This window comes from Flavobacterium sp. 1 (genome assembly GCF_002797935.1).
In the GTDB taxonomy this organism is placed as follows: Bacteria; Bacteroidota; Bacteroidia; order Flavobacteriales; family Flavobacteriaceae; genus Flavobacterium.
Map to the genome: position 1 here is coordinate 3,056,581 of NZ_PGER01000001.1, position 57,671 is coordinate 3,114,251.

The 57,671-nt window shown below is 34.5% G+C and carries 44 protein-coding genes, 2 tRNA genes and 1 pseudogene (1 of these 47 running past the window's edge); 31 read left to right on the forward strand and 16 right to left on the reverse strand.

Features of this window, described 5'->3' with window-relative positions; all coding sequences use genetic code 11:
- Nucleotides 1–3: 3 nt before the first annotated feature.
- From CLU83_RS12245 to alaS, 7 genes are all read right to left on the reverse strand, one after another.
- Complete coding sequence (locus tag CLU83_RS12245; protein WP_100433719.1) at nucleotides 4–624, reverse strand: DUF4230 domain-containing protein; 621 nt, start codon at nucleotides 622–624, stop codon at nucleotides 4–6.
- Between the two features lie 225 nt (nucleotides 625–849).
- Nucleotides 850–3,168 carry a BamA/TamA family outer membrane protein gene (locus CLU83_RS12250; protein ID WP_100431873.1) on the reverse strand — a complete coding sequence of 773 codons (2,319 nt, stop codon included), beginning with the start codon at nucleotides 3,166–3,168 and terminating at the stop codon, nucleotides 850–852.
- Nucleotides 3,152–7,975: a translocation/assembly module TamB gene (locus tag CLU83_RS12255; protein ID WP_232727083.1), complete on the reverse strand. Its 4,824-nt coding sequence runs from the start codon at nucleotides 7,973–7,975 to the stop codon at nucleotides 3,152–3,154. Before CLU83_RS12255 ends, CLU83_RS12250 begins: the two co-directional genes overlap by 17 nt.
- Complete coding sequence (locus CLU83_RS22495) at nucleotides 7,957–8,235, reverse strand: hypothetical protein (protein WP_232727084.1); 279 nt, start codon at nucleotides 8,233–8,235, stop codon at nucleotides 7,957–7,959. Before CLU83_RS22495 ends, CLU83_RS12255 begins: the two co-directional genes overlap by 19 nt.
- 178 nt (nucleotides 8,236–8,413) lie before the next feature.
- Complete coding sequence (locus CLU83_RS12260) at nucleotides 8,414–9,367, reverse strand: GSCFA domain-containing protein (protein ID WP_100431874.1); 954 nt, start codon at nucleotides 9,365–9,367, stop codon at nucleotides 8,414–8,416.
- Nucleotides 9,368–9,457: 90 nt separating this feature from the next.
- The gene (locus tag CLU83_RS12265; protein WP_100431875.1) at nucleotides 9,458–10,216 is read right to left on the reverse strand and encodes a hypothetical protein; all 759 of its coding nucleotides are present in this window, start codon (nucleotides 10,214–10,216) and stop codon (nucleotides 9,458–9,460) included.
- A gap of 179 nt (nucleotides 10,217–10,395) precedes the next feature.
- Nucleotides 10,396–13,026, reverse strand: coding sequence for an alanine--tRNA ligase (alaS, locus tag CLU83_RS12270; RefSeq protein WP_100431876.1), 2,631 nt, complete (start codon nucleotides 13,024–13,026; stop codon nucleotides 10,396–10,398).
- Nucleotides 13,027–13,370: 344 nt separating this feature from the next.
- On the opposite strand from alaS, the gene CLU83_RS12275 reads away from it, so the two are divergent.
- The 15 genes and pseudogenes from CLU83_RS12275 to CLU83_RS12340 all read left to right on the forward strand — a co-directional run bounded on the left by CLU83_RS12275 (nucleotide 13,371) and on the right by CLU83_RS12340 (nucleotide 27,118).
- A complete protein-coding gene (locus tag CLU83_RS12275; RefSeq protein ID WP_100431877.1) occupies nucleotides 13,371–14,348 on the forward strand; it encodes a M23 family metallopeptidase in 978 nt (325 codons plus the stop codon).
- A 77-nt stretch (nucleotides 14,349–14,425) separates the two neighbouring features.
- A complete protein-coding gene (locus CLU83_RS12280; protein WP_100431878.1) occupies nucleotides 14,426–14,761 on the forward strand; it encodes a MerR family transcriptional regulator in 336 nt (111 codons plus the stop codon).
- Nucleotides 14,762–14,843: 82 nt separating this feature from the next.
- Nucleotides 14,844–15,425 (forward strand): LemA family protein, encoded by a 582-nt coding sequence (locus CLU83_RS12285; protein WP_100431879.1) that lies wholly within the window; start codon nucleotides 14,844–14,846, stop codon nucleotides 15,423–15,425.
- A gap of 98 nt (nucleotides 15,426–15,523) precedes the next feature.
- The gene (locus CLU83_RS12290; protein WP_100431880.1) at nucleotides 15,524–15,961 is read left to right on the forward strand and encodes a TPM domain-containing protein; all 438 of its coding nucleotides are present in this window, start codon (nucleotides 15,524–15,526) and stop codon (nucleotides 15,959–15,961) included.
- A gap of 3 nt (nucleotides 15,962–15,964) precedes the next feature.
- Nucleotides 15,965–16,794, forward strand: a pseudogene (locus CLU83_RS22730) (YgcG family protein).
- A gap of 291 nt (nucleotides 16,795–17,085) precedes the next feature.
- The gene (locus CLU83_RS12300) at nucleotides 17,086–17,862 is read left to right on the forward strand and encodes a tetratricopeptide repeat protein (protein ID WP_100431881.1); all 777 of its coding nucleotides are present in this window, start codon (nucleotides 17,086–17,088) and stop codon (nucleotides 17,860–17,862) included.
- Between the two features lie 47 nt (nucleotides 17,863–17,909).
- Nucleotides 17,910–18,044 carry a hypothetical protein gene (locus CLU83_RS22680; protein ID WP_255410969.1) on the forward strand — a complete coding sequence of 45 codons (135 nt, stop codon included), beginning with the start codon at nucleotides 17,910–17,912 and terminating at the stop codon, nucleotides 18,042–18,044.
- Between the two features lie 148 nt (nucleotides 18,045–18,192).
- The gene (locus CLU83_RS12305; protein ID WP_100431882.1) at nucleotides 18,193–18,606 is read left to right on the forward strand and encodes an Rrf2 family transcriptional regulator; all 414 of its coding nucleotides are present in this window, start codon (nucleotides 18,193–18,195) and stop codon (nucleotides 18,604–18,606) included.
- 253 nt (nucleotides 18,607–18,859) lie between these two features.
- Nucleotides 18,860–21,430: a TonB-dependent receptor gene (locus tag CLU83_RS12310; protein WP_100431883.1), complete on the forward strand. Its 2,571-nt coding sequence runs from the start codon at nucleotides 18,860–18,862 to the stop codon at nucleotides 21,428–21,430.
- 86 nt (nucleotides 21,431–21,516) lie between these two features.
- The gene (locus CLU83_RS12315) at nucleotides 21,517–22,464 is read left to right on the forward strand and encodes a PstS family phosphate ABC transporter substrate-binding protein (RefSeq protein WP_100431884.1); all 948 of its coding nucleotides are present in this window, start codon (nucleotides 21,517–21,519) and stop codon (nucleotides 22,462–22,464) included.
- An 84-nt stretch (nucleotides 22,465–22,548) separates the two neighbouring features.
- Nucleotides 22,549–23,442, forward strand: coding sequence for a phosphate ABC transporter permease subunit PstC (pstC, locus tag CLU83_RS12320; RefSeq protein ID WP_100431885.1), 894 nt, complete (start codon nucleotides 22,549–22,551; stop codon nucleotides 23,440–23,442).
- Between the two features lie 11 nt (nucleotides 23,443–23,453).
- The gene (gene pstA, locus CLU83_RS12325; protein ID WP_100431886.1) at nucleotides 23,454–24,293 is read left to right on the forward strand and encodes a phosphate ABC transporter permease PstA; all 840 of its coding nucleotides are present in this window, start codon (nucleotides 23,454–23,456) and stop codon (nucleotides 24,291–24,293) included.
- Entirely contained in the window at nucleotides 24,290–25,051 is a 762-nt protein-coding gene (gene pstB / locus CLU83_RS12330) for a phosphate ABC transporter ATP-binding protein PstB (protein ID WP_100431887.1), read from the forward strand. Before pstA ends, pstB begins: the two co-directional genes overlap by 4 nt.
- Nucleotides 25,052–25,118: 67 nt before the next feature.
- A complete protein-coding gene (locus tag CLU83_RS12335) occupies nucleotides 25,119–25,874 on the forward strand; it encodes a DUF2490 domain-containing protein (protein WP_100431888.1) in 756 nt (251 codons plus the stop codon).
- A 68-nt stretch (nucleotides 25,875–25,942) separates the two neighbouring features.
- The gene (locus CLU83_RS12340; protein WP_100431889.1) at nucleotides 25,943–27,118 is read left to right on the forward strand and encodes a chromate transporter; all 1,176 of its coding nucleotides are present in this window, start codon (nucleotides 25,943–25,945) and stop codon (nucleotides 27,116–27,118) included.
- A gap of 687 nt (nucleotides 27,119–27,805) precedes the next feature.
- Here the strand turns inward: CLU83_RS12340 and CLU83_RS12350 are convergent.
- From CLU83_RS12350 to der, 3 genes are all read right to left on the reverse strand, one after another.
- Nucleotides 27,806–28,336 carry a Spy/CpxP family protein refolding chaperone gene (locus CLU83_RS12350; RefSeq protein ID WP_100431891.1) on the reverse strand — a complete coding sequence of 177 codons (531 nt, stop codon included), beginning with the start codon at nucleotides 28,334–28,336 and terminating at the stop codon, nucleotides 27,806–27,808.
- 118 nt (nucleotides 28,337–28,454) lie between these two features.
- Nucleotides 28,455–31,244 (reverse strand): outer membrane beta-barrel protein, encoded by a 2,790-nt coding sequence (locus CLU83_RS12355; protein WP_100431892.1) that lies wholly within the window; start codon nucleotides 31,242–31,244, stop codon nucleotides 28,455–28,457.
- Between the two features lie 170 nt (nucleotides 31,245–31,414).
- Nucleotides 31,415–32,725, reverse strand: a complete 1,311-nt coding sequence (gene der, locus CLU83_RS12360; RefSeq protein ID WP_100431893.1) for a ribosome biogenesis GTPase Der — start codon at nucleotides 32,723–32,725, stop codon at nucleotides 31,415–31,417.
- A 74-nt stretch (nucleotides 32,726–32,799) separates the two neighbouring features.
- Between der and CLU83_RS12365 the strand changes: the two genes are divergently transcribed.
- On the forward strand, nucleotides 32,800–33,363 hold the full coding sequence (locus CLU83_RS12365) for a hypothetical protein (RefSeq protein ID WP_100431894.1): 564 nt from the start codon (nucleotides 32,800–32,802) through the stop codon (nucleotides 33,361–33,363).
- 341 nt (nucleotides 33,364–33,704) lie between these two features.
- Here the strand turns inward: CLU83_RS12365 and era are convergent, their stop codons facing one another.
- Nucleotides 33,705–34,586 (reverse strand): GTPase Era, encoded by an 882-nt coding sequence (gene era, locus CLU83_RS12370; RefSeq protein WP_100431895.1) that lies wholly within the window; start codon nucleotides 34,584–34,586, stop codon nucleotides 33,705–33,707.
- Between the two features lie 117 nt (nucleotides 34,587–34,703).
- Between era and CLU83_RS12375 the strand changes: the two genes are divergently transcribed.
- The 15 genes from CLU83_RS12375 to CLU83_RS12440 all read left to right on the forward strand — a co-directional run bounded on the left by CLU83_RS12375 (nucleotide 34,704) and on the right by CLU83_RS12440 (nucleotide 48,707).
- Nucleotides 34,704–34,776 (forward strand) — tRNA-Met (locus CLU83_RS12375).
- Between the two features lie 35 nt (nucleotides 34,777–34,811).
- Nucleotides 34,812–34,884: transfer RNA gene (locus CLU83_RS12380), tRNA-Met, on the forward strand.
- Between the two features lie 307 nt (nucleotides 34,885–35,191).
- Entirely contained in the window at nucleotides 35,192–38,854 is a 3,663-nt protein-coding gene (locus CLU83_RS12385; protein ID WP_100431896.1) for a DEAD/DEAH box helicase, read from the forward strand.
- A 745-nt stretch (nucleotides 38,855–39,599) separates the two neighbouring features.
- Nucleotides 39,600–40,055, forward strand: a complete 456-nt coding sequence (locus CLU83_RS12390; protein ID WP_157802089.1) for a hypothetical protein — start codon at nucleotides 39,600–39,602, stop codon at nucleotides 40,053–40,055.
- 341 nt (nucleotides 40,056–40,396) lie between these two features.
- A complete protein-coding gene (locus CLU83_RS12395) occupies nucleotides 40,397–41,437 on the forward strand; it encodes a pesticidal protein Cry7Aa (protein WP_100431898.1) in 1,041 nt (346 codons plus the stop codon).
- Nucleotides 41,438–41,472: 35 nt separating this feature from the next.
- On the forward strand, nucleotides 41,473–43,863 hold the full coding sequence (locus CLU83_RS12400) for a glycosyltransferase family 4 protein (protein WP_232727089.1): 2,391 nt from the start codon (nucleotides 41,473–41,475) through the stop codon (nucleotides 43,861–43,863).
- 222 nt (nucleotides 43,864–44,085) lie between these two features.
- Nucleotides 44,086–44,559, forward strand: coding sequence for a Dps family protein (locus CLU83_RS12405; RefSeq protein ID WP_100431900.1), 474 nt, complete (start codon nucleotides 44,086–44,088; stop codon nucleotides 44,557–44,559).
- A 250-nt stretch (nucleotides 44,560–44,809) separates the two neighbouring features.
- Entirely contained in the window at nucleotides 44,810–45,568 is a 759-nt protein-coding gene (locus tag CLU83_RS12410; protein WP_100431901.1) for an ABC transporter permease, read from the forward strand.
- 4 nt (nucleotides 45,569–45,572) lie between these two features.
- Complete coding sequence (locus tag CLU83_RS12415; RefSeq protein WP_100431902.1) at nucleotides 45,573–46,307, forward strand: ABC transporter ATP-binding protein; 735 nt, start codon at nucleotides 45,573–45,575, stop codon at nucleotides 46,305–46,307.
- 17 nt (nucleotides 46,308–46,324) lie between these two features.
- Nucleotides 46,325–47,071, forward strand: coding sequence for an MlaD family protein (locus tag CLU83_RS12420; protein ID WP_100431903.1), 747 nt, complete (start codon nucleotides 46,325–46,327; stop codon nucleotides 47,069–47,071).
- Nucleotides 47,072–47,194: 123 nt separating this feature from the next.
- Nucleotides 47,195–47,380 (forward strand): hypothetical protein, encoded by a 186-nt coding sequence (locus CLU83_RS12425; protein WP_157802090.1) that lies wholly within the window; start codon nucleotides 47,195–47,197, stop codon nucleotides 47,378–47,380.
- A gap of 43 nt (nucleotides 47,381–47,423) precedes the next feature.
- Nucleotides 47,424–47,867: a hypothetical protein gene (locus tag CLU83_RS12430; RefSeq protein ID WP_100431905.1), complete on the forward strand. Its 444-nt coding sequence runs from the start codon at nucleotides 47,424–47,426 to the stop codon at nucleotides 47,865–47,867.
- Nucleotides 47,868–47,884: 17 nt separating this feature from the next.
- Nucleotides 47,885–48,037, forward strand: a complete 153-nt coding sequence (locus CLU83_RS22125; RefSeq protein ID WP_157802091.1) for a lmo0937 family membrane protein — start codon at nucleotides 47,885–47,887, stop codon at nucleotides 48,035–48,037.
- A gap of 18 nt (nucleotides 48,038–48,055) precedes the next feature.
- Nucleotides 48,056–48,283 (forward strand): YtxH domain-containing protein, encoded by a 228-nt coding sequence (locus tag CLU83_RS12435; protein WP_100431906.1) that lies wholly within the window; start codon nucleotides 48,056–48,058, stop codon nucleotides 48,281–48,283.
- A 109-nt stretch (nucleotides 48,284–48,392) separates the two neighbouring features.
- The gene (locus tag CLU83_RS12440; protein WP_100431907.1) at nucleotides 48,393–48,707 is read left to right on the forward strand and encodes a hypothetical protein; all 315 of its coding nucleotides are present in this window, start codon (nucleotides 48,393–48,395) and stop codon (nucleotides 48,705–48,707) included.
- A gap of 328 nt (nucleotides 48,708–49,035) precedes the next feature.
- On the opposite strand, the gene CLU83_RS12445 is transcribed toward CLU83_RS12440, so the two are convergent.
- From CLU83_RS12445 to CLU83_RS12465, 5 genes are all read right to left on the reverse strand, one after another.
- Nucleotides 49,036–51,021 (reverse strand): alpha-L-arabinofuranosidase C-terminal domain-containing protein, encoded by a 1,986-nt coding sequence (locus tag CLU83_RS12445; RefSeq protein WP_100431908.1) that lies wholly within the window; start codon nucleotides 51,019–51,021, stop codon nucleotides 49,036–49,038.
- A gap of 195 nt (nucleotides 51,022–51,216) precedes the next feature.
- Nucleotides 51,217–52,656, reverse strand: coding sequence for a glycoside hydrolase family 28 protein (locus CLU83_RS12450; RefSeq protein ID WP_100431909.1), 1,440 nt, complete (start codon nucleotides 52,654–52,656; stop codon nucleotides 51,217–51,219).
- 89 nt (nucleotides 52,657–52,745) lie between these two features.
- Nucleotides 52,746–54,383: a sodium/solute symporter gene (locus CLU83_RS12455; protein ID WP_100431910.1), complete on the reverse strand. Its 1,638-nt coding sequence runs from the start codon at nucleotides 54,381–54,383 to the stop codon at nucleotides 52,746–52,748.
- Between the two features lie 299 nt (nucleotides 54,384–54,682).
- Nucleotides 54,683–55,843 carry an acyltransferase family protein gene (locus CLU83_RS12460; RefSeq protein WP_100431911.1) on the reverse strand — a complete coding sequence of 387 codons (1,161 nt, stop codon included), beginning with the start codon at nucleotides 55,841–55,843 and terminating at the stop codon, nucleotides 54,683–54,685.
- 188 nt (nucleotides 55,844–56,031) lie between these two features.
- A protein-coding gene (locus CLU83_RS12465) for a glycoside hydrolase family 2 TIM barrel-domain containing protein (protein ID WP_100431912.1) crosses the window boundary here: on the reverse strand, nucleotides 56,032–57,671 show its 3' portion. Its footprint extends 1,501 nt past the window's final position; only the last 1,640 of its 3,141 coding nucleotides appear in the window; the start codon falls outside the window, past its right edge; it ends in the stop codon at nucleotides 56,032–56,034.

Here is a 57,671-nt window from a genome sequence, read left to right on the forward strand (position 1 = left end):
CTTTTACAGCTTCAAATCCTGTTGCAGTTCTTTTTCGTTTGAGATTTCTTTACCGTTATATTGCAGTTTCCAGCCCATTGTATTTGTCAGAATTAAAATCTTAGAGAGTTCGCTTATCAATCGGTTTTGGGCATTGGATTTCAAGGATGATTTTTCGATTTTCTTGGCTAAATTGGCTTTTACCGATTTGTTGATTTTATTGTAATCATCGCCAGTAAACGGATTCATCTGGCTTTGTTCTACGTCATAAAACTTGATGTCCGGGCTTATTTTAATTTCCTCTTTCGGGATGCTTACTATTGTGATGGTTTTATTGGCTTCGTCAATATCGTATTTCATTTGATGCAGATCATAGGATACGGTAACATCGGCGTTGACAATTATCAATGCTTTTTTCTCGAATGAAAGCATGTCCATCATGTATTTCTGCTGGTTTTTATAAGTAACGACTTCGGAAAAATGCCCTTCGGTAACTACCAATTTGCCAACATTCACAATTTGCTGCTGTATTAAATTAGTATTGTAGTCTAATGATGAATCATCCCCTTTCTTGAATTCGCAGAATTTGAAAGCCAAAATTATTATGACTACGATTACAGCTGCGACTATTATTCTTTTGAACATATTTTGCATTTCATTCTATTATTTTAGCCAAATTAATTCTTTTTTTTAAAATGAAAGCAAAAAAGCTAAATATTGCCTCTTAGCCCCGATTGAAATGGAAATCCTTATAAGCCGGGGTTCGGCTTATAAGATTGTAACGGAAAGCGGGACGATATTCACAAAAAAGCCAAATGTTTCTGCTCCAAAAAATTAATAATCGGACTCATGTTAAGGTAAATTATTATTTTAAAAAGGATATCCAATAGCAATATTAAGAATCAGATTTTCTTTTCTCCAAGCGCTGTTTCCAAAATCAATATCATCGATTACCCATCGGTCATTCTCAGACAACCAAGGTTTCCTTAACGGAAATGCCAAATCTGTCCTTAAGATAAGGAAAGACAAATCAAAACGCAGACCAGCTCCAGCACCCACTGCGATTTCTTTCATAAAATCTTTAGAAATTTTGGCTCCCTGCTTATTAGGATCAGCATTCAAAAGCCAAATATTTCCAGCATCTACAAACAAAGCTCCTTTGACAATACTAAACAGTTTTGCCCTATACTCTGTACTAAACTCTAATTTTAAATCACCAGATTGGTCTGGCAAATAAGAAGAATTAGCAGTTTCTGTATTCAAATAACTTCCTGGGCCGAGTGTTCTTGCTCTAAAGGCACGAATACTATTAGTCCCTCCCGATACAAATTGTTTTGATGTTGGCATAACATTTGAATTTCCATATGGCAATCCAATACCAACAATAATCCGGCTCGCTAATTCAGTTTCTTTTCCAAGTTTTAAATAATGGCGAAAATCAGTCTTTACTTTTGCATATTGACTAAGCGGCACATTAAATATTTTTATAGTATCCTTTTTCTTGATATTGGCTCCTGTTATTAAACCTGTTATGTTTCCTGCCAAATCTAATTCTCCATTAAAATAGAATGTATTTTTTTTCCGCTTTTGCATTGTATTCGTATAAGTGTACGAATAGGTTGATCCAAAAATCAATTGCTTTTCGATAACTTTTCCTAAAGCAGAATCTTCATCAATGTCTTCCTGATACTCCGCTGTTACATTGTTCGGGCTTACATAAGTAATATCCATAACGTTTAACTGATGTTCTTTTCTGATACTTTCTTTCCATAAATAGCCAAAAGAAGCATTAAATGAGTTCAAAGAATACAATTGTGTCCTGTTTTGAAATTCATATCGAAGTGTCGCTTTGGTTCTGGGAACAAATTCACTATTTTCATGAATGTGAAATGGCGTAATAAATCTAGGCCATGTCAAACTGGTTTCAGCTCCTAGCTTATAGATATTTTTACCATTATTTTCCCCTGAAAGCTGAAAATCGGCACCGCCAAATACAGAAACAGTAAGCAATTCAGCTCCTTTGAATACATTTCTGTTATTCCAGTTTACATTGATTTCTGAACCAGTATAGCTCGCCGAATTTGTTTTTCCCACAACCTCAACACGAATAAATTTTTTAGGTAAAAGCGTCAGATAATAATAGGAATCCAAAGTGTTTTTTAAACTATCCGAAGTCTTGAATTCATTCTTCACAAAACTAAATGTCCCCAAATTCACAAAACGGTTCAGAGTAAGATTATGATCTTTTCGATTATAAAAATCTCCTTTTTTAAAAAGTATTGCCCTGTCAAAAACCCTTGGATTAAAAGTGTCAGCAGTGTCAATAATGGTAAAATCATTGTACTGAACAATATCCTCTTTTTTATATTTGACAGTGTCTTTTGAAACTGCAAAATTAGGATACACCATAATTTTATCAATTTTATAGGCAGTTTTGGCTTTTTCGGGTGTATCGTCTTTTATTTTTAAATTAATACGAACCTCATAATCCCCCTTTGTGCTGTCTACCTGCGCCAAAATGTAATCTGGGTTAAAATAATAAAATCCTTTTTCTTTTAATCTGGCATCAATGCGTGCCCGTTCGGCTTTTATAATATCCAGATCGTATGGATTTCCTTCTTTTAATAATGATCTTCGGATCGTTCTGGCAATTGCTTTTCCTAAAGCGGAAGAATCTTCAGGGAATTTCACCTCTTTTATTTTGTATTGCTTTCTCAACTGAACAATATATTCTGCAGTTGCTCTTTTATTATTGACAGTAGAATCAGCACTGACTCTGTTTTTAAAATAACCGCGATTTTCTGCAAAATTTCTTAAAACCGCTGCGTTATAATCCAAATCGACTTTACTGAAAAGCACTGGTTCCTCACCCACTTTATTTCGTAGCCAATACCTAATTCCTTTATCTTTTGTTGGTTTTCCTGCTAAATTGTAAAACCACAATTTGGGACGCAAACCTAGTATTGCTTTATTCGGTTTAGGACGCAACAGGCCTTCCATCTCATTTTCCAGTGCTTTTCTTTCTTTCTTTTTCATAGTAGAATCCTTCACCGTTACAGAACTTCCCGTGTACAGCAAATCGCCTTCCGGCAGATATTTAGTATTACTGCATCCATAAACAAAAAATAAAGACAGCACTACAAAATATCTTATATATCTGATTTCCATATCGCTATGTTTTTTGCTCATTTCCTTCTATTTGATCTTTTTCTTTCTTTTCCTTTTCTTCTTTTTCTTTCTGTTTTCTCTTCTCTTTACGAATCTTTTCTTCTTTAATTATTTGTTTTTCGGCTTCGCTTCGATGAAAAAGCTCCTTGAATTTATTATAGCTCATGGTGATAACAAAAGCCACTCCAGTCTCTATAACCTGACCTTCAACTGCAACCTGATATTCATTTTTACGATAGGCACGAACCATATATCTTCCGCCTTTTGTAAGCTGATAATCTAATGAGACGTCGCCGGCAATATTTGTAGTTTCTTCATTGGCACGCTCTTTGCCTTCAACGCCAAAACTGCTTCCTACCGTAACTTTTAATCGGTCATCAAGCAGTTTTTTGGAAACAGCAACATTCAGATCGGTTCTATTTTCCATTGTTCCCCTAGTGTAGTCTTTTGTTGACTCTAAATCAAAATCAACTTGAAATCCTGTAATTAATTCTCCAGCAAGATCATTCAATTGTTGAGAAAGTATTTTACTCACACTTTGTCTGGCTAATGATTCAGCACTTGTACCGCCGCTTTCACTTGCAAATGGATTTTCGCCAACAAAACGATTTAAAAGCAAAAGAGCAAAAACCTGTTTGTTTAATTCTGCTGGCTCTTGTCGAAGCTGTTCCAGTTTTGCCTGAGAAGCGGATACAATATCTGATGAAACGCCATAATTTCCATCAGGAAGTTTAATATCAAATGTGATTTCAGGTTTTAGCAATTCACCATTCATTTTCAATAAAGTCTGAAACGGAATTTTTTGTTTGTAGGTGTTTTTGACCGTAGGACTTACTGCACCCAATTGATTTCCAAGCAAATCGATCGGAGCCGCATTCACTTTATAAATTGCCGTAATATTCAAAGTTGCCATTGTTGGCTCTCCGTTCCATACAATATAGCTCCCTTTCTGAATATTAAATTTTCTTCGGATTGCATTAAAATTCATCTCGTAGGCTCCGTCTGAAACTTCATATTTACCCGTAAGAGTTGTTTTTCCCGAAGGATCGATTCCTCCTGTGAGTTCGGCTTCGCCTTTCAGGTTAAGATAATCTCCGTTTCCTTTATCGATAATCAATGTAAGTTCTGCTTCTTTAACCAAAGAAATATCAACGCTGACATTCATGCCGATTAAGTTAGACTGGTTGAGTTTTTTCTCCATTTGAACCGTTTGTTTCAGATACAGATTATCTTCATTTACAAACTCTACAATTCCTTCTCTGTCGGCAATCGAAGGATCAGACTGTGGTAAAACCACCGTGAATTTAGTTTCCTTATTTATTTTAACATCACCGCCGACAATAGGATTTTCGAGTGTTCCTTTTATTTTTAGTTTTGTGTCTAAAAATAAATCGCCATAAAACAAATCATTATCAGAAGCTTTAGAATGTATTGCTCTGAAATCATCTGCAATTACTGTCAAATCAAAATTATAATTTCTAAAATCCGAAGACTGCATTGTGCCGTTCAAAGCCAATTCATTATCGTTTTCATCATAAAGCGTAAACTTGTCAAACGTAATTATATCGTTGCTAAAAGTGATTTTTTCATTATCTGTCTTAAAATAAGAATTGAGTTTTGTGATCCTAAAACCACTGTCATTAAAGTTTAATTCACCTGCAACTTTCGGTGTTGCCACATTTCCTGCAACTTTGAAATTACCTGATAAAAACCCTGTTCCGTCCGTAACATTCCCCATTGAGAATCCTTGAATACTTTTAATATCCAACCTATTGACAGCTACATTAAAATCTAAATTGCCATCACTAATTTTGTAATTGCCATTGATATTTACATCGTTCCCTTCGCCGCTCAAAACCACATTTGCTACAAGCATATCAGCGGTTTTGTTATCGACTTCTATGGCAATATCTCCAACAGGTTCTCCCCTAAAAGCAAAGTCATCTATTTTTATATCCGAAGTAAAAACAGGCGATGTCATTACGTTTTCAACAACCGCATTTCCGTTGATTAAACCCTGCATCAGCAGTTTGTCTTTCTTGACAATATTCAGAATGGTTTCTATTTTGAAATTCAAAAAATCCACTTGAATCGGTGCATTATCCTGAATTCCTTGAGATTGTATTTTAAGTTCGTTACCTGAATTATCTAAGAAAAACTTATTAATATAAAGCCTTTTATCACCAAACTCAATTGCATTTTCAGGATTAATATTCCATTTATCATAATTAAGCACAAAATTTTCAGAATTAATTTTCAGAATATTTTTAGCATCCTGACGAAGAAACTCTCCAGCAATAGCATATTGCTCTTTATCCTTAGTATCTCTTACCTGCAATGCATATGAAAGAATATTATTTTCGACTTTGCCTGACAAACTGGTAAACGGAATTTTTAATTCTCCGCTTTCAATTGTTGCTACCGAAATTTGGTATTCCAAAGCATTTTCTTTCGCTTCGATATTAATTTTTCCGTCAGCGATTGTATTATTGGCATAAACAATTCTCGGAATCGTTCCTTTTATTTCTAAAGAATCAGTTGCATTATTGTATTTTCCAGTAATATTAATTGGTTCTAGTCCAGTTAATTTAGGCAGTATCTTAAAAAGTATCGGATCATTATCCACCGCAATTGTAAAAGCCAATCGCTGTTCATCGGATTCTCTATTTACTTTTGGGGTTTTTAAATCAATATATTTCGATAATGATTTTTTTACTGCATCTGTTAATGTGCTTAGTTTATATTTCCCATCAACTTCCGCTTTCAAAAACTGAAATGATATTTTGATGTTGTTTCTGGTATTATCCGAAAAAGCAATTACACGAACAGAATCCAAAACAATTAATTCTTCCTGCAAAACCTGAATGTTCGAAAGAAACACTTTTCCATTCAAAAAATCGGGATTACTGTTCGCAATATCCGCATCTACATTTCCCCGCAGTTTCATTGGACCAGCGTGAAGATTCAACTTTTCCAAATCCGCAATATCAAGATTTAATTTTAATTGTATTGATGGGTATTTGTCTTTTGTATTTCCATTTGCTGTTAAATCAAAGTTTAGATTTGGGTCTTTCATTCCAGATTTTACTGCAAAAGATCCGTTTTCAATATTTCCTTTTACAGTCAAATCTCGGTATGCATATCTATTAAATACCGCTTTTTGAACAATTCCGTCCAATTCTGCCTGAGCAGTTTTTGGATCTAAACCTTTACCTTTTACTTTCGCTTTAAGCGTAATTTTTCCGATGGAATCGTTTTTGATTAATCGCCCTAAATCAAAATCCTGCAAATAAACCATTGCATCATATTTCTCATTTTCCTTAATTCGCTGATCGAATAAAGCATCGACTTTGGCTTTTCCGAAACTGCTGTTTAAGGCCAGATTCGTTTTAAAATTTTGAACGGATCCTATAAATTTTCCCTGCAGATTAAACTGAGAAGGCAATTGAATGTTCATCGGAATTGTTCCTGTTGGCACAAAAGAATACACATCTTTGGAAGTGCTCGACAATTTTTTGATATTCAAATCATAATACGCCTTTTGAGCATTTGGGAGCCCAGTGATTTTTCCTGACATTGAAACTTTTGTGTTTCCAATTCCGCTCATTTCGAACAGCGGAATATTCAAATCTTTTATTTTTCCGCTCAAACGGGTATTCAAATACACAGCTGCGTTTGGGTTGCTTTTAAAAGGATTTATCTTTTGTAAATCAGGTACAAAAAGAAGAATGTCTTTAAATCCAATTTTAGACTGATTTAAATTGGCATCAATCGTAAGGTTTTCGGTGTTCTTTTTCAAAGCTGCTAACGAAGGATAGCCAACTTTAATTTTATTCTGAAGAAGCGTTTGCGGTGTTCTCAAATACAAATTATTTAAATATGCATTTTTAGGTCCATAAAAGAAATCTGTTTTTAAGGACTGAATCTGCAAACCGCTTTTTTCGATTACGGCAAGTGCTTTTATATTTCCTGAAATAGTGTCATTTCCGTAATATAATTTTTCTGCTTTAAAATCGAATTTATCCAAATCGAGATGACTGTAATCAATACCTTTTGGATTTAGTTTGGATTGCATATCATCAAATTGGAAAGCTATATTTTGCAGATTGACATCGTTCAGTTTTACTTTCCATCCCGTTTGCTTGATTGCAGTTGAATCTAAATCGGGAGTTTTAATTTGTTTGTCTTTGGAACCTAATCTCAGATTTCCTTTTAAATTTTTTAATTCGAAAGAATCAAAATCCAAAAGCTGTTTATTCAAATCAATCTCGTTAACGGCTAATTCCAGATTACCCAAACGTATCCCCGAATCCAGTTTTGAATCTTTATTGTCATAAGAAACATTAATATTTGATAAACTGATTTTTTTCAATTTTAATTTGAAATCTTTTCGTTTCGAAATGGTATCAGTGGTTTTCACAGAAACTTCGGCAATTTTCTCTGCGACATCCTGATTCAAAACCAATTTCAACCCGTTTAAGTTAATGTTTGGAATGTTGAAATCCATTTTATCTAAATCAAATTTCTTGAATTTAGTGTCAAAATGTGTGAGTTTTACCCGAATATCATTTCCAGAAAAATCATCTTTAAAATTAAATTTTACATTATCAAGACTTACTTTTACTACTGATATTTTGAAAGGTTCACTATCCGGATCTTTTGGTTCTTTAGATTCGAAGGCTTTGATAATATAATCGAAATTGAAAACTCCCTCTTTATTCCTTGAAATATTGGCGCTTACATTTTCTAGAGAAACAGAATTGATTTCAAATTCGCTAAACATTAAGCTGAATAAATCTACATCAGCTTTTAAACGTTTTCCAGCCAATAAAGTATTTTTTTTTGATCTTCAAAATAAAAACCTTCCAAGACTACATCTTTAGGAAATTCAATCGAAATTCGGTTCAGAGAAACTTTAGTTTTAAGCTTTCCATGCAGAAAATCAACTGCTTCATCTTTAGCAAAATTTTGAATGAATGGAATCCGAATTAAAATTATAAGGAGAAGCAAAAGAGCTACTGTTGAAGCGACACACCAAAGCAATACACGTAGTGTTTTCTTTAGAAAATGAATTTGTTTCGCATTCATAGGCCGATAAAAACACGTTAAGATTAAACTGCACTGTAACAATTAATTGCCTTAGCAATACAATTTACAAAATTGTAAAAAATACACCCCAACAATTTACATAATTATGCATATTTGTTCTAAAATCTTACTGAACCGTAATTTTTTTCTTTCTTTTATATTTGAAAAAAAATAGGTTTTAAAACTGTATATGAGGGAATTTTTTTTTTATAAAATTAATCTTCTGATTCAGGTTTGATACGAATTTAAGATGCTGTTCAGAATCAGGATTAAAACTTCGATGGTTTAGCCCTTTTTGAATTTCTAAAACCTCTTTCATTGTCTGAAAACTATTTTCATCAATACAGCTTTCGCTGAAACGTTCCCAGATATAATCAATAGCTGTTTGATTTGGATGTAACATGTCTTCGGCATAAAAACGATAATCACGAAGTTCATCCATCATGATTTCGTAGGAAGGAAAGTATTCAGACTGCAGATTGCAGTTTTCAGATAGCAGATTATGGATTGCCGTAATTAAATGAGATTTACTCCTTTGATTTTCGACAAAACCATCCTTGAGATGGCGTACCGGCGAAACGGTAAAAATGAATTTACAATTTGGATTTATCGATTGAATCAAATTAATGGTGTTTTCAATATTTTCTTGGATAATTGAAACAGATAGTAATTCTTTATCAAACTGCTTTTGGGGTACTTTGTGACAATTAGCTACAATAGAATCTTTTTTGATATTACGATACACCCAAGATGTTCCGTAAGTAATAATGACGTGAGTTGCTTTCTGTAATTGTTTTTTGGTTTCCACCAAAATTTTATTCAGATTTACCAATAATTCCTCTGAACTTGAATGACTTAAATCCGAATGTACCTCAAAACAATGCCAGCGCTCATTATGAAAAAAAACATCTTGTTCAGTGAATAAAGCATCATTAACCACTCGATCAATAATTCTTTCGATTGAAACCGGATTGAAGATAATTCCGAATGGATTTGTTTCATTTTGAAATTTAAAATACTGGAATTTGTCTCCCATGTTTTCAACAAAGCAGGAACCCAAAGAGACTATTTTAGAATTGTAGTCTATTGGGTATGAGTTTTTAGGAATGGGTATTGGAGTAGTGAATTGCATCTTTACTATTTCGTGTAAATTTCGACATTTTTTAGCAATAAAAAAACCAGATGCTTGAACATCCGGCTCATACTAAAATGAAACTAACAATTAATAAGTGTATTCAGTTATATATTCTATTGTTTTTCCATCACTTCTATAGGATGTCATTTTTGTAGGATACCCATTATCACCATAAATGTAATTACGGATATAACCAAATGGATTTAATGAACTGCTAGCACTAGTTATATTATTATTTCCAATACCAACCTCATATAACAATAAGTTATAACCTAAAATATTTTTGAATGGAGCATTTTTATCATCATACTCATAAACGGACTCGTCTTCTTTAACGAGATTTCCATCTTTGTAATTTAAAATCCCTTGATGCTCTTTTACTTCTATATTTGTTTTAGCATCTACCGAATAAAAAACATAAGTAACCTCATTATCTGAAACATGCGTATAAACTGTTTTATAAATAAACTGCCCGTTTGGATATTCAGTGGAAAACCCCTTTTTTAATATTCTTGTTTTTAGTTTTCCATTCTCATAAGTATAAGAGATCTCAGCATATTTAACCTCATTTCCTTTATAATCTATATCAAATTCCACTTGCTTAATTATAAGACTTCCATCATAAGTAAAAACAGTTTTTGAATATTCATCTACTGACGTTAAAATTTTATTTCCATCATAAGTTATTACCTCTCTCCTATTATATGATGGAAAATCAGGATAAGTCATAGTTATTGTTTTAGGTAACACAAAATTATTGTCTGAATCCGAAGATGAATCATCACTTGAACAAGATGAAATTAGCACTAAAATCAAAGCACTAAAAAGACATGAAATTTTTTTCATTTTTTAATAAATTACGTATTAATATATCCGCAAATATATAAGAAATCATGACTATCAAGCCAAAATATTTTGAATTTATTTTAACAAAAAAAATCCCAAGCGAGTTAATGACCAACTCACTTGGGATATAATTAACAACCTATTTACTAAAAACAAATAGATTACTTATAATGACTAAACTATTTCACAAACTCAACCGCCTTAGCCAAAGCCTCAGCAATCCCATCTGCATTTTTTCCTCCTGCGGTAGCGAAAAAAGGCTGTCCTCCTCCTCCACCTTGGATGTATTTCCCTAATTCGCGAACCACTTGTCCTGCGTTTAGTTTTCTGTCGGCAACCAATTCTTTGGAGATGTAACAAGACAACATTGGTTTTCCTGCATCGGCAGTTGCCAAAACCAAGAATATATTTGTTCCTAATGTTCCTAATTCATAAGCCAAATCTTTGGCTCCTTCCGGACTCAAATCAACCTGCTTGGCAAGAAACTGAATTTTGTTTATCTCTTGTAATTCTTGAGCCAATTCGCCTTTCATATTTTTGGCTTTATCTTTCAATAAAACTTCCAATTGTTTTTTCAAAGAAGTATTTTCATCTTGAAGCGTTTGAATCGCTTTTACAGGATCAACAGCGTTTTTCAATACTTCTCTAATCTCATAAAAAGAGAGCAATTGTGATTCAAAAAAGTCTTTAGCCGCATCACTTGTAATCGCTTCGATACGTCTAATTCCTGCAGCAACAGCTCCTTCAGACGTAATTTTGAAATGCCAAATATCACTCGTATTTGGAACGTGTGTACCACCGCATAACTCTACCGAGTCACCAAATTTAATCATACGAACCAAATCACCATATTTCTCTCCAAACAAAGCCATTGCACCTTCTTCAACAGCCTGGTTTTTTGGAATCGCTCTTTTTTCTATCAAAGGCAAGCTCTCACGAATTCTAGCATTCACAAAATCTTCCACTTCTTTAATTTCATCATCTGTTACTTTAGAAAAATGAGAAAAGTCAAAACGCAAAGAAGCAGAACGCACCATCGAACCTTTTTGTTCGATATGAGTTCCCAATATTTTACGCAACCCTTGGTGGAGCAAGTGCGTTGCCGTATGGTTTGAAGATGTTTTTGCTCTTTGGACTCCATCCACAACAGCCGTAAAACTATCCGTTAAATTATCTGGCAATGATTTAGCAAGATGTATCGTTTGGTTGTTTTCTTTTTTGGTGTCAATAATATAAATAATATCTCCGTTTTGAGCTTCCAAATATCCCTTATCTCCCGTTTGTCCACCACTTTCACCGTAAAAAGGCGTCGAATTGAAAACCAACTGATAAATTTCACCATCCTTTACACTGTCCACTCTACGGTATTTCGTGATTCTAACGTTGTGTTTCAATCGGTCATAACCCACAAATTCCTGAACATCATCTTCAACCAAAACATTCCAGTCTCCAGCCGTAACTTTAGAAGCCGCACGGGAACGTTCTTTCTGTAATTGCAATTGTTCCTGAAACCCTTTTTCGTCCAATTCCAATCCTTTTTCAGACAATATCAAAGCCGTTAAATCGATTGGAAAACCATAAGTATCATACAATTCAAATGCTTTTTTACCATCGATTACAGTACCTGAATTTGTATTAATCACAGCATCCAACAACACTAATCCCTGATCCAAAGTTCTCAAGAAAGAACTTTCCTCTTCCCGAATCACATTCGAGCACAACGCTTTTTGCGAACGAATTTCCGGGAAAGAACCGCTCATTTGCGTACTCAAGACTTCTACCAATTTATAGATAAAAGGCTCTTTGGTATCTAGGAAAGTAAAACCGTAACGTATCGCACGACGCAAAATCCTGCGGATTACATAACCAGCTCCCGTGTTTGATGGCAACTGACCGTCGGCAATAGCAAAAGCTACCGCACGCACGTGATCTGCAATTACACGAATTGCAATATTTATTTTTTCCTCAGCTTCGTCTTTTGCTTTGATTGTATATTTAGTTCCCGTAATCGTTTCGATTTCTCTGATCAGCGGCGTAAAAACATCGGTGTCATAATTTGACTGAACTCCTTGCAAAACCATGCAAAGACGCTCAAATCCCATTCCTGTATCCACGTGCTGAGCTGGCAATTTCTCTAAAGAACCATCGGCTTTACGATTGAATTCCATAAATACATTGTTCCAAATCTCCACAACATGCGGGTGATCGTTATTCACTAAAGATTTACCTGAAACCAAAGCTTTCTCTTCAGCAGGACGAATATCAACGTGAATTTCAGAACAAGGGCCACAAGGTCCTTGGTCGCCCATTTCCCAGAAATTATCTTTTTTGTTCCCAAGAATAATTCGGTCCTCATCGATTAATGTTTTCCAAATATCCCAAGCCTCTTGGTCAAAAGGCACATTCTCCTCTGGGTTTCCCTCAAAAACGGAAACATACAGAATGTCTTTTGGAATTTTATACACTTCCGTCAACAGTTCCCAAGCCCAGTGAATCGCCTCTTTCTTAAAATAATCGCCAAATGACCAGTTTCCCAGCATCTCAAACATCGTGTGATGGTAGGTGTCAATTCCTACTTCTTCTAAGTCATTATGTTTTCCTGAAACACGAAGACATTTTTGTGTGTCGGCAATTCTGTTGCTTTTTGGAGTTCCCAGGCCTAAAAAATATTCTTTAAACTGCGCCATTCCCGAGTTGTTAAACATCAAGGTTGGATCATCTTTAAGAACTATTGGAGCCGAAGGAACAATTAAATGTCCTTTGCTCTCGAAAAAATCTAGGAATTGCTTGCGTACGTCTTGTGATTTCATTGTAAAATTTAAAGATTTAAAAATTTAAAGATGAAAAGATTAATCTGCAGAAATAAAATTTTTAAATTTTTAAATCTTATAATCCTTCAATCTGTTCTGCCCCAGATAGCAGTGGAAAGCTTCGAGATTTAGAAACTTATTTTTTCTTGAGAAGGCAGAGCGACCAGAGGAAGCTCCTGCCAGCTCATTAGAAAAAAAAGTTTTCTAAACGAGAACTTGCAACGGATAGCTGGAATAGGCACATTATATTTATTATTTAAAAAAAGAGCCGAACATCTGAAACATTTATTAAATTTGTTCGACTAACCCTATAACTAATTTGCAAAAATAGGGTATTTTAAAATATGGCGAAAGTAAAATATTATTACGATTCCGTAAATCTGGCATATAGGAAAATAAAAATCAGAAAGCGGCGAAAACTTGGCTACGCAATGCTGTTTTTATTATCCTCGGCACTGTTTGGATTTTTGACCTTTATAATATTATTGAATACTCCCTATTTTGATACGCCAAAAGACCGTTTGCAGGCAAGAGAAATTGAAAATTTAAAATTAAATTACGCCATTTTAAACAAAAAAATGGATCAGGTAGATGATGTAATTGAAGATCTTGAAGATAGAGACAATAATTTATACCGCGTTTATTTCAACACGGCTGCCATTCCGGAAGAAGAACGAAAAGCCGGCTATTCCAAAATAAATCGTTATGCCGCCATGCAGGGCTATGACAATTCAAAATTGGTAACCAGCACCACCGAAAGAGTGGACGCATTGAGCAAAGAACTCGCAATTCAATCCAAATCATTGGATGAGATTGTAAAATTGGCCAAAGCAAAGGGCAAACTGCTTTCGGCAATTCCGGCGATACAGCCTGTAAAAAATGAGAATTTAAAACGAATGGCTTCCGGTTTCGGCTATCGAACAGACCCATTTACCAAAGCTAGAAAAATGCACGAAGGAATGGATTTTACGGCAAAATCGGGAACACCAATCTACGCCACAGGTGATGGAATCGTGGCAAGAGCTGACAATACTGCTTCAGGCTTTGGCAATCACATTGTAATAAGACACGGTTACGGTTACGAAACGCTTTATGGTCATTTAAGCAAATACAACTGCCGTCCCGGGAAATCAGTAAAACGAGGAGATGTAATAGGATATGTGGGCAGTACAGGACGTTCCGAAGCGCCACACTTGCATTACGAAGTACATAAAAACGGAAGAGTAGTCAATCCTCTTAATTTTTATTACGGCAATATTTCTTCGGTAGAATACGTAGCTATTTCGAAAATAGCTAACCAAGAGAATCAGTCTTTGGATTAGATTGGCAGTTTTCAGTCACAATCTGAAAGAAATCTAGAAGTAGAAGACATTTTAAAAAAATTATTCAAAATAAAAAAATGCACATAGAATTATCACCAGATAAAAGATACTACAGCATAGGCGAAGTTGCCAAAGCATTTGACGTAAACGCTTCCCTGATCCGTTTTTGGGACAGTGAATTTGACATTCTGAAACCAAAGAAAAATGCAAAAGGAAACCGAATGTTCACTCCTGAAGACATTAAAAATCTACAGCTTATTTATCATTTAGTCAAAGAAAGAGGATTCACTTTAGAAGGCGCCAAAATCCATTTAAAGGAAGGCCAAAAGAAAACCATGGACAAATTTGAAATTATCAGTAAATTAGAATCTATAAAAATGCAGCTGATTAGCATTAAAAATGAATTGCAATGACAATTTAAAATGTCAATAATCAATTAAAATAAAAAAAGAAACAATTAAACTTTTAAACATTAAACACTTAAATTAAACAGACATGAGAAGATTTTTGCCATGGATTATCGGAATCGGAGTAATAGTAATAATAGCTTTTTGGGTAATGGGATTAAAAAACACTGCATTACGCCACAGTCAAGCGGTTGGTAAGGAATGGGGTAATGTTGATGCTGCCTACCAAAGAAGAAATGACCTTATCGGGAACTTAGTAAATACTGTAAAAGGAGCTGCTGATTTTGAAAAAAGCACTTTGACAGCTGTTATTGAAGCCAGAGCTAAAGCTACTTCTGTTACCGTTGACCCAACAAACATATCAGCTGAGCAATTAACTCAGTTTCAACAGGCACAATCTGGAGTATCGTCTTCTTTATCAAGATTATTAGTTAGCGTAGAAAGATACCCAGAACTAAAAGCTAATTCTAATTTCTTGAAATTACAAGACGAATTGGCCAGTACAGAAAACCAAATCTTGACTGCCAGAACCCGTTTTAATGAATCTGTTGAAATTTACAATGGTTACATTCTGGCAATGCCACAAAGCTTTTTCTTAGGAAATTACAAAGAAAAGCCTTTTTTCAAATCTGTTGAAGGTGCAGATAAGCCTGTCGAAGTAAAATTCTAATAAAAGATTTAAAATATTTGATTAACGATTTCTGATTTTAGAATGTTTTATTCTGCAATCAAAAATCGTTAATCTTCATTCAAAAATCATCAATCCAAATGTCAAAAGTAGAAGATTTTTTAAGCAAAGAAGATGAACAGGAAATTGTTGAAGCTATTCGCATAGCCGAAAAAAACACTTCGGGCGAAATTAGAGTTCATATAGAAAAAACAGCTTCGCTGGATGCCTATGATCGCGCCATGGAAGTTTTTCACGAGTTAAGAATGGATGAAACTCAATTACAAAATGGAGTTTTAATTTATTTGGCTGTCGAGGACAAAACCTTTGTGATTTGCGGAGACAAAGGCATCAATGATATTGTCACCAATACTTTTTGGGACAGTACCCGTGATGTCATGATTGCTCAATTCAAACAAGGGAATTTTAAACAAGGATTAATAGATGGTATTTTGAAAGCCGGAGAAAAACTCAAAGAACATTTCCCATGGCAGGAAGGCGACACCAACGAATTATCAAACGAAATATCAAAAGGATAACCAATGAAAATTCCAACAAAGAAAAACTCAAATTCCAAAGGAATTTTACAATCTATCTTCTTGCTAATTGTGCTTTTTTCAAGCAATTGTATCTTTTCACAATTCACTATTCCAGAAAAACCCAGTTTTCAAACTTCGGTTTATGATTATGCAAATGTTTTAAGCGCGCAGGAAAAAACACAGCTCGAGGAAAAACTCATCAAATACTCCGATTCTACTACGACTCAAATTGTCGTAATCACTATCGAAAGTCTCAAAAATGAAGATGTTAGCCTATTAGCAACTAATTGGGGGCAAAAATGGGGAATTGGCGGCACTGAAAAAAATGATAATGGTGTCATTATCCTTTTAGCTAAAAATGAAAGAAAAATTGCCATCAATCCTGGTTACGGTCTTGAAGACCGGTTAACAGCCGGAATTGGCGGAGAAATTATCAGAAATATTATTATCCCAGAGTTTAAAGGGGCAGTTATTACCAAGGTTTAGACAAAGGAACAGATGCTCTTTTTGATGTTTTTAAGGGTAAATACAAAGGAGAACGCAAACACACCAAAAGTGGAGGAAGTTTCCCTATTTTTCCAATCATTGTTATTGTTATCATCGTTTTGATATTACTGTCCAAAAACAAAGGAGGCGGTAATTCAGGAAACCGTGGCGGTGGCGGTCCCAGCCTAATGGATGTTATCCTTCTAAGCAGTCTTGGAAGAGGCATCGGAGGTGGCGGCGGTTTCGGTGGCTCATCTGGAGGAGGCTTTGGAGGCGGTGGCGGAGGCTTCGGCGGTGGTTTTGGCGGAGGCGGATTCTCTGGCGGTGGCTCGAGCGGAAGTTGGTAAAATACACAAAACACAAAGAGAGTTCGGCAAGGACTCTCTTTTTTTACCCCTCAAAATTGGTAACACTGATAACAAGAATTAAACAGATTAGCCGCAGATTTTTATTCATTTATGTAACAAATACTCAAATTTAACACACGAAAAATAGCGAACTGGCAAGTAAATTAGCCTGATTAATTTATGAGAATTTACAAAATATTCCATCTTTTTTAGAACACAAAAGAAAAACACACCAAAAAACATAATTTTGAATTAAATTTGAAACCAATAAATTAACAAAAATTATCACACATGAAAGCCTGCCTTTTTTTATTTCTCTTTTGTTCTTACTTTTCGGTTTATTCGCAAGACCTATCCAATATTGACGAAAAAGAAATCCCCAAAGAAATCGAAGATATAGATTCTCTAATCCTTAAAGAGCCAAGTGCTGATAACTACTATCTTAGAGGCTATTATTATTATCAAATTAAAAATTATTCAAAGGCTATATCTGATTATGACAAGGCAATAGCATTAAACCCGAATAATTATAAATTTTATTACAGCAAAGGCAACACAAGCATTAAATTAAAAGATTACAAACAAGCGATAGATAACTATACAAAATGTATCGCTCTAAATAATAATTTACAAAAAGCCTACTTTAACAGAGCCTATTCAAAGTCAATGATTAATGATTCTAAAGGGGCAATTGACGACTATTCCAAAAGCATTTCTCTTAATGTCAAATATCTGCAAGCCTATGAAAACAGAGGAATTCTAAAAAGGAAATTAAACTTACACAAAGAAGCCATTCAAGATTTCGACAAAGTAATCGAAATTAACCCCAAATTCGTTGAAGCCTATCAAAATAGAGCAATTTCAAAAGCTATACTTAATATGAATGCTACGAGCGATTTTGACCAAGTAGTAAATTTGACCCCAGAAGATCCAGAAGGATATTACAATAGAGCAATCTACTTTATTAATTTTAAAATCAAAAGAGATTATTGCTCTGACTTAAAAAAAGCAGTTAGCCTTCACTATGAACCTTCAATAGAATTATCAGTCAAATATTGTAAAAAATAACACAGCACAATAAAGGATAGAGTATTCTAATAGTCCTAAAAGCAAAAATGCTACAATCGAACTTAGAAAAAACCAATCTTTCTTATGAAAGACAATCCCCTAGCCCAGATGGAAACGGCATCCTTTTTCTTTTTCCTTTAAAAAGAAAAAGATATAGTGGACAGCTGGATAAAGCTCCTTAAAAACTATTGAGCATTACTATTCAGTACTGTGTTAGCTTCTTTGAAAAAATTATATCAAAAAAATTAAAAAAAAGTCTATATTTGACTTTTAAATTTCTTTCCAAAAAGAATTTATCGAATTTTATATCCATTCTAAAAATTATCCAGAATGCTTTCACATAAAACCAAATATGCTCTTAAAGCACTTCTTTATTTAGCACAACAGGATGAAAACCATATTTCAAGAACTATTGAAATTGCAGAAGGAGCCAATATTCCAAAAAAGTTTTTGGAGCAGATTCTTTTGGATTTAAAAAGAGGTCATTTTGTAGGGAGCAAACAAGGAAAATATGGCGGTTATTACCTTTTAAAAGACAAAGAAACGATCACTTTGGCCGATATTCACCGTCTTTTTGATGGTGCAATTGCATTATTACCTTGTGCATCATTAAATTTTTATGAGCGCTGTTCAGATTGTGCAGATGAAGCTGAATGCCACCTGCGACACGGATTAATGACGATTCGGGACGAAACTTTGAAAGCCATGCAAGGCATCACAATAGCCTCATTAGTAAAAAAATAAAAAAATATTTTTAAAATTACACTAAATTGATAGAATTTATATATTTTTGCGTCAAGTTTAACATGTGACTAAATCAAAATTTAATAAAATGCGAACGAATCAATCCAAAAACAAAGCTGTCAGGAAAAGCGGCAAAACACTAAATTTTCAAACTTTAGAAAATAACAGTATCAAAATGTGTTGTATGTGCATGTGCTAGATTATAAAAAAAATTTAATTTAAATTCTACCAATTACATATAACATACATAATAATGAGAACTATATTCATAAAATCAATTTCAAGTTTACTGTTATTTTTCGTTTTTTCAGCTTCATGGGCTCAAAGCCAAATAACAGGAATCGTTACTGACAATCAAAAAAATCCATTGCCAGGTACTAATATCATCATAAAAGGCACTAAGCACAACGCTATTTCAGATGCTAATGGAAAATTTAGCATTGACACTCACGAGAAACTTCCTTTTACCCTATTAATACAATACGTAGGCTATACTACAACAGAAATAAAAATCAACCAGCCAACGGATGCACCCTTAGAAATAAGTTTAATTCCTGAGAATGAAAATGTTTTAATTGAAGTAGTTGTTTCTTCCAGACGCCGTATAGAAAAAGCACAAGATATTCCTATCGCAGTATCTGTAGTTACTGGTAAACAAGCTGAACAAACAGGAGCTTTCAATGTGAACCGCATAAAAGAATTGGTACCATCTGTACAGCTTTATTCTTCAAACCCAAGAAATACAGGGATTAACATTCGAGGTCTTGGATCACCATTCGGTCTAACCAATGACGGTATCGATCCAGGTGTTGGTTTTTATGTTGACGGTGTATATTATGCCCGTCCTGCAGCAACCACTCTAGATTTTATCGATGTAGAAAGAATTGAAGTATTACGCGGACCTCAAGGAACTTTGTTTGGTAAAAACACAACTTCAGGTGCTTTTAACATAACTTCCCGCAAACCAAGCTTCACCTCTGGTGCAGACTTCGAAGTGAGTTACGGTAACTATGCATATCTTCAGGCTAAGGCTTCTGTTACTGGAGCTTTAAGTAAAAAAGTTGCTGGTAGATTGTCATTATCGGGTACTCAACGTGATGGTATTATCGATAATACTAGAACAGGAAAGCCAACAAACACTCTAAACAATCAAGGTATTAGAGGTCAATTGCTTTTTACTCCAACAGAAAACACAAACATTACGCTAGCAGGAGATATCACAACACAGCATAATGATGGATATGCACAAGTAGTTGCTGGTGTTGCTCCAACAAATAGAGTTCCACAACGTCAATTTAACGCAATTATTGCTGATTTAAACTACCAACTTCCAAGCTTAAATGCTTTCGATCGTAAAATTGACCATGACACCCCATGGCGTTCGGGACAGGATTTGGGCGGAGGATCACTTAATGTGGACACGAAAATTGGAAAAGGAACATTAACCTCAACAACTGCATGGAGATTCTGGACTTGGGATCCGTCAAATGACAGAGATTTTACAGGATTGCAGGTACTTGCTAAATCGCAAAATCCTTCCAGACAAACTCAATTTACCCAAGAGGTACGTTACGCAGGTCAGATTACATCTAAAATAAGCGGTGTTGCTGGAGTGTTTTATATTGATCAGACATCAAAAACAAAAGGCACAGAGGAATCCGGTAACGCACAATGGAGATTTTCCCAAGACTCATTTACTCCAGCAAATACTGCATTATGGAAAACCCCAGGTCTTTTTGAAGGATATGGAATAAAAACCAATGCTCAAATACATTCAACTAGTGCGGCGGTATTCGGTCAATTAGACTGGGCTGTAACAGATAAACTGCATGTATTACCAGGTTTAAGATACAACTACGACAAGAAAGATGCAGATTATGACCGTAAAACATACGGAGGTCTTCAAACTACTGATCCTGCATTAATAGCGTTGAAAAAGAAAGTTTATACAGATCAAAACTTCTCATCAAATAATGATGATACTGACTTCTCTGGAAATATAACTGTATCATACAAAGCATCAGATAAAATCAATGCTTATGGAACTTTTGCAAAAAGCTACAAACCTATTGGAGTGAATGTTGCAGGACTTCCTACTCCGCCTGCGGGACAAACTTTAGGTGATCTTGCAACAGTTAAGCCAGAAGATGTTACTCATTATGAATTTGGGGTAAAAACTTCTCCAATTGCAAATTCTATTTTGAACTTAACATACTTTAATACAGATATTAAAGATTTCCAAACCAATGTTCAGGCTGCTGAATTGGGCGTTAACCGAGGTTATCTTGCTAATGCTGATGAAGTGCGTGTACAAGGTGTGGAACTAGATGCCAGTTTTATTCTTAACAAACATTTCAACTTCTACGGAGCCGCAACTTATAGCGACGGTAAGCATGTTAAATTTACAAATGCTCCTCTTCCTCTTGAAGAAACTGGATCTGCAGTATCATTTAAAGATGTATCAGGTTCTGATTTACCCGGAGTTTCAAAATGGGCCGGAAGTTTAGGCGGTGAATATACAAAAGACGCAAAATTCTTTGCTAATATAGGTAAATTCTTTATAGCTCTAGATGGTTATGCTCGCTCAGAATTCTCATCAAGCCCATCAGCTTCTACTTATTTAGTAGTTCCTGGCTATGCAATTTTTAATGGCCGTTTAGGATTCCGCGCTTCCGAAGGATTATCTGTTCATTTTTGGGGACGTAACCTTTTAGACAAAGATTATTATGAGCAATTATTGCCTGCTGGTGGAAATGCCGGACAATATGCTGGTGTAATAGGAGACCAAAGAACATACGGAATTACACTTCGTTACGCTCTTTAAATTTAAAAAAAAGAAAAAAATTAGCGCATCTTATTATATGCTAACTTTTTACTGTAAGAATAAATTCATCCCATAAAAAAGACAAAATGAAAGCATACAGAAAGACATTCGCACTCATAATTGCTTTATTAATAGCAAACATAGTTCCCAATAAAATTTCGGCTCAAGATTTATCAGGAAATATAAGCATCTCAGGAGCATTTGCCTTATACCCTATTACAGTAAAATGGGCAGAAGAATTCAAAAAAGCACATCCAAATGTAAAAATAGACATTCAAGCTGGAGGTGCCGGAAAAGGAATTACAGATGTTTTGTCCAAAGTAACCGATATTGGACTGGTATCCAGAGAGCTTAATGCTGCTGAGAACAAAAAAGGTGCTTATGCAATTGCCGTTACCAAAGATGCTGTAATTCCAACCATAAGCGCAACGAGTCCTTATAAAGCCGTTTTATATAAAAAGGGTGTAAAAAAAGAAGCGTTCAATAACATTTTCATTACTGGGAAATACAAAACATGGAATACCCTTGGTTTCAAAAGTGTGGCACCAATACATGTTTATACAAGATCCGATGCCGCTGGAGCTGCCGAAACTTGGGCCAGCTATTTTGGTAAAAAACAGGAAGATTTACAAGGAGTTGCTGTGTTTGGCGACCCAGGACTGGCTCAAGCCGTACAAAGAGATCCTTCAGGATTAGGTTTTAATAATATCGTTTACATATATGATACCAAAACCAACAAACCTACCAATGGGATAGTTCCTGTTCCAATTGATTTAAACAATAACGGAAAATTAGATGCCGATGAAAACTTTTACAATGACATTGACCAGTTGATTGCTGCTATTGTTTCTGGTAAATATCCATCGCCTCCAGCTCGAGATCTGTATTTTGTAACTTCTGGAAAACCAAAGAATGCTGCTGTAAAAGCTTTCATAAAATACATTCTTACAGATGGTCAAAAATTTGTTACGGAAGCTGGATATATTAAACTTTCGAAAGAAAAACTGACGAAAGAAATAGGGAAAGTAAAATAACATTCTTCCAAATAAAACATCCACCCTATGCAGAAACTGAGACTATGAGGAGTTACAGTTCTGCTGGGGTGGTTTATTACAATTATGAAAAACATAAGATTACTCAAAGACCGCCTGATCAGTAAAACATTCCTCGCGTTGACTATCCTGTCGATTTCGACAGTGATATTGATTGGTTTTGGATTGTTCTACAAATCATTACCCATTTTAAACAGTACTTCACTTTATAATTTATTATTTTCCTCAGAATGGAAACCTTTCAAAAAAGCCTTCGGGTTTTATCCTTTTATTGTCGGTACGCTTTGGGTAACTGCAATTGCCATTATAATTGCATTACCATTATCAATGTTAACCGCTATATATCTTTCGGAATATGCCCACATACGAGTACGAAAACTGGTTTTGCCTTTAATTGAATTATTATCCGGAATTCCGCCTGTGCTTTATGGAGTTTGGGGAGTATTGGTAATTATTCCTTTAATACAAGACCGAATAGCACCGCATTTTATTGAATTCACAACAGGTTATTCTGTACTGGCTGGAGGAATCGTTTTGGCAATCATGATTTTTCCTCTTATCATAAGCATTGTGATTGAAGTTTTTGACAATGTTCCGCAGGATTTACGGAATGCCTCTTTATCACTGGGAGCTACACAATGGCAAACAACTAAAAAGGTTGTTCTTAGAAAGTCATTTGACGGAATTGTAGCCGCTGTTGTGCTTGCCATTTCCAGAGCGTTTGGAGAAACCATTGCTGTATTGATGGTTTGCGGTAACTTGGCACAAGTACCTCATAGTTTATTCGATTCAGCTTATCCGTTACCGGCACTTATTGCTAATAATTATGGAGAGATGATGTCTATTCCTATGTATGATTCAGCATTGATGTTTGCCGCTCTGCTCCTATTCGTCATCATCTTTTTGTTCAATGCGCTGTCGAGAATTATTTTGTATCGAATCGAAAAAAGAAACACATAAACACAATCAAAATGAGAAAAACAGAAGAAAATATATTCAAAGTTTTGATGATACTGAGCACTGTTATCATCAGCAGTACACTGTTTATGATAGTGTACACCATTTTTTCAAAAGGAATTGGATCTTTGAGCTGGGATATGGTTTCCAAAATTCCCGAAGGCGGTTTCTACATTGGAAAAGGCGGCGGGATTTTGAACGCAATAGTGGGTTCAATTTACATCACTATAGGCTCTACATTATTGGGATTGCTAATCAGTCTTCCAATTGTGATTTACATAAACGTTTATGCCAAAAGAAATGCCACATTGGCTACCGTTACGAGATTAAGTTATGACATTCTGTTTGGAATTCCATCGATTGTGTATGGCGCATTTGGATTTGCCATTATGGTTTATATGGGACTAAAAACTTCGTTACTGGCAGGAATCATTACAGTAACCTTAATGATAATCCCAATACTGGTTAGAGCCATTGACGAAGTGGTTCGTGTAGTTCCCGAAGATATGTCTAATGCTGTTTTTGCGTTGGGAGGCACCCGATATGAATCTGCAAAAATCATATTGAGGCAATCCATTCCGGGAATTGTGACTGCCATACTGCTGTCTTTTGGAAGAGCTATTGGCGATGCTGCATGCGTGCTGTTTACAGCAGGCTTTACCGACAGCATCCCGACTTCATTCGACCAGCCTGCAGCTACTTTGCCTCTGTCCATATTTTTTCAATTGAGCAGTCCAATTAAAGAAGTTCAAAATAGAGCTTACGCCGCTGCAGTTATCCTTACTATTATCGTTTTAGTCATCAACATTGTGGCAAAAATAGCCAGCAAAAATCTTTCAAAAAACAAAATATGATCATTCAGCCACACATAAGTATCCAAAATTTAAATGTTCACATTGGTGAAAACCATATTCTAAAGAACATCAATCTTGACATTCCCGACAAGAAAGTGACCTCATTAATTGGTCCGTCGGGCTGCGGAAAAACAACCCTGCTTAAAACTATGAACCGATTACTAGACCGTCAAAACGATGTTCGCGTGGACGGTAAAGTTTTGGTAGATGGCGAAAACATTTACGATCCAAAAGTTGAAGTCACACATATCCGAAAAAAAATGGGTCTGCTTTCGCAAAGACCTTTCCCTTTACCAATGAATATTTATGACAATATTGCTTACGGACAACGCATTCACGGAAATAACCGCAAAAAAGAGTTGGACGAAATAGTCGAAAAATACCTTCGCGGCGTGAACCTTTGGGACGAAGTAAAAGACCGATTGAAATCGCCTGCTACCCGACTATCGATTGGGCAGCAACAACGATTGTGCTTAGCGAGAGGGCTGGCAATTGAACCGGAAATCATCTTGGGAGACGAACCTACATCGGCACTGGATCCTATTTCGACTCAAGCCATTGAGGAATTATTTATGGAATTAAAAGATAAATACACGATTGTTTTGGTTACACACATTTTGCGTCAAGCTCGAAGAGTCTCCGATTATATTGGTTTTGTTTACATGGGAGAAATCATAGAATTTGGTCCTACCGAAGAAGTGCTTTTGAACCCAAAAGAAAAACTGACGCAAGATTATGTAAAAGGCTTTTTGGTTTAGCGATAAAAAATAAATTCTATATAAGTTATAGAGTTTATGTACATTTGCCGAAAATTTAAACTGCCTTATGAAAACCATCAGAATCTTATGTCTTTTGCTAGTGTGCTTTGTTTCCAAAGCTCAAACAGAAAAAAATATAGATCATCAAAGTTTACTTTGGACACGCTATTACAACCAATTGACCTTAAACAGCAAATGGTCTATACATACTGAATTTGACAATCGGGTTTTTATAAGTCCTTCTGAGGAAAATTTATTTCTGATACGAATGCACGGACGATATAAAATCAATGAAAAAATTGACTTGGGTGCCGGAGTTTCATATTTTTCTGTAGCCACCCAAGTTCCTGAAAATACTAATGATTTTAGGACGCCGGAATACAGGATACAACAGGATATCTCTTGTAAACAGGAATTTGGAAGTTTCACCTTAAATCATCGGTTTCAGGCAGAGGAACGATTTATACACAACGCTAATAAAGAGGAGTTACTTTCGGGAACAACTTTCTATTGGAGATTCAGATACCGCCTTCAAGGGGAATATTCCTGTTGGAAAAAGGAAAAACAATACCTGAAAGCTATCGTTTATGATGAATTGATGATTAACGCAGGTGAAAAAATTGTTTATAACACTTTTGACCAAAACAGAATTTACGCCGCTTTACAATACGGTATCAATAAAAATATTGCATTAGAATTGGGCTACTTAAACAGTTTCCAGCAACGTGCGAACGGTATTGATTATTTTGACAGAGATATTATCAGGTTTACCTTTTTTCATAAAATAAAACTAAAAGAAAAACACAAAGAGCTGTCTAATTAAGCTGACCTGTTCCGTTTTTTATTAGTTTCTTTTATGAAAAAAAGCATCATTTTTTAACTAGAAACAAAATGAATATAAATACAGAAAAGGAAAATTATACATTACTTGATTTAGTAAAATATTTTCTCAAACTTGGCACAATAGGCTTTGGCGGTCCTGTAGCATTAGTTGGTTATATGCACCGCGATTTAGTTGAGAACAAAAAATGGATTAACGATTCCGATTTTAAAGAAGGATTGGCGTTGTCTCAATTAGCACCTGGTCCTTTAGCCGCACAGTTAGGAATTTATATTGGATTTGTACACTTTGGTATTTTAGGAGCCACATTATCAGGTTTAGCATTTGTACTTCCTTCCTTTTTAATGGTCATTTCGTTAGGTATTGCCTATCAGGCTTATGGTGGCCTGCCATGGATGCAAGCTATTTTTTATGGAATAAGTGCCGCCGTTATTGGCATAATTGCTTTGAGTTCCTATAAACTTACTGCCAAATCGATCAGTAAATTTGAAATTCCAGCCATAAAAAGCAATTGGTTACTTTGGATATTTTACATCTCAGCGACCATTCTTACTGCTGTAACACAACAAGAAGAATTGTTACTGTTTGTTGCTTTAGGTTTCATTTATATGATTGTAAAAGCACCGCCAGAATGGATCAAACGCCCTAAAACAGCTTCCTTCTTTTTACTTACTACGGCTAGTTTCACAACTATTGACCTTGGAAAATTAGGAGATCTTGCTTGGTTTTTTATCAAAGCCGGGGCTTTTGTTTTTGGAAGCGGTCTAGCCATTGTACCCTTTTTACATACAGGAGTTGTCAATGAACACCATTGGCTAACCGAAAATCAATTTGTAGATGCTGTAGCTGTAGCCATGATTACTCCTGGTCCTGTAGTAATTACTGTAGGTTTCATTGGTTATTTAGTAGCTGGATTTACTGGAGCAACTGTGGCTGCGCTAGGAGTTTTTCTTCCCTGCTATTTATTTACTGTTATTCCTGCTCCTTATTTCAAAAAGATTTCCCAGAACAAAAGTATCAAAGCGTTTGTGGATGGAATAACTGCAGGTGTAATTGGAGCTTTGGTCGGTGCTGTAATCGTAATTGCCTTGCGGACTATTATTGATATTCCCACAGCAATGATTGCTATAGGTACTGCTTTAGTATTAATTTATTCGAAAAAACTACAGGAACCTCATATTATTGTTATTGCAGCGGTTTTAGGAGTTTTACTCAAACTGTTATAATTCACATAAAAGCAAAACTCAAAATGTCAGAGAGTTTTAGAATATTGGATAAACGAAGGATATGCGGTGCAATCTTGAGTTACGCCACTTTTCAAAATTTAAATCCATTAAAAAACTAATACTTTTTGCATTATGCATCATACAAAAAAAACACTTTTCATGATGCCAATTTTAATTACTGTTTTTCCTATTATAACTTCACGATATACACTTCAAAGTTTACAAAACATACCATTTTTATAAAAAAAGTAATCTTAAATTAGTTTTGTCAAATTATTTAAATTTTAAGAATTCATTAATTATGAATTAACTAAATTTTGCACAAACAATATGTAACTTTATAGTAAATAGAAAGTTATGAAAAATTTCCCCGTCAAATTGGTGTGGTTTTCCACAATCTATGTCATGGTTTTTACAGCGATATATCAAGCAAATCTATTTCTGTTTCTTCCAGTCATAATGTCAATGTATCTTTTAGGTTTGGGTGCGGCTCTCTTTATGGTTTTCACCGCTTTTTATGAAGAGGAACACAAAACCCCAAAAAAAAATTAAGCGTTAAGATGAAAATCATTCTAAAAAATGTTTTTCGGAGCAATCAAACACATTTCAAAGCACATTAGACAAAGAAAAGTCCCAAACATAAGATTATGCTTGGGACTTTTTTTGCCTAAACTAGTATGATTAGAATTAGTTTTCCTCTCTATTTCCTCCATTATCTCCAGTGCCACCATTATCTCTGTTCCCCCAATTTCCTCTAGACTCTCTCATTTTTTCCATATTGGCTTTTTCGAGGTCTTTCATTTTTTTAAACTGCTCCGGAGTTAAAATTGCTTTTAATTTATCATTTGTTGCTTTTCTATCTTCTTGTCTTTTCGCTCTAAAAGCGTCTCTTTCTTCGGCAGACATCTCTCTCGGATTATTTCCCATTCGTTCTGCTCTTAAGGCTTCCTGTTTAGCATTTTGCTCTGCGAGAATCGGTTTTATTTGCTCCTGCTGTTGAGGATTTAGGGTTAATTCAGTCGTAAGTTTATCTAACTGAGCTTGGCTTCTTTGTTCTGGAGTTTGCTTTTCTCTTTTTGGCTTACCAGATTTTTCCTCTGGCTTAGTTTGCTCTTGGGCAAAAGAAGAAGCATTAATAACTAACAATACCGCTAAGATTAATTTTTTACTCACAATTTTAAAATTGCTTTTTGAGCATTCGTGAATCGGTGATTTCATATTTATTTGTTTTTAAGATTAAAACTATAGGACTATTTTGTTTTTAAAAGGTTTAATCAATAATTCCTTAAGTTTTTGCCAAAAAACTGATTTAGATACAATAAGCGATATCATAAAATTAATCCATATTATCTCTATCTCTTCTGAAACCACCGCTATTACCACCTGGAGAACGTCTTTCTCTTGGTCCGCCGAAACTTCCAATTTTATACGTTAAGGAAAACATTGCATATCTTTTTAAAACCGTATTTTCTTCATCACGAATTGTTGTTGCAGATATTGTTCTGGCTGCACTTTGGTTTTGATTTAAAACATCATAGACTTTTACTTTTAAAGTCATTTTCTTTTGAAAAAATCCATAAGACAAACTGGTATTCCATAAATAAAAATCTTTTTTGAAATCACCTGAAATATTCGAATTGTAATTATATCCAAAATCATTTCCGAAAATCCAGTTTTTAGGCCAATAATTAGTAGTTTGTATGTTTATTCTATGCACCACATTTGAGCTGGCTTTTATTGACGAATTACTGTATGTTGATTCGCTATAAGACAGACCATAAGAAGGCGTCACAGTAAGCAGCTCACCATAATCATAGGAAAGATAAACACCAGGTGAAATCCCTAATGATTTTGCACTGTATAAAACACTATTGGTGTATTTTTTATCCAAAGAATAGCTGCCATTCAGACGCAAACCATATCGTATAACATGAGCATCTCTTTTTATACTTTGTCCCCAGTTTCCTCCAACACTAGTACTATAGGTTCCAGTAACGTTTTGATAGGTAGTTGTTCTCTTTCCAGAGATCACATCATAAATAGAAGAAGCAACCACTGCACTATCAAAAAAATTCCCAGTTGCAAACAAGTTATACCCAGAACGAGTACGCACATCAAAATTTCTATAATTAATATTTACACTATTAACTTTGTTTAAATTCAATTCTGGATTTCCTACTACTGTATTCAAAGGATTTGCCAAATTCGCTACAGGCATTAATTGAGTTGCAGAAGGAAGGCTGCTTGAATAATTATATCTAAAAGTAATGAATTTTGATTTTTCAAACTTGTACCTAATTTGTGCATTGCCATAAGGCAGTACATATTGTTGATTCAAATCGGTGCCTTTATTCAGATATAATGAATGATTATCATAGTCAACAATAGAAGTTTTGGAACTCAAAGTAAAAGTAAAATTGTTTTTTTCGAAAGTAAGTCCCGCTTTTGGCGTAATCGAATTTTGTCTTGAGGTGATGTAATTCGTTTGCTGATTATTTAAGATAGAATAGGATTGAGTAGCATTATCATAATCATAGGTTTTAGCATCATTTACCTCACTATCCCATTCCAGTTCTGTACCAAAACGAATTCGCAATGAGTCAGTTATAGGTTCTGTAAATTCAATTTCGGTTGAATAAGAGTCAGCGTTATTATTGCTTTTTCCATTTTGATGCCGTTCGTCATTCGGCCTGCTGCCTTGTTTAAAAACAGTTATAGACTCATTTATTGCATCCGAATCACTATTGGAATTATTATTACTGAAAACAAAACTCAGGTTACGGGCTTTTCTTTCAAAAGCTTTATTAAAGTTTATAGTATTCCCAAAATTAGTAGATGAATTTTCTTTATATGAAGTCCCGTTACTTTCATTTAAAGATATCCCATCTTGATCCGTAGCAACACTAGAAGATTCTGAGTTACTATTGGTACGGGATTTACTGATGTTTGGCGTAACAACAAGTCTCGTTGTTGGATCTATTTTATATTCAAACTCAAAATTTGCCTTATTTTCTGTGCTTTCATTTCTCGTTTTTGAATTCGAATCGGTAAAATTAGTACTCGTAGAAGATAAAAATTCGGTTTGCTTGGATTTAGATTGATTTTCATTAATCGTATTCTTAAAATCATAACCTGCCGTTGTGTTAAAAACTTTCGCCCACTCATCAGAATAATTAAAACTAACCATATTAGTTGTTGTAATCCCTTTTCCTGATGCTGTAGATCTAGTTGCTTGTTTGCTATTTCTACCGCCACCCATATTATCAAATACTTCGTCCATGGCAAAACCAGTCGAATTGATATTATTGGCTGAACCCAGCGCACTTATTTTTTGTTTATTATTAAAATAGTTCAATATAAAACTATTTTCATAACGGTCATCGGAACCATATCCCCCCATTACTTTTCCAAAATATCCCTTATTTTTCTTTTCATCGATAGTAAAATTGATACTGGCATCATCTGAACTGGCTTCTTGTTTAGAAAGCTCTTCTTTTTTAGTTTTAAAATCAGAAACCTGAACTTTATTAATCATGTCGGCTGGCATGTTTTTTAGCAATATAGTGCCATCTTTCCCAAAAAAAGATTTTCCATTAACTAAAAACTGAGTCACTTCTTTTCCGTTTGCGGTAACCTTCCCATCAGTATCTACCTCAACTCCTGGCAATTGCTTCAATAAAACTTCTACAGTAGCATCGGGACGCACTTTATAAGAAGCCGCATTAAACTCTAAAGTATCTTTTTTTACACGAATGGGCGGTGCATCATTTTTTATAACAACCTCTTTTAATGCAGTTTCGTTTTGCGATAAGTATAATTTCCCAAAATCCTTATTTTCCAAAAGTTTATTCTGCTCCTCAGTATATGTCTGATAGCCCATAAAATTTATCTTTAAGAAAACAGATTTATCGTATTTTTTAGTGTTGATTTTAAAAACTCCATTTTTATCAGTAGTTGTATAATCGATAACTGTAGAATCTTTGACATTAGAAAAATAAACCATAGCCGACTCTAGTGGCTTTTGAGTATTAATATCATAGACTGTTCCTTTGATAACAATATTGTTTTGAGCATTAGCGGCAAAAAAGAATAGTACAAACAGTAAAGAAGCGTAAATTTTAGACATAGTGCTTTTATATTATACAATATGACTAAGACTTCGAACTTTACAAAAGGTTTAATTGTGATTTAAACATTTATTTAACAAATCTTTTATTTGAGAAATAAACATCAAGAAACAAGGCATTAATACGCGCATAAAAGCAAAAAAAATCCCGATTGCTCGGGATTTTAATTTTATTTCTCTCTAATATAAATATCTATTGGCACTCCTGAGAAGTCCCAGTTTTCTCTAATTTTATTTTCAAGGTAACGTTTGTAAGGCTCCTTAACATATTGTGGCATATTAGCAAAAAACACAAACTGAGGCGTTGGTGTCGGCAACTGCATACAATATTTAATTTTTACATATTTTCCTTTGGTTGCTGGCGGTGGATAGGCTTCAATCACTTTCAACATGAATTCGTTGAATTTTGAAGTCGGTATACGTTGTTGTCTGTTTTCATAAACTTGAACCGTAGCTTCCAATGCTTTCAACAAACGCTGTTTAGTCAATGCCGAAACAAAAAGAATAGGCACATCTGTAAATGGCATTAATTCCTTTTTGATTTTCTCTTCGTAATCACGGGTTGACATGGTGTCTTTTTCAACCAAATCCCATTTGTTTACCAAGATAACAACTCCTTTTCTATTTTTTTCAGCCAACCAAAAAATACTTTGGTCCTGTCCTTCAAATCCGCGAGTAGCATCGATCACCAAAATACAAATATCGGCATGCTCAATCGCACGAACCGAACGCATTACGGAGTAAAACTCTAAATCTTCTTTCACTTTCGCTTTACGACGAATACCCGCCGTATCAACCAAGTTAAATTCGAAACCAAAACGGTCGAATTTTGTATCAATAGCATCACGGGTAGTTCCCGCAATGTCCGTAACCATAAAACGTTCTTTACCAATCAATGCGTTGATAAAACTAGACTTCCCTGCATTAGGACGACCTACAACTGCAAAACGCGGCAAAACCACTTCTTCTTGAACCGGTAATGGTTTTTCTGGAAAAGCATCAATCAATGCATCCAATAAATCCCCTGTTCCACTACCTGAAATACTTGCAAATGTGAAATATTCACCTAAACCAAGGTTATAAAACTCAAGAGCGTCTTTTTCACGCATGGCATTGTCCACCTTGTTTACCGCCAATAAAACAGGCTTAGTCACTTTACGCAGCAAACGGGCAACAACATCATCCATCGGAGTAATTCCCTCCTCAACATCTACCACAAATATAATAACATCGGCTTCATCGATAGCTAATTCTACTTGTTTACGGATTTCGCCTTCAAAAACATCATCCGATCCACGAATATATCCTCCCGTATCAATCACAGAAAACTCTTTTCCGTTCCACTCGCTTTTACCATAGTTTCTATCTCTGGTAACCCCAGAAACCGAATCTACAATAGCTTCTCTTCTTTGTATCAGCCTATTAAAAAGGGTTGATTTCCCTACATTAGGTCTTCCTACTATCGCAACAATATTGTTCATAATATAAATTCAAATATTTATTTCTCCCGAATACTGCTTTCCAGTTTCGGGTTGCAAAGGTAGTGTTTAAATGCATGAATATCAATTTTTTTGGTATATTAGCCACAGCTTGTTCCCTTAACCAATTCATTTCTAAAATTATGGATGCCAATAATGAGATTCGTCTGCGCTTGCGCTTCTACAAAGAAATCGATCTGAACATCGATTCCCTGCGTCAAAAATTCATCCATTTTACCACTACAAAATCTCCAGATTACATTTTAAAAATAAAAGAATACCACATTTGGATTAACATCAAAGGTCCAAAAAAAGCCTATTGGTCACCGCATCTGCATCTCGAAATGGAATCCAAAGGCGAAAACCAAACCCACATTCGCGGTTTATTTGGACCCGATCCTGGTTTATGGACTTTTTTCATGTTTCTTCATTTTATAATAGCAGGAACGTTTATCATTTTTTGCGGTATCACCTACTCCGACTATGTTTTAAAAAAATCCACAACAGGCGATTTTGTCGTGATGTCAATGATGGTTTTTGCTTGGTTTCTGCTCTACGTCATCGCCAAACAAATCCGAAGCAACGGCGAAAAACAAATGAACGATATCGAAAAGGTGTTTTTAGAAATCATAGAATCTTAAGTATATAGTGACAAGTGATTAGTAATTGGTCATTAGCTAATAGTCTAAAACTAATAGTACTATTTTTTATTTCCCAAGGCTAATTACTAAGAGCTAATTACTAATCACTACAAGTTTAAGAAGCCAATCCAGCTCTCCATTACAACTCCTCGCTCAAAAAGGAGTTGTTCCAATGCGCTTGCAGGAGCTTCTTGCAGTCGCTCAGCAACCACAGGAACAACAGCCTTTTTTCACTGCGGGGTTTTCATTTCGATCTGGGCTAAAAAAAATCAGCATTAGAGAAAAACTCTAATACTGATTAAACTATTTTTTCAAACGTACGGACAGGTCGCGACCTGTCCCTATTGATTATACCCAAACCGCTTCAGCATATTCGCGTTGCTCCTCCAATTTTTATTCACTTTAACAACCAATTCAATGTGTATTTGCTTTCCAAAGAATTTCTCTAAATCTACACGGGCATCCATACCCACTTTTTTCAAAGCAGCACCTTTATGACCGATGACGATTCCTTTTTGAGTCTCGCGTTCCACCATAATCAAAGAACGGATGCGGATAATGTTTTCGTCTTCGAAGAATTCTTCTGTTACGATTTCAACTGCGTATGGAATTTCTTTGCTGTAATTCAATAATATTTTTTCGCGGATTGTTTCGTTAACAAAGAAACGCTCTGGTTTATCCGTTAATTGGTCTTTTGGATAATAAGCAGGCGATTCAGGCAACAGCGAAATAATCCTTTGAAAAACTTCGGGAACATTAAAATTCTGCAAAGCTGATATTGGATAAATTTCTGCATTAGGTACTTTGGCAGTCCAAAAAGCCACTTGCTCTTCCAACTGCGCTTGATTTGAATTGTCAATTTTATTCAACAACAGCAAAACCGGAATTTTAGAATGGATAATTTTATTAAAAAAAGCTTCATCTTTCAATTCCTGCTCTCCAATCTCCACCATATAGATTAAAACATCAGCATCTTCAAACGCAGATTTCACAAAATTCATCATCGATTCCTGCATTTCGTAAGCCGGTTTGATGATTCCAGGCGTATCCGACAAGATCATTTGAAAATCTTCTCCATTTACAATTCCAAGAATCCTATGACGAGTTGTTTGCGCTTTAGACGTAATAATTGATAATCTTTCACCAACAAAGGCGTTCATTAGCGTTGATTTCCCAACGTTTGGATTCCCTATGATGTTTACAAAACCTGCTTTATGTGACATTTCTACTATAATTTATTGCGCAAAGGTAGTCATATCAAGTCAATAGATAAAATAAAACATTTTTTTAAGTTTTCATTGGATTTATCAAAATTCAGCGTATCTTTGCACCCGAAACAACGCGGGATAGAGCAGTAGGCAGCTCGTCGGGCTCATAACCCGAAGGTCACAGGTTCGAGTCCTGTTCCCGCTACTAAGGTAGCCTTATTGAGATTACAAAACGCACATCGCGGGATAGAGCAGTAGGCAGCTCGTCGGGCTCATAACCCGAAGGTCACAGGTTCGAGTCCTGTTCCCGCTACTAAGAAAAAAAGCTTCAGAGAAATCTGGAGCTTTTTTCGTTTATATGGATTTACAAAACAATGCCTGATTCAGATTGCGTGTGCGAAGGTGACATTCGCACAGCTTTTCATAAGAACACTTCGAAGAGATTGATTACCTTCAAAACTCGCTCCTAGTTGGACAACTATCAATTTTTTTATTAATACGATTAATATATATTTGCTTAGGATAAAACAAGCATTTCATATCTGAGGAATCGAACATACTTGCTTAAATATTTTATCCATACAAAAACAACTGCTTTTTTAAAACATTATCAATACAATATGAGGATATACACAGAGCGATTATCACAAATAATTAAAGATAAAAACCATTGGTCTGACTTAAAAATTGAATTATCTAAATATAATATTGATAATAGAGATGAAAAACTAAAAGACACTTCAGCAGGGAAAATTTTTGAAGTTTTTGCAAAATACTACTTTCTAACTGCGCCAGAATTTGATGGCCTTTATACAGATATATGGTTATATCACGAAATACCATTAAAAACAAAAGAAGCTTTAGATTTAGGAACTGTTGAGTATGGCATTGATTTATTATTAAAAACTATTAATAACAAGTATGTAGCCGTACAATGCAAATTTAAGAACGATGAAACTAGCAGATTAAACTGGTCTGCTGATAAAATTGCTAACTTATTTGCTTATTGCCCAAAAGCGGATAGTTATATTTTATTTTCAAATTGTGCTTCACTAGACAACGTGTCATCATCTAGAACAAACAATTTCACATTTTACAATATTGGCCATTTATTAGAAATTGAACAAAATACGTTTGAGAACATTTTAATAAAATTGAATGATAGCAAACCAAAAGACAAAGTCTATCTTCTTCCAAAACCCCATCAACAAAAGGCAATTGATGAATGCGTGCAATGGTTTACGGAAGGAGAGGAGTCAAGAGGACAACTGATATTACCTTGTGGAGCAGGCAAAACACTTACTTCATTATGGATTAAGGAAGAGCTAAAAAGTCAAAAAACTCTAATATTAGTACCTTCTCTTGCATTATTAAGGCAAATCAAAAATGAATGGTCAAAACAGAGAAAAACAATATATGAATATTTATGTGTTTGTTCAGAAACTGATATTGATGGAGATAATCAAGATTCAATTCTTACTCACACATATGAAATTGGTGGTAATGTAACTACAAATCCAGAAGACATAAATCTTTTTTTGAGTCTTGGTTTAGGAGAAAAAGTGATTTTTTCCACATATCAATCATTACCTGTAATTGTTGAATCACTGAAAAATACTGAAATAAATTTTGACTTTGTTTTTTGCGATGAGGCACATAAAACCGCAGGAATAAGTAAAGGTGTTTTTGGCATAATCCATGATAATACTAAAATACCTGCTAAGAAGCGACTGTATGCAACCGCAACTCCTAGAATAGTAAAAGAGTCTTTAAAAAAGAAATTGGGAGATGATTTGAAATACACTCACGATATGAATGACCCAAAAACATTTGGAGAAGAGTTCTTTCGTATGTCTTTCAAAGATGCAATTGACCAAGATATACTTGTTGACTATAAAATTATTGCAATTGGAGTGAATGACAAGCAATTATCTAGTTATTTAAACGAAAGAAGATACGTTAACAACAATATTTCAATAGATGAGGTAGCAAATAATTATGCACTTGATTTTGTAATGTCGAAATACTCGGCCAATCATGCTTTGACTTTTCATTCTAGAGTAAATCTAGCCAAAGACTTTTCATTAAGACACTCAAAGCTTTTTGAAACAACAAATTCATTTTCAGTAGATGGAACTCAAGCTACGAGTATAAGAAATCAAATTTTACATGAATTTAAGAGCTCTAATAAAGCGATAATTTCAAATGCCAGATGTCTGACGGAAGGTGTTGATGTACCTACTATTGATTTAGTATATTTCTCCGACCCAAAAAACTCAAAAGTTGATATAATTCAAGCTGTTGGACGAGCTTTGAGAAAAAAAGAAGGAAAGAAACAAGGCTATATTGTTGTTCCAATTTATCATACAAATCATGGTGAAGTTGAAAATTCAATCAGTGAAGGCTCTTTTAAAAATTTATTACAAGTAATCCGTTCATTGTGTGAACAAGATGAACGGCTACAAGACGAAATAAACTCAATTGCTTTTGGTAAAGGAAAAAAAGGTTCAAAAAGAATAGACATTCTTTCTTCTTTTGACGAAGAAATTGAAACTTTAAATCTTATCGGATTTGAACAAAATTTGAGAGAATCTTTATTTGACCAAATAATTTATAAAACTTCAAATAATTGGGATATTTGGTTTTTAGAATTAAAAACTCATTTAGAATTAAATAATGATTATCCTTCTAAAAATGAAAATGCCAATTTATATGCATGGGTGGCACAACAGCGAAATAGAAAAAACAGCAATACCTTAAAATTGGAAGAACTTAGAAAGCTAAATTCAATAAATTTTGCGTGGGATATAGTAAGATGGAAATGGTATAAAATGTTTGAAGTTTTTAAATCTTATGCGGAAGTCAACGAATTTTCACCCCATAAAGACTTTGATAATCCTGATTTAGTAAATTGGTATAAGATTCAACTTGGGTATTTAAATGATAAAAAATATATAACTAACGAACAACTAATAAAATTCCAAAATATAAATTCTAAATTTTTAGGTTCAGGAAGCAAAAAAAAGTGGGTTGCTTTATATGAAGATTTGGTTAAATGGAGAAGTATAAATTCAGATAGATGGCCACAATATCAAAGAGATGATAAAGATTCCTATGAGAGTAAACTTAGTGTTTTCTGTCAAACAATTAGAAAACGATTTAGAGAAAATGATTTAGAAGATTATTGGTACGACAAATTTACCGAACTCGGATTTAACTTTGAAGGAAAAGCTGACACCTGGACCGATTATTTTTTTAAAATAAAAAACCTTCTTCAAACTCGTACTTCAATTTCCATTGATGATATTGGTCAAAATGAATATACTTGGATATATCGTCATAGAAAAGATTTTAGTGAAGGAAAATTAACAGAATATCAATGTCAAAAAATAAAAGAACTATCTCTTGATAGATTTTTTGAAACTTGGGAGCAGAGTTTTGAGAAAATAAAAAAATGGCAAATAGAGAATCTAAAATTACCAACAAGAAACAGTAATAAAGATTTACATAGTTGGCTTAATTCTCAAAGGTCGAAATATAAAAATGGGACTCTGTCAGAAGAACAAATTATAAGTCTTCAATCAATTGGATATTATTTAGAAGGAAAGGGTAATCAAGATAAAGAGGACAGATGGTTAGAAATGTTTAATAATCTAGTAGATTTCAAAAAAAAGAATTCAAATGATTGGCCAAAATTTGGGTCAGATGGTTTAGAAGCTCAATTATACAATTGGTGTCAAGCTAACAGACAAGCACAAGCTGGCACTCATTCGGGAGGCAGAAGAAAAGAATTGGAGCAATGGAAAGTAATCAAACTTGATGAACTTAATTTTCATTGGGCAAAGGCTGATATAAACAACAGAGATTGGGAAATCAACTTTGAAAAATTCATTGAACATCTTGATTCGGATGGAAATTTTACGCTTCCTTCTATGGTTAATGGAGAAATAAACCTACTATATCGATGGTTTACTAATCAGCGAGTCTCTTTCCAAAAAAACAAAATGCCTAGTGATAGAATCCAAAAGTTTAAAGAGGTAGGGGTTTCATTTGAAGAATCTGAGAATTTAACTAAAAGAGATGGTTATTCAAAATGGGCTAAAAACATAAATAAAATAGCTAAATTCATTGAGACAAATGGACACTATCCAAAAGCAGGGACAGACACATTACAAGCGAATTTATATCAATCTTTAGCAAGAACGAAACGAGCTTTTAATGAAACCAAACTATCCGAAGAACAAATTGCATTACTAAGAGAACTAAATATAAAGATTGATTAAGAGAATGGAATAGTTCTTTAACTCTTCTATAAAAATTTCGAAAATTTAATTTCATCGGGGATATTAACTTAGTAATCGCAAGCACAAACAACCTTATAAAAATCATCAATAAACACGTTAGATTTTTCAAGACTTCCCGCTACTAGAAAAGCTTCAGAGAAATCTGGAGCTTTTTTTGTTTTATAAATTTATAGTTTTGCCATTCCGTAGAATGATCCATCTTTACAAGGAACTCAATTCTGTAAATCAAAATCATTCTACAAAGCGTTAAAAATCAGGAGACTTTTATAAAATTTACAATTTTAAAAGAACATCAAAAAATTGCGCAAAGTCAGATACATTCGCCTTTTCTTTAGAACACTTCTGGAACTGGAGCTTTTTTTATTATAAATCGCTACTACTTCCTTATAAAAAAAACATCTAATCATCTATTTCCAAGCATATTTTTCCACTCCGCAAATAAATAAAACAAAAAATGCATCCGCTTGTTTAATTATTTTAATCATTTATAATTTTAGGCAGTAAAATTGTATTTAATTTTTATATGTATTGATTATTAATGTATTAACTTTACATATAGATATAATTGAGTGAGGAATTTAAAGCAACAGTCACCCCAGAACTTACTTTTAATTTTTAGATTATTTCTCTGATACTACCTACTTTATTAGTGACAGGCAATTAACAAACAACACATATCGGAAAATTAAAGAAGATGATTTAGTAACATTTTAAATGAATCGTTATGAAAAAATTACTATTACTAATGATTTTAATAACATCACAAGCAAACTCACAATCAAAAAGAGAACAATATGCAAAAGATAATGACAACTATTACCCAGGCAGTCAAGTCAGTTTAATTGCATCACCCAGCTCTTATGAGATAGGGGTTTCATATACTGATATCCTAACGTATGGAGCTTCGTTTGAAAGAACTCAATTTGATATAGTGAATGATGAAAAATCATTTTATGCAATATATGGCTCATTAGGAGGAGAGTTTAAAAGGGTTACAGTAACAGTAAAAATTGGCGGCAGCAGCTTAAAACAAATGTATGCTGAAAACACAACAATTCAGCTTGCCTATGGAGGAGCAATAGAAGTAAGAATTACACCAAACATAGGAGTTATTGTTGGCGCTGATAATGTAGTAGATACTTTTTTATACGGATTATGCTATCATTTTGGTGCAAAATAAAAACAAAGAATTCTTTATAAAACATATAAATCGGCAACTTATAAACCTCTAAATAATCTAGAGGCTTTTTTAATTTTAAAAAATATACGAATTTATTTATAATAATTAAATTATTAACATTATCATATTACTAAGATCCAGTTTTTATTTGTAACTTAAACAACATTTTTTATTACTGAATAACAGCTAATTAGCACTTAATTATATCTCACTTTCACCTAATAAAAAAGCAAAAGTGTGAATATTATAACTTTTTAGAAAAGTAATATAACGACCGCTATTACATAAAAAATGATCTTTATAATTATTACTAAAAACCTAAAATTCTGGAAGTAAAAATCATGATAGAAGTAAAAAAACATGGAATAATACTTCAGGAAACCCAGCTGGATTTTGAAAATGGAGGCGTCATGAATCCGGCCGCCATTAGAGAAGGAGATTTTGTTCACATGTTTTACAGGGCAGTAAGCAAAGAAAATCATTCGAGCATTGGATACTGCAAATTAATGGGGCCGTTGGAAATCGAAGAAAGGATGAAAACACCATTACTTTCTCCAGAATTTGATTATGAAAGCCACGGAATGGAAGATCCAAGAATAGTAAAAATCGAAGATTTATATTATCTGACCTATACAGCCTATGACGGCATAAATGCATTGGGAGCACTAGCAACTTCTACCGATTTAATAAATTTTAAAAAAAGAGGAATCATCGTTCCTCAAATTGAATATGAAGAGTTTGATGATTTAGCAGACACAAATGACGTACTGGAAGAAAAATATTACCGCTACAATCAGCACAATACTATTATTGAAAAAAAAGGAATAAAAACGATGCTTTGGGATAAGGACATTATTTTTTTTCCAAGAAAAATCAACGGTAAGTTCTGTTTTCTGCATCGCATCAAACCTGAAATACAAATGGTAATTGGATTTGAATCATTAGAGGATTTAACCGAAGAGTTTTGGCGGAATTATTTAATCAATTTCAAGAACAGCATATTATTTAAGCCAAATCATGATCATGAAATAAGCTATGTTGGAGGCGGCTGTCCGCCAATAGAAACTGAATTGGGCTGGCTTATCATTTATCATGGCGTTCACGGCTCGACAAGCAGCTACATTTATTCAGCATGTGCGGCGCTGTTTGACATAGAAAACCCTCATATTGAAATTGCCAGGCTACCCTATCCTTTGTTTAAACCAGAAGAAAGCTGGGAATTAAAAGGTGAAGTAAATAATGTCTGCTTTCCGACTGGCGCTGTAGTTTTTGACGATATTCTATATGTCTACTATGGTGCTGCAGATGAAAAAATTGGATGTGCATCAATGAGTTTATCCAATTTGCTAAAGGAATTAATTTTATTTAAAAAAATAAATTGAAGAAATATATACACCAATAAAAAAACTATACACCAATGAAAAACATCCATTTATTTTCGACGAAAAAAGAACTCATGAGCGGTTCTAACAATATAGCAGATTTTCAAAAAAAAGAAATCAAGTTACCTGAAATTTTATGTATTACCACTTTTCCGCCACGGGAATGTGGCATTGCAACCTATTCTCAAGATTTAGTTTTGGCACTAAATAAGCAATTTAAAAAATCATTTGACATAAAAATTGCTGCTTTAGAACTTCAAAATGAAAAGCATGCCTATGCTGATGATATATATGCCGTTTTGGAAACAGATAATCAAAATTCTTATTCGGAATTAGCTAAAAATGTCAATAGAAATAAAGCTATAGAAATAGTCTTGATTCAGCATGAATTTGGCCTGTTTAGAGGAAATGAAGAAGATTTTATTTCATTTTTAAAATTAATTAATAAACCTGTCATTGTTGTTTTTCATACCGTTTTGCCTCGACCGGACGAAAAATTCAGATCACATATTCAAGAAATCAATAATATGGTTAATGCCTTTATTGTAATGACCAATAATTCAGCACGATTATTAGAAACTGATTATGATATTTCGCAGGATAAAATCACGGTAATTCCACATGGTACGCATTTAGTAGAACACGGAGATAAAAAAGTCCTTAAAGAAAAATATAATTTATCCGGACGAAAAATCATTTCGACTTTTGGACTGCTGAGCTCCGGAAAATGTATTGAAACTACTTTAGATGCTTTGCAAAGCATTGTCAAAAAAGAGCCAGATGTATTATTTCTTATTATCGGAAAGACTCACCCTAGCGTTGTGAGACATGAAGGAGAAAAATACCGAAATTTTCTGAAAGAGAAAATCGAAGACCTGCAGTTAGAGAATAATGTAAAATTTGTCGATGAATATTTACCGTTAAAATCACTACTGGAATACCTGCAGTTAACAGATATTTATCTTTTTACTTCCAAAGACAGAAATCAAGCAGTAAGCGGTACTTTTTCCTATGCGATAAGCTGTGGCTGTCCGATTATTTCTACTCCAATTCCGCATGCTGTCGAAGTATTGAAAGAAGGAACTGGAATTATCGTTGATTTTGAAAACCCTGAGCAATTGGCTAAACAAGTTATCCGTTTATTAAGTGATGAGCAACTGCGCAAAAAAATTGCCTCAAACGGCATTCATAAATTGGCTCCAACGGTTTGGGAAAACTCAGCTCTTGCTCATGCGATGCTGTTTAAAAAAACAGCTGCTAAAAAAATGCCTCTGCATTATAGAATTCCTGAAATCAATCTTAATCATTTCAAAAAACTGACAACTTCATTTGGAATGATTCAGTTTTCCATAATCAATCAGCCAGATTTGGAATCGGGTTATACAATCGATGACAATGCGCGGGCTTTGGTGGCAATGTGCCAGCATTTTGAATTGACAAATGATACAGCCGATTTACCATACATTACTCAATATTTTAATTTTATAAAATTCTGTCTGCAGCCAGACGGTTATTTTTTAAATTATGTTGACACCGATAAAAAATTCACCAAACAAAACAGTGAAAACCTTGCAGATGCAAACGGAAGAGCCATTTGGGCATTGGGCTACTTAATTTCTATCAGAGATTTACTGCCGGCAGATTTAAAAGAAAAAGCGGTCTCACTGATGCAGAAAGCATTAATAAACGCAACTAAAATTCATTCTACCAGAGCAATGGCTTTTATTATAAAAGGAGTCTATTACAGCAATTTGAAAAATAATACAGCACAAAATATTTCTCTGATAAAACACTTAGCCAACAAGCTCGTGCAGATGTACAAGCATGAATCAAAAGAAGACTGGCTGTGGTACGAGAACTATCTAACGTATGCCAACAGCATTCTGCCCGAAGCTATGCTCTGTGCTTATTTAGCTACTGGTGAACACAGTTATAAAGTAATTGCAAAAACATCTTTTGATTTTTTACTGTCAAAAATTTACACCAGCAGCAACATAAAAGTCATTTCAAACAAAGGCTGGCTCATCAATGGAAAAGAACCGAAAGAAAAACCAATAGGCGGCGAACAGCCGATAGATGTAGCTTACACTATACTTGCTCTCAATAAATTCTACAATGTTTTCCGAGATAAAGAATATTTAGAAAAAATGGAAATAGGTTTCAGCTGGTTTTTAGGCAACAATCATCTGCATCAGATCATCTACAACCCTTGTACAGGAGGCTGTTATGACGGTCTGGAGGAAGATTACATCAATCTGAATCAGGGAGCAGAATCTACAGTAAGCTATCTAATGGCAAGGCTTGTGATGCAAAAACATTTGAACAGTAAAACCAAAAAAAACAAAGAGAGTGCCATTCATTCACAAACAAACAAATTGAAAACCGGCATCAAAATCAACAATAACATACCATATATAAGAGCCTGATGACATGTAATTATATAACTTTTTCCAAAAATTGTATAAGGAATTAACAACTGTTTTTGTAGAAATTTACTTTATAGAAATTAATAAAATAATGGGGGTTATTGATATTTAATTTCTAAAATAATCAATGTTGTTTAGTCAAGAGAAGAAGTAACTCACCATAAATATTTTTTTGGTCCTAACAAATGGCATTGATATTTTTTTTAATTCTAACAGTATAGTATGATACCAAAAATAGGACTAACAGAAGATCATCTGCAAAAAGCAAACAGCCTTCTTTCTGTTGTATTATCAGATGAAATGACCTTGTATGTCAAAACCAGAAAGTTTCATTGGAATGTGGCAGGCGAAAGTTTCATGGAACTTCATAAATTATTTGAAGAACAATATGCTGAACTCGAACAGACAATAGATTTGGTTGCAGAACGCATTGGCAAATTAGGAGGGAAAACAATTGGGACTATGAACGAGTTTATAAAGCTTTCCCGAATTAAAGAAAACCCAAACAAATATCCAAATCAAAAAGGCATGCTTGCAGAATTATTGGCCGATCATGAAACTCTGATAAGTGAACTGCGGAAAGACATAGACCTGTCTGCTGAGGATAACCACGATGCAGGTACAGCAGATTTACTGACAGAAGTATTACAGCAGCACGAAACTGCTGCATGGATTCTCAGAAGATATTTAGCTTAGTCATTTTTAGTTAAAAGTTAGTTGTAGTTTTTTTTTTGCTTTAAAAAGGCTGTCTTAAAGGACAGTCTTTTTTATTGTAAAAGCTTTCGAAAATGCAACTAATTAAGGTGTGAATGATGCAGCTTATTACTAAAGTTCTATAAAACAATTGAGCCATAACAGTCTTAATTTTACACTGGCCACCGATCTGATTATAAGTGTTTTCACTAATTAATTTAACTGTTTCTGGAATATATAAAACTATACTATTTTGACAACGTACCTAAAAAATATCTTTGAAGAAACGGGCAATATTTCCCTCTTTATACTCAGGTTTTTCAAAGAACTTTTCAAACCTGTTTTTCAATTTAGGGAATTTATCAGACAGTGCTTTGCTGTTGGATATAAAACACTGCCGTTAATCACGATCACAGGATTTATAATGGGATTAGTGCTTACGCTGCAGTCACGTCCAACATTATTAAAGTTTGGAGCCGAATCTTGGCTGCCAAGCATGGTTTCATTGTCTTTGATCAGAGAAATAGCACCCGTAATCACTGCCTTGATTTGTGCTGGAAAAATAGCTTCAGGAATTGGAGCTGAATTGGGTTCGATGAAAGTGACCGAGCAGATAGATGCTATGGAAGTTTCGGCAATTAATCCCTATAAATATTTAGTGGTTACCCGAATTGTGGCGACAACATTAATGATTCCCATTTTAACGCTATATGCTGATTTTATTGGGATTGTGGGAGGCTACATTGGTTATAATATTCACGGAAATATAAGCCTGTATCTCTATTTCACCGAAATGATTGAAAGTGTTAGATACATCGACATATTTCCTGCCACTATCAAAACATATTTCTTTGGTTTCTTCATCGGGACAATTGGGTGCTATAAAGGTTTTAATGCTTCAAACGGAACAGCAAGTGTGGGAATAGCAGCAAATGAAGCAGTTGTTCTAGCCTCACTCTCCATTTTTATTATTGATATGCTGGCTGTTCAAATAACTGATTTATTTTTCTAAAATCATGGAAACACAACAAATTATAGCAATCAAAAATTTACATAAGTCTTTTGGGGCAAATACAATTTTAAAAGGTATTAATCTTAGGCTGAATAAAGGAGAAAATCTGGTAATTCTAGGCCGTTCCGGTTCTGGGAAATCAGTTACAATTAAATGCATAGTTGGACTGGTGCAGTCAGACAAGGGAAGCATTAAAATTTCAGGCAAAGAAATCACAAATTTAAAATATGATAAACTTAATAATCTAAGAGTACAAATTGGTTTTATGTTTCAAAATGGAGCTCTGTATGATTCCATGTCTGTTAGGCAGAATTTAAAATTTACGTTAAAACACCATACCATCGATTTATCTGAAGAAGTAATTGAAAGCAAAATCATTGAGGCTTTAGAAAACGTTGGACTAGAAGAATCCATAGATAAAATGCCAGCCGAATTATCAGGCGGCATGCAAAAAAGAATTGCATTGGCCAGAGCTCTTATTATCAAACCGGAAATTATTTTATATGACGAGCCAACATCGGGTTTAGACACCATTACATCAAGAGAAATTAGTGAACTGATATTGGATGTTCAAAAAAAATTCAAAACAAGCTCCATAATAATTACTCACGATATGGCTTGCGCAAAAATTACAGGGAACAGAATTTTAATTCTGAAAGAAGGACAAATCATAGCAGAAGGAACCTATACAGAATTGGAAAAAAGCAAAGACGGATGGGTACGTTCCTTTTTTATTTAATCGATAAAACTTAAATCATGAATAAAGATGCTGAATCAAATTGGAAATTAGGAATGTTTGTAACTGGAGGATTGATACTATTTATCCTTATCATTTATTTTGTCGGAAAACAACAAAATTTATTTGGCTCCAACTTCCAGTTAAAATCAAAATTCAAAACAGTGAGTGGTTTAAAGATAGGTAACAATGTTCGTTTTTCGGGAATAAATATAGGAACGGTCAGCGAAATCGCCCTAGTAAATGACAGCAGCGCAGTTGTTGTGTTGACAATACAGGAAGAGGTTCAGAAATTCATTAAAACAGATGCCAGGGCAAGTATCAGTTCTGACGGATTGGTTGGCGATAAAGTGCTGACTATTTCCCCTGGAACTTCATCCAATAAAATCATTAAAAACAATGCTTATATCAAATCTACAAACCCAATAGAAATGGGTGATTTAATGAAAAGCGTGAAAGCCAGTGTTGATAATGCCGAGATTATTACAGGCCAATTGGCGCAATTTACCTATAACATGAATAATGGAAAAGGTACATTGTCAAAATTAATGAATGACGATGCGCTTGCAAAAAAACTGGATGTTACCATATCAAATCTCCAGTCAGGCACAAAAGGATTGAGCGAAAATATGGAAGCGGCTAAACATAATTTTTTGTTGAAAGGCTATTTCAACAAAAAAGAAAAAGCCAAAGCAAAAAAGAAAGAAGAGCTGCAAAAGAAAAAAGATTTAAAAAAGAAAGAGGATTCAATTCAGAAAAAAAAATAACCTCCCATTAGTTTTTTAATGGTAATATGGAAATCATATAATTTATCCCAAAAGTTATGTAAGGATTTATCTCGCATATAAATACATCTTTGTAATATCATGAAACTAATAAAAAATGAAAATATGGTAAATCTAATAAATGCATCAAAGCAGGATGAGATTGCAAATGATAATGAGAAAGAAATCACTGTTTTAAATAGTGCTGTTAAATATCGTGAAGAAACATTAGAATATAATAAGCTGCGGAATCAAGTAGAACAAGAATATTACCACAAGATTCATGGCTGTTCCGTAAAGTCACAAGAATAACTGAATATATAAAAACCCTATTATAAACATAATTATTTGCAAAATGAAAAAAACAGTTTTTATTCCGATGGTTGCAATGTTCAGTATAGCAATAATATTTACGAGCTGTAAGCCTAGTACCAAAGAAGTGCAGGATGCACAAGAAAATGTACAGGAAGCTAAAGAAGATCTGGCTGTAGCCAAAAGACAGGCAAATGCCGATGAATGGCAAAATTTCAAGAATGAGATGAATGCTGTCATCGAAAAAAATGATGCTAGGATTACTGCCCTAAAAAAAGAAATAAAAAAAACCGGAAAAGCGGCCGATGCTGAATATGACAAAAAAGTAGATGCCCTGGAAGAGAAAAATAAAGAGCTTAAACTAAAAATGGAAAACTATAAAAATGATGCTGATTCCGACTGGCAGTCTTTCAAACGTGAATTTAATCACGATATGGATGAACTGGGAAATGCATTCAACGATTTAACAGTAAACAATAAAAAATAATCTAAAAAATAGAAATCATGAGCAATTTACTTTATACCGTGGCAGTTATATTAGTCATTTTTTGGGCGATTGGCTTTTTTGCTTATAGCGTAGGATCAATCATTCATATTCTTCTTGTTATAGCAGTTATTGCTATTTTGTTTAGACTTATTCAAGGAAAAAATGTTTAATATTTAAAAAAAGAAATTATGAGTACAGGAAAATTAGTATTAGGAATATTGGGCGGTGTTGCTGCAGGAGCGATACTGGGAATTTTATTCGCTCCCGAAAAAGGCAGTAAAACAAGAAAAAAAATAGCCGATAAAGGAAATGACTTTGCCAGCGGATTAAAAAGAAAATTTGAAGATTCTTATAAAAATATTGCAAATAATCATGATGGTCTTATTGAAGACAACAAAGATTTTGCAAACAAATAAGAGGTAAATACTTAAAAAGTATTACCAAAAAAGGACAGGGATTTACCAGTCCTTTTTTGGTAATAAGAATATCATTTTTACTGAAGAAAACAATTTAATAAAACACAATATGAAAAATTTACGCATCTATTTAATGATGATGGTTTTATCAATAAGTATTCCAACCACAATTACTGCAGCAGAAAAAACTCCAATTGAAGCACCGGCCAAAACCAATGAAATGCCAATTGAAGTAAAAAATATGCTCAACCGTCTGGAGGAAATAAAAAAAATGGACAAATCTAATATGAGCCGTTCCGAAAAAAAAGAACTCCGAAAAGAAGTTAAAACAATCAAAAAAAATCTAAAAGCTACAAGTAATGGTATATATCTTTCCATCGGAGCAATTATCATTATTATATTATTGCTGATTCTTCTTTTGTAATTGCAATAGAAGAAACTAAAATAAATTATTAGCGCTACTGTTGCGCGCAAAGAAATCTGAAGCTTTTTTTATATATCATTCTGCACGTACCGCGCAGTTTAATTGTCATTCTCTGGAGCATTGGTGGGTTCAAAAAATTCTTTTTCAATGTCTTCAATACTTGGCAAACTCGATTTTATGCTGGTAGTTTTTATCTCTGTTACGATTAAATTTTATTAAAATTGATTTGTAAAATAAAAAAAGCCCATTTTATTGAGTTCCTCTCAACAAAATAGACTTTTCTTGTATGTTCAAAAATTTATTTAGGACATTATTGTTTGCACATCCATTATTTAATCTTCAACTTCAAAACAGTTACGGAATAAGCAGGCAAATTCAATTGTGCTTTTTCGCCTTTCAGTTTATACTCGCTTTCTGTCGGGCTTATTTTTTTAGGTTCTGCAAAAGTGTTTTCATCTTGTATATTAGAACTGGTAAGCGTTATTACACTTCCTTTAGATTCTAATTTACTTCCTTTTAAATCAACCGAAACCGCTTGTGCTGTTGCCGCTGTATTCACCAGTTTTACAATTACTTCTTTGGTATTAACATCTTTCACGGCAGATGCATAAAGGTTGTTCTGTCCTGTTAACGGTTTTCCTCCATTGGTGATTGCTAATAAATCAGTTCCTTTATTTGTTGCAAATAATTTTTGAACATAATAATTCGCAGAACCATAAGCCATTAAATTGTTGAACCAAATCATGTCCGGTGTCCATTGCCATGCTTCTTCATGAGCCATTAACGGTGCATAAGAACACAAATTAACCACTTCGGCATTTCGTTCCAATCCGGTCATGAAAGCAGCTTCCGAAAAGGCACATTCCCAATTGTTTCTGTTACTTGATTTATCACTCGAAGGACTTTGTGCGGCATATTCCCCTGCAAATATTTTCGGTCCTTTTCTGTCGTATTTGTCATAGCGAGTTGCATTTTCCCTAAACCATTGCGGGCTTTTATAATAATGTTCATCAACGAGTTCAGCATTCAGCTTTTTAAGTTCCTGCATGCCATAATCAAAAAATTCTCCGTCTGGTGACGGCCCGCTTCCAGACACGATAATTATGTTTGGATATTTTGATTTTATCGCTTTTTCAAAAACTTTATATCTTTCAATATAATCCGGTCCCCATTGTTCATTTCCAACACCAATGAATTTTAGGTTGAACGGCTTTGAGTGTCCCATATCCGAACGGAGTTTTCCCCAAGTCGTAGCTTCTGTGCCATTGGCAAACTCAATTAAATCCAAAGCATCTTGTATATACGGATCCAATTCTTCTATTGGTGCTAGTTCCCCCGTATTATACTGGCAAGCCATTCCACAGCTTAAAATAGGCAATGGAGTCGCACCAATATCTTCAGAAAGCTGAAAATATTCATAAAATCCCAATCCGAAACTTTGAAAATAATCAGGTGTCTGTTTGTGGCTGAACTCCACATTCCAACGGTTCATCATCGTTCTTCTGTTCTCAACATCACCTACCGATTTTTTCCATTGATAGCGGTCTTCCAAAGTTCTTCCTTCTACAATACAACCGCCTGGGAAACGCAAAAATCCTGGTTTCATATCATACAAAAGCTGTACGATATCTTTACGCAAACCGTTTTTTCTATTCTTCCAAGTGTCTTCCGGAAACAGCGAAATCATGTCTAAATCAATAGTTCCTGTTCCTTCAAAAGTTATTTTTAATTTGGCTTTGGCCTCGGTTTGAGTAGCCGTAAATTGCGCCGTATAGTATTTCCATTCATCCGATGCCGGGACAATGCTGGTTTCGCCAATAACATTTTTATCTTTATCGATAAACTGAATGATTATTTTTTTAATCGCTCCGCCATGATTGGCAGCCTTTAGGGAAAGATTGTACTTCGCTTCTTTTTTGACACCCATTCCTCTAAATCCTTCATTAATGATTGCATATCCTTTGTCATCATTCACAAGAACCCTGCAAAAATTAGTATTACCTTTATTTTCCAATGCTTTGATCGGCGTTGCAGTACCCGACTGCATGTTCAAAGAAGACCTTTTGGTATTAGGCTGCTCCCATCCCATTAACGGTTTATCAAACTCAAAAGATCGGTTTTTAATCATTTCGGCATACAATCCTCCGTCGGCGGCAAAATTGATGTCTTCAAAAAACAGGCCGAACATAGTGGGTTGGATTTTAGTAATGGTTTTAGTAACGTCAATTTCCAAAGCTGTCTTTTGGGCAAACCCATAAATGCCATTGAAAAGCAAACCGCCAATAATAATTTTTGTAATTATGTTATTTTTCATTTTTGTGTAACGTTGATTCTTTTTATTCTGCTAATTTATCTAAACTTTCATTATTTGGAGCAGAAAGAATAGGATTTTTTGCCGGCATGGGTCCCGCTATACGTTGCAATCTTATAAGTCTCGTTGAAAAAACGAGACTCACAAGGATTTCCACTTCTATCGGGGGCTAAAGGGAAATATTTTGCATTTTTGGTTTTACTTTTTCACAGCTTCATATTTATCCGGAAAAGCAGATTCTCCGTCCAAATTATTCACTTTTAAAACATCAACATTTTTGCTTTCAACAGCATATTTAAAATAATCCTGTTTGTTCTTTCCCCAATTCACCGAACAATTTTGAACTTTTATATTTTCTGCAGTGTCAAAATAAAATCCCGATGTACTTCCTTTTACAAAACCCTCCATTTTTGATGGTCGGCGATCATAAACTCCTCCGGGAAAATTGGATATTTTATCGATAGAAACATTCACTCCTTCAAAAACTATATTTTTAATTTTATCCTTGGATTCTCCGCTGACATAAACTCCGTTTTCACCAGTACACTGAATGTTGGTAAAATAAATATTGCTTATTGCCCCCACTTTTCCTTCGGTTGCACCTTTTGGAAAACGCCAGTTTGCATCTTTATGATTGCCGCTTGCTCGACTGTAGGCCGTTACATAAATAGGTTCTGCTTTTCCCCACCAAGTATCTGTTGTCAATTTCCCTTCAATAATCATATTGGAGAAAATCACGTCGCTCACCGTTCCTTCGTCCCGATTTTGAATACCTACCCCGCGGTTGCTGTTTTTAATAATGCAGTTATTGAACACAACCTGTCTGATGGCATCCATATTTTCTGAACCAATCTTAATGGCACAACTGCTGCTGGTCATCGTACAATTAGTAACCGTTATGTTTTCGCAAGAACCAAATTCTTCAAATTCTCTTCTGTTTTTTAGGCAAATGCAATCATCACCGCTTTCGATATAACAATCACTAATGCGAACATTCTTGCTGTGATCAATGTCAATTCCGTCGCTATTACGGACTTTCAAACTGTTTAATAAAGTAATACCGCTAATGACAACATCGTTGCATCCCACAAGATGAACGGTCCAATAAGCCGAATTTCCAATATGAACATCTTTTATCCTGATATTTTTCCCGCCTATAATTGTAAGCACATGAGGACGCGGATCCAGCACATTGAAAGGCTTCAGCACATAAGCATCATCCTCTTCGGCTCCCATAAACGAAATTCCGTTTCCGTCAATTTTTCCGCTTCCGCTAATGGTAAAATTCTCGATATTCTTGCCGCCAATCCAAATTGTCCCTTCACCTTTATTAGCACGAAAAGCACTTTCTGTATATAATTTTTCATCCGGGCTTGCCAAAATTTTAGCGCCTCCTTCAATATGCAAATCCACATTCGATTTTACATTGAAAGGTCCGGTCAAAAACGTAAACGGAGCCGGAATCAATACTTGCCCTCCTGTTGCACTACATGCATCAATGGCTTTTTGAATCGCAGCAGCGTCATTGGTTTTGCCATCTCCCTTCGCTCCATATTTTTTGACATCATAGACTTTTTGGGCAAAACCAGTCAATGAAACACAAAAAACAATTACAGCAATTACAAGTTTCTTTATCATTTGTTTTAGTATTAAAAGACTATTTTCAAATCCTTATTTAAAATTTTAATCAATCCGTTTTCGAATAAATTACTTAATCCGACATGAAATTACCAAAAAACAGTATATAAAGCTATTAATACCCCGCTAATAATGAATGATCCGATGACAAACTCCGAGGACACTTTGAACATCGCTGTATCCACTTCTATCTGGTGTGTTTCATGCTGCTCTTTGGATTCAGGTTTTAAAAGACTAATAGCCACCATTAGCAATACTATGATAAAGAAAGCGATCGTCATTCTGTCCAAAAAAGGATAATCAGGAAAAGCACCATTCGTCCACATTGGCAGGAACTTTAATACTGCGGCGATAGGAACTGTAAAGAAAGCACCGGCAAGCCCTGCTGAAGCTGTTGTTTTTTTCCAAAACATTCCCAATAGAAAAATAGCAAGAACCCCCGGCGAGAAGAACCCAACATATTCCTGTATAAACTGATAGGCTTGGTCTAATGATTTTAATGCCGGAGCAACTAGAGCCGCAATAGCCATACAGATTACTACACACCATCTTCCGGTAAGCACCAGTTTTCTTTCCGATGCGTTTATATTAAAGTATTTTTTATAGATGTCTAAAGAAAAAATTGTGGAAATACTATTGGCTTTACCAGCCAAAGAAGCCACAATCGCCGCTGTTAAAGCTGCCAAGGCTATTCCTTTTAATCCAGCAGGCAATAAATTCATTAATGTTGGATAGGCATGATCAGGTTTTAAAGTCCCTGCGGCATCTACCATTTCCTGCTGAAACATTCCGTTTTGATGCATCACATACATCGCGATACCCGGTAAAACGGCAATAATAGGAACCAACAGTTTTAGAAAAGCAGCAAACAAAATCCCTTTTCGAGCCGTTTTCAAATCGGCGCCCAAAGCTCTTTGAACAATGTACTGATTGCATCCCCAATAGGCCAGGTTATTAATAAGCATTCCGCCAATAAGTACAGACATTCCAGGAAGTTCATTATAATGAGGACTAGATTTATCAAATATCATGTGCAGATGATCGGGTGCTTTTTCCGCTAAAAGAGAAAGTCCTTTAAGTACGTCTCTGCCAAATCCAAAATGATCTGACAGCAGAACCAAAGACAAATAAGTAGTAACCAAGCCGCCCAATATCAATACTATAACTTGGAAAATATCAGTATATCCTATTACTTTCATTCCTCCCAAAGTAACGATAACTGAGAACAGACTCAATCCTATAACACAAAATTCAAAACTGATTGGTGCGATTGACGAAATTGCCAAAGCTCCTAAATAAATAATGGAAGTAAGATTTACAAACACATATATCAACAGCCAAATTATGGCCATTATGGTACTTACGGTATCATTATATCTTTTTGCCAAAAATTGCGGCATTGTAAATATCTTGTTTTTAAGATATACCGGCAGAATAAATACAGCTACCAAAATTAATGTAGCGGCCGCCATCCATTCATAAGAAGCAATAGCCAATCCGAGTGCAAAACCAGAACCGCTCATCCCGATAAAATGCTCTGCCGAGATATTAGACGCAATCAATGATGCGCCAATAGCCCACCATGTCAGTGATCCTTCGGCCAAAAAATATTCTTGTGAACTGGTAGATGTGTTTTTTTTGCTTCTGTAAATATACATTCCATAGGCTGTCACTAAAACGAAATAAATAAAGAAAACTATATAATCTGCGGTTTGCAATACATTCATAATTAGGCTGGTTTATTTTTAGTTAATAGATGTAAATTTTGACTTAAATATTTTTAGGTTTACCCCATTTAAATCTTTAAAAAGGATACTTATAATCCTTTAGTTGTACTCATTTAACACATAGACATAGTTTTGACTACTTTAAAAAAGATGTTTAAGTTTACAAACAATACACAGCATCAATGTGAAAATTTATTGTTTTTAAAAAAAACAAAACTATAATTTCAAAACCTATGTCTCTTTGTGTTAAATAGTTATTTTAATGAATTGTATCCAATGGATTTACATTTCATTTCTGTTTAGACTTTCAAAAACCATTTTCTTTTGTACAGAAAATAAAGTAAAATGAGCTGGACAAACGTTACCGACAATGCTGTAAACACAGGCTGCCAAATAATAGGAGAAAACTTAATGAGTCCTCCAAATACAAAATCTGCAGTATGCCCAAAATTGACCAGACCTTCGGATGCCATGTATATCAGAATAGAATTGGAACCAATCAATATCAAAGGGAATGCCCATTTATTGAAACCCAATACATCAATTATCAGATAAAAAAAAGTAAAAAACAAAATACTGAATCCGCCCACAAAACACACAAAAGAACTCGACCATAAACGTTTATTGATTGGAAAATCATAATTCCAAAGAATCCCTATTCCTATTAAAACAACTGCTGATAAGATCATTATCAATATTTTTTTGCTTACCGCAAAATCATTTGCTCTGCTTTTCAAAAAAGTTCCTAAAAACATTCCTAACAAAGCGGTGGCAACAGCTGGTATCGTTGAAAACAAACCTTCGGGATCATATACTTTGCTATGCAGTCTGCCCGGCAAAAACTGCTGGTCAATATAGCTCGAAAGAGAACCTTCCGGCGTTAAAATACCAGCCCCGAAGCCAGGGACTGGTATCCACTTCATTACTACATAATAACCAACCAAAATGCTCACCAACCAAAGCACTTGTTTTTTTATATCAAAATTTAAATAGATAATTCCTGCAAAAAACCAAGCAAGCCCAATACGTCCCAAAACGCTGGCAAACCGAGTTTGGTCAAACCCATCAAACCGCAATAATCCATTGACAATAAATCCCAACAGCAATAATTTGCATGTCCTTTTTAACATGGACAAGTATATTTTTCGTTTTTCCTCTGCTGGTAATTCCATTGGTGTGCTAACACCTGCAATACTCATTTTCTTCTCAAAAGAATAAGGCATCGAAACACCAGCAACAAATAGAAATATGGGAAATATCATGTCATAAAACGTAATGCCGTTCCAGTCTGTATGATGCAATTGTGATGACATCCATATAAAAACAGGAATGGGTGCGGCTTTGGCCAAGGCATGTACGATATGTTCTCCGCTCATAATCCATAACATGACAAATCCTCTGAGTGCATCCAAAGAAACTAATCTTCCATTTGTATTAGTATTAGTATTAGTATTACCCATATTTTACTTATTTAAAAGCATATTACAACTATTGGTTCCTCTCCATGAGTACCACCTTTTTAATGATATTTTTTTCGTCAATTAAAGATAAGTCATACAATCGCTGGGGGATCAATTGTATGACTTGGGGGGAAATCTGAATAGTGCAGCAACAACAGAAAAATTATTGCTAATACTTATTTTCTATTTTATTCTGTTGGTTTTATAACAAATCCATAGCTGTATTCATTTTGCTTCAATAAATACTGTTCATGCGGATATAACCCCCAACTATTGTCTCCTCCTAATCCCCGTTGGGCTAAATCCACGCAGACAACGACTTCTTTTCTTGCTGTAATGTCGCTAACGTGCATATTCTTTTTGGTCAATCCCGGGTCAAAATCACTAGGATAATTATTCAAAGTACTCATACATATTGGCTGTAGTCCTTTTATTTCAAGCCCATTACCATTACTGTTTGAAAGTTTAAGCCAGCGGACATCTGTTTTATATCCGTTTTCCTGCGGACGTGTGTAGGGCACATATTGGTCTGCGACTTTACTTTGATAAATACCTTTGATTGATGCTGTATTTCTGTCCGAATAATTTTCCCATGGCCCTCTTCCGTAATAATCAAGGTTTTCCAGCGAATTTTTAAGAGAGAAAATCATTCCAAAACGGGGCATGTCCGGCAAAGGAGCATTTCCTTTTTTGAAAGACGGCTGTACCTCCAAAGCTCCGTCATTGCTCAATGAATATTTAATTGCATAATCCGAAAAAACATCATTAAGCTTCATTTTGGCGACAACACTGCTTTTTCCATTTTCCTCAATCACCTGAATCGTTTCCAAAGTGTAATTTTCACCAGCTGTCCGCCATATATTGTTTCTTATATTCATTTTATTCCCAAAATCATTATCTGTTGGAGCTCTCCAAAAATTGGGTTCTGGATATTGTTTAAAATATTCTTCTCCTTTTAGGCTGTAATATGAAATTAATCCCGTCGTTTTACTGATCTTGACTACAACATTATTGGCACTCAAAATAAATTCGTTTTTTTCTTCAGTAATCTTTGATGAAGGATTTGCCTGTTCCGCTTTTACAAAATAGTTTTCCCCTGACATAACAAACTGCTCTTTTGCAATTTCAAAATTTTGAGGCAATAATTCCGAACCCGTTTTAGTATAGGCAAAAACATTCAACAGATATTCTACTCCTTCTTTTGATGCCAATTTTGGTAAATCAATCTTAAATTGTTTTTTTGATTTCGGATTCAAATCAACATCAATCGTTCCTTCTTTTATGCTTTTGCCGTTTTCTAAAACTTGGTATTTAAAGCTGTACTGATTTAAATTTGTAAACCCAAAATCGTTTATTATTTGGATAACTCCATTTTTCACATCGATTGGTTCAAATAAAATATCCTGATATACTTTTTTTACTTCGAAAGCTCCCGGGTGCGGTGTTCTGTCCGGCCAAACTAATCCGTTGTGACAAAAATTTTCGTCATTTATATAATTTTGGCTTCCTAAATCGCCACCATAAGCCCAATACTTGCGTCCTGCTTCATCTTTCGTTTCGAATCCCTGATCGACCCAATCCCAGATAAATCCGCCCTGCATATTTTTGCTTCCTCGAATAATATCCCAATATTCCTGAAAATTTCCGCTGCTGTTTCCCATTGCATGCGAATACTCACACATGATAAACGGCCGGTCAACTTGCTTGCGCGCCGCATATTCCTTCATGTAGGCAATAGTTGGATACATTGGGCATACAATATCTGTATTTGCGTTTTCTTTTGATTGTTCAAACTGAACCAATCGGGTATTATCCCTATTTTTTATCC

Bases quoted from the DNA above. Each gene is read 5' to 3' on its own strand.
- CLU83_RS22680 (WP_255410969.1), top strand. From the start codon at position 17,910: ATGCTACAATCGAACTTAGAAAAAACCAATCTTTCTTATGAAAGACAA.
- CLU83_RS12415 (WP_100431902.1), top strand. From the start codon at position 45,573: ATGGAAACACAACAAATTATAGCAATCAAAAATTTACATAAGTCTTTT.
- pstA (WP_100431886.1), top strand. From the start codon at position 23,454: ATGAGAAAAACAGAAGAAAATATATTCAAAGTTTTGATGATACTGAGC.
- CLU83_RS12250 (WP_100431873.1), bottom strand. From the start codon at position 3,168: ATGAGCAAAAAACATAGCGATATGGAAATCAGATATATAAGATATTTT.
- CLU83_RS12455 (WP_100431910.1), bottom strand. From the start codon at position 54,383: ATGAATGTATTGCAAACCGCAGATTATATAGTTTTCTTTATTTATTTC.
- CLU83_RS12420 (WP_100431903.1), top strand. From the start codon at position 46,325: ATGAATAAAGATGCTGAATCAAATTGGAAATTAGGAATGTTTGTAACT.
- der (WP_100431893.1), bottom strand. From the start codon at position 32,725: ATGAACAATATTGTTGCGATAGTAGGAAGACCTAATGTAGGGAAATCA.
- CLU83_RS12425 (WP_157802090.1), top strand. From the start codon at position 47,195: ATGGTAAATCTAATAAATGCATCAAAGCAGGATGAGATTGCAAATGAT.
- CLU83_RS22125 (WP_157802091.1), top strand. From the start codon at position 47,885: ATGAGCAATTTACTTTATACCGTGGCAGTTATATTAGTCATTTTTTGG.
- CLU83_RS12335 (WP_100431888.1), top strand. From the start codon at position 25,119: ATGAAAACCATCAGAATCTTATGTCTTTTGCTAGTGTGCTTTGTTTCC.
- pstB (WP_100431887.1), top strand. From the start codon at position 24,290: ATGATCATTCAGCCACACATAAGTATCCAAAATTTAAATGTTCACATT.
- CLU83_RS12290 (WP_100431880.1), top strand. From the start codon at position 15,524: ATGTCAAAAGTAGAAGATTTTTTAAGCAAAGAAGATGAACAGGAAATT.
- CLU83_RS12440 (WP_100431907.1), top strand. From the start codon at position 48,393: ATGAAAAATTTACGCATCTATTTAATGATGATGGTTTTATCAATAAGT.
- CLU83_RS12430 (WP_100431905.1), top strand. From the start codon at position 47,424: ATGAAAAAAACAGTTTTTATTCCGATGGTTGCAATGTTCAGTATAGCA.
- CLU83_RS12265 (WP_100431875.1), bottom strand. From the start codon at position 10,216: ATGAAAAAAATTTCATGTCTTTTTAGTGCTTTGATTTTAGTGCTAATT.
- CLU83_RS12390 (WP_157802089.1), top strand. From the start codon at position 39,600: ATGAAAAAATTACTATTACTAATGATTTTAATAACATCACAAGCAAAC.
- CLU83_RS12445 (WP_100431908.1), bottom strand. From the start codon at position 51,021: ATGAAAAATAACATAATTACAAAAATTATTATTGGCGGTTTGCTTTTC.
- CLU83_RS12260 (WP_100431874.1), bottom strand. From the start codon at position 9,367: ATGCAATTCACTACTCCAATACCCATTCCTAAAAACTCATACCCAATA.
- CLU83_RS12315 (WP_100431884.1), top strand. From the start codon at position 21,517: ATGAAAGCATACAGAAAGACATTCGCACTCATAATTGCTTTATTAATA.
- CLU83_RS12365 (WP_100431894.1), top strand. From the start codon at position 32,800: ATGAATATCAATTTTTTTGGTATATTAGCCACAGCTTGTTCCCTTAAC.
- CLU83_RS12450 (WP_100431909.1), bottom strand. From the start codon at position 52,656: ATGATAAAGAAACTTGTAATTGCTGTAATTGTTTTTTGTGTTTCATTG.
- CLU83_RS12285 (WP_100431879.1), top strand. From the start codon at position 14,844: ATGAGAAGATTTTTGCCATGGATTATCGGAATCGGAGTAATAGTAATA.
- CLU83_RS12245 (WP_100433719.1), bottom strand. From the start codon at position 624: ATGTTCAAAAGAATAATAGTCGCAGCTGTAATCGTAGTCATAATAATT.
- CLU83_RS12300 (WP_100431881.1), top strand. From the start codon at position 17,086: ATGAAAGCCTGCCTTTTTTTATTTCTCTTTTGTTCTTACTTTTCGGTT.
- CLU83_RS12405 (WP_100431900.1), top strand. From the start codon at position 44,086: ATGATACCAAAAATAGGACTAACAGAAGATCATCTGCAAAAAGCAAAC.
- CLU83_RS22495 (WP_232727084.1), bottom strand. From the start codon at position 8,235: ATGAATGCGAAACAAATTCATTTTCTAAAGAAAACACTACGTGTATTG.
- pstC (WP_100431885.1), top strand. From the start codon at position 22,549: ATGAAAAACATAAGATTACTCAAAGACCGCCTGATCAGTAAAACATTC.
- CLU83_RS12400 (WP_232727089.1), top strand. From the start codon at position 41,473: ATGAAAAACATCCATTTATTTTCGACGAAAAAAGAACTCATGAGCGGT.
- alaS (WP_100431876.1), bottom strand. From the start codon at position 13,026: ATGAAATCACAAGACGTACGCAAGCAATTCCTAGATTTTTTCGAGAGC.
- CLU83_RS12355 (WP_100431892.1), bottom strand. From the start codon at position 31,244: ATGTCTAAAATTTACGCTTCTTTACTGTTTGTACTATTCTTTTTTGCC.
- CLU83_RS12340 (WP_100431889.1), top strand. From the start codon at position 25,943: ATGAATATAAATACAGAAAAGGAAAATTATACATTACTTGATTTAGTA.
- CLU83_RS12310 (WP_100431883.1), top strand. From the start codon at position 18,860: ATGAGAACTATATTCATAAAATCAATTTCAAGTTTACTGTTATTTTTC.
- CLU83_RS12460 (WP_100431911.1), bottom strand. From the start codon at position 55,843: ATGGGTAATACTAATACTAATACTAATACAAATGGAAGATTAGTTTCT.
- CLU83_RS12395 (WP_100431898.1), top strand. From the start codon at position 40,397: ATGATAGAAGTAAAAAAACATGGAATAATACTTCAGGAAACCCAGCTG.
- CLU83_RS12350 (WP_100431891.1), bottom strand. From the start codon at position 28,336: ATGAAATCACCGATTCACGAATGCTCAAAAAGCAATTTTAAAATTGTG.
- era (WP_100431895.1), bottom strand. From the start codon at position 34,586: ATGTCACATAAAGCAGGTTTTGTAAACATCATAGGGAATCCAAACGTT.
- CLU83_RS12385 (WP_100431896.1), top strand. From the start codon at position 35,192: ATGAGGATATACACAGAGCGATTATCACAAATAATTAAAGATAAAAAC.
- CLU83_RS12435 (WP_100431906.1), top strand. From the start codon at position 48,056: ATGAGTACAGGAAAATTAGTATTAGGAATATTGGGCGGTGTTGCTGCA.
- CLU83_RS12305 (WP_100431882.1), top strand. From the start codon at position 18,193: ATGCTTTCACATAAAACCAAATATGCTCTTAAAGCACTTCTTTATTTA.
- CLU83_RS12275 (WP_100431877.1), top strand. From the start codon at position 13,371: ATGGCGAAAGTAAAATATTATTACGATTCCGTAAATCTGGCATATAGG.
- CLU83_RS12280 (WP_100431878.1), top strand. From the start codon at position 14,426: ATGCACATAGAATTATCACCAGATAAAAGATACTACAGCATAGGCGAA.